This is a genomic window from Stenotrophomonas sp. 14P6.2.3, assembly GCF_057799055.1.
The window spans coordinates 1-55,325 of sequence record NZ_JBYOLA010000007.1; the positions used below are offsets into that span (position 1 = coordinate 1).

Consider the following 55,325-nt stretch of genomic DNA (forward strand, 5'->3'; position numbering starts at 1 on the left):
AGCGCAAGCCGCGCAAGCGTCGTCGTCGTCGCCACGGCCGTCCGGTCGAGGGTGCCGAGGGCGTGGCGAGCGACGGCAACGGTGCCGCTCCGGTCAAACCGGTGCAGGTGGTGGCCAAGCCGGTGCGTACCAGCGCCGATGCCGGCGACTCGTTCCTGACCCGTATCGGCCGCAAGATCCGCCGGATGCTGTCGGGCAACTGATCCGGTAGCACCCGACCGTTGGTCGGGTGGTATCAAGGGTGTGCCGACCAACGGTCGGCACCCACCATGCGGCCCGGCGCTACCGATCTGTCGCGCCGGTCCTGCATAATCGGGGCATGAGTGTCCTGCGCTTCGACAATGTCAGCAAACAGTACGCCGGTGGCCACGAAGCCCTGACCGATGTCAGCTTCGAGGTCGCGCCGGGCGAAATGCTGTTCGTCACCGGTCACTCCGGGGCGGGCAAGAGCACCCTGCTCAAGTTGATCCACCTCGACGAGCGGCCCAGCCGCGGCGCGGTGATGTTCGACGAGCGCAACCTGCTGAAGGTGCGCGGCGGCGATGTGCCGCGGCATCGACGCGCGGTCGGCGCGGTCTACCAGGACCACCGCCTGCTGATGGACCGCTCCATTGCCGAGAACGTGGCCCTGCCGCTGATCCTGCGTGGCACCCGCCGTGGCGACATCAACAAGCGCGTGCGTTCGGTGCTCGAGCGCATGGGCCTGGGGCACCGCGAGAAGGCGCTGCCCTCGCAGCTGTCGGCTGGTGAGCAGCAGCGCGTCGGCATCGCCCGTGCGATCGTCGGCGAACCCAAGCTGCTGGTGGCCGACGAGCCGACCGGCAACCTCGACCCGACCCTGGCCGCGGAAATCATGTCCCTGTTCGCCGAGCTGCCCGCGCGCGGCACCAGCGTGCTGGTGGTCAGTCATGACCTGCCGCTGCTGCGCCACATGCGCAAGCGGGTGCTGATCCTCGACCACGGCCGGCTGGTGGACGACATCTCGCCGCAGGATCTGGCGGAGTAACCATGGCCAAGAACGAAAACACCGAAGCCGCTGCGCCGTCGCGCCTGGGCGTGTGGTTCCAGCATCACGTGCACAGCGTGGTGTTCAGCCTCGGCCGCGCCTGCCGCAAACCGTGGGCAACGCTGCTGACCGTGATGGTCATGGCCCTGGCCCTGGCGCTGCCGCTGGGCCTGTCGATCGCGCTGGACAACCTCAAGCAGTTCGCCGGCAGCGTGCAGCAGTCGCGCGACATCAACGTCTTCCTGAAGGCCGACGTCGACGGCCCCGGTGCGTTGCGCCTGGCTGGTGAACTACGCGATCGTCCCGATGTGGGCAGTGTCACCGTGCGCACGCCGGAACAGGGCCTGGAGGAACTGCGCCAGGCCGGTCTCGGCGAGGCCATCGACGCACTCAACGACAACCCGCTGCCCTCGCTGCTGGTGATCACCCCCGGTCAGGGCCAGGACGATGCTCGGCTGGCGCGCGCGCTGGAAAGCCTGCCCGGGGCAGACCTGGTGCAGCACGACGCGTTGTGGCGCCAGCGCCTGGATGCATGGCTCGCGTTCGGCGCGCGGCTGGTGCAGGTACTGTCGGTGCTGCTCGGCGTCGGCGCCGCGCTGGTGGTCGGCAACACCGTGCGCCTGGACATCCAGGCCCGCCGCGAGGAAATCGGCGTACTGCAGCTGCTCGGCGCCAGCGATGGCTTCATCCGCCGCCCGTTCCTGTACCTGGGCGCCTGGTATGGCCTGGGCGCCGGCGCGGTTGCGCTGGGCCTGATCGGCATTGCCGGTGCCGCCCTGCGCGCACCCCTGGCCGAACTGTCGCGCAGCTATGGCAGCCCGTTCGTGCTGCATGGCCTGGACCTGCTGCATGGCAGCCTGGTGCTGCTCGGCACCTTGCTGCTGGGCTGGCTGGGTGCGTGGCTGGTGACCGGTCACTTCCTCCGCCAGACCCGCCCGACCGACACCTGAGACCGGCATGCAACCGCAAGCGCTGAAGCACCTTGAAGGGCCCGCGACGCGGGTGATGGTGGTTGACGGTTCCAAGCTGGTGCGCAAGCTGATCGCCGACGTGCTGCAGCGCGATCTGCCGGGCGTGGAGGTGATCGGCTGCGACAGCATCGAGGACGCCCAGCATGCGCTGGCGCAGGGCCCGGTCGATCTGGTCACCACCTCGCTGACCCTGCGCGATGGCGACGGGCTGGCGCTGGCACGGACGGTGCGTGAAGCCGCCGGCCAGGCCTATGTGCCGGTGATCGTGGTCTCCGGCGATGCCCAGCAGCACCTGGAGCAACGCCGTTTCACCGAGTACGTCACCGACTACTTCGACAAATCGCTGGGCCACGAGGCTCTGGCGACGTTCGTGCGCGGCTACGTGCAGCCGCAGACCATTCCCGGCGCGACCATCCTTTATATCGAGGACAGCCGGGTGGTGGCCGAGGCGACCAAGCGCATGCTCGAGCGCCAGCAGCTCAACGTGATGCATGTGGTCAGCGCCGAAGAAGCGTTCACCCTGCTGACCGCCGAATCGCTGGGGCGCAGCCGCCATCGCATCGACCTGGTGCTGACCGATGTGACCCTGAAGGGAGAGCTGAGCGGCCGCGACGTGGTGCAGCGCGTGCGCGTGGACTTCGGCTACGGCAAGCGCCGCCTGCCGGTGCTGGTGATGACCGGCGATGGCAATCCGCACAACCAGACCGGCCTGCTGCAGGCTGGCGCCAACGACCTGGTGCTGAAGCCGATCGAAGAGCGTCTGTTGATCACCAAGGTGCTGTTCCAGCTGCGGCTGGCCCGGTTGAATGATGGACCCCTGTTGCGATGACGTGTTGCGATGATCGATGAAGTAGTGGACACCCCAGCGATCCAGCTGGAACCGAGCTGGAAACAGCGTGTAGGCGATTACCTGCTGCAGCCGCAGATGCGCGAGCTGTCCAGCTTCCTGCGGCAGCGCAAGGCCAGCGGCGCGGCGGTGTTTCCGCCCGGCCCGCAGATCTTCGCCGCGTTCGATGCCACCCCGTTCGATCAGGTGAAAGTGGTCATCCTCGGCCAGGACCCGTACCACGGTCGTGGACAGGCCCATGGCCTGAGTTTCTCGGTGCAGCCGGGTGTGCCGGTGCCGCCGTCGCTGTTGAACATCTACAAGGAGATCGAGGGTGACCTCGCCATCCCGCGCCCCGACCACGGCTGCCTGATTCCCTGGGCACAGCGCGGCGTGCTGCTGCTCAACGCCGTGCTGACGGTGGAAGAGGGCAAGGCCGGTGCCCACCAGGGGCGCGGCTGGGAAGGCTTCACCGATCACGTGGTGGATGTGCTCAACCGCGAGCGCGAGGGCCTGGTGTTCATGCTCTGGGGCGCCTACGCGCAGCAGAAGGGCAAGGTGATCGATGGCGGTCGCCACCGCGTGCTGAAATCGCCGCATCCCTCGCCGCTGTCGGCCCACCGTGGCTTCCTTGGCTGCCGTCATTTCTCGATGGCCAACGAGTACCTGCAGCGCCGTGGGCAGGCCCCGATCGACTGGTCGCTGCCGCCGCGGGCGTCGCTGGCGCCATCGGGCTGAACGGCGGGCAACGCCGCCCGGTGATTGAAGGGCGAAACCGCCGCCTGTTCAGCTCCCTTTGACCCGGAATGGCCGTGTTTTCCAGGCTAGTGGGTTGAATTCCAAGGGATTGTGTATCCCGAAAAGCGCGCTCGCCACTGTCATCAAATCGCGTTACGGTAGGGCTCTGTTTGGGACCAGTGTTTCATCAGTGGAATGCTGGAACTTTTTCCTCCTTTAGCAGTCCAATTCCCCGACTGCTAAGATGGGTGCCTATGAGCCAGAACACCTCTACTGCCCTTGTGGCAAACAATCTGCCGATTCCCAGTGCGCTCGGTTCGCTGGACGCCTATATCGGTGCCGTGCACCAGATCCCGGTGCTGTCGGTCGATAACGAACAGGACCTGGCCCGTCGCTTCCGCGACGGCAATGATCTGGACGCTGCCCGTGAGCTGGTGCATTCGCACCTGCGCTTCGTGGTGCACGTGGCCCGCGGCTACAACGGCTACGGCCTTGCGCTGGGCGACCTGATCCAGGAAGGCAACATCGGCCTGATGAAGGCGGTCAAGCGCTTCGACCCCGACATGGGCGTGCGCCTGGTGTCCTTCGCCGTGCATTGGATTCGTGCCGAGATGCACGAGTTCATCCTGAAGAACTGGCGCATCGTCAAGGTCGCCACGACCAAGGCGCAGCGCAAGTTGTTCTTCAACCTGCGCAAGTCGAAGAAGCGCCTGGGCTGGATGAACGCCGCCGAAGTCACCGCGGTGGCCAAGGACCTGAACGTGTCCGAGCGCGAAGTGCTGGAAATGGAATCGCGCCTGTCCGGCCGCGATATCGGTTTCGATGCGCCGACCGACGAAGACAACGACCATGCACCGCCGTCGCCGGCTGCGTATCTGGTGGCCAATGACGAAGATCCGTCGATGGCCTACGAGCGCGAGGACAGCGAAGACAACCAGATGCAGCTGCTGCGTGAAGGCCTGGCGGAACTGGATGCGCGTTCGCGCGACATCATCCGCCGCCGCTGGCTGGATGCGGACAGCAAGGTGACGCTGCAGGAGCTGGCAGACGAGTACGGCGTGTCCGCCGAGCGTATCCGCCAGGTTGAAGCGAACGCGCTGAAGAAGATGAAGGCGCTGTTTACCGCGTAAGGTGGTGACGCGCTTGATTGACGAAAAGGCCCGGCAATGCCGGGCCTTTTCTGTTTGTGGGGCTGGTACAGCACCAGTAGATCCACGCCATGCGTGGATGTCCTGATGCCGCGTGGACCTCACCCCTCGCGTGCGATCGCGCGCCAACCAATGTCAGTGCGGTGGAACTCATTGGCCCAGCTCACCTTCGCCACACCCGCATACGCGTTCGCCTGCGCGTCGCGCACGCTGTCACCCAGTGCAGCCACGCACAGCACGCGGCCGCCGGCGCTGAGCACCTGGCCCTGCGCATCCAGCGTCGTACCTGCATGGAACACCTTGGCCGTTGCCGGCACCTCATCCAGGCCGGAGATCACCTCACCGGTGATGGGCGCTTCCGGGTATGGCTTGGCTGCCAGCACCACGCCCAGTGACGGGCGCGGATCCCACTGCGCGTCGACCTGGTCCAGGCGGCCATCGATCGCCGCTTCCAGCAGCTCCACCAGGTCCGACTGCAGGCGCAGCATCACCGGCTGCGTTTCCGGGTCGCCGAAACGCACGTTGAACTCGATCACCTTCGGCGCGCCGCTGGCATCGATCATCAGGCCCGCGTAGAGGAAGCCGGTGAATGGGATGCCGTCGGCAATCATGCCCTGCACGGTCGGGTTGACCACCTCGCGCATCACCCGTGCATGCACCTCGGGCGTGACCACCGGGGCCGGCGAGTACGCACCCATGCCGCCGGTGTTCGGGCCGGTGTCGCCGTCGCCGACGCGCTTGTGATCCTGCGAGGTGGCCATCGGCAGTGCGTGCACGCCGTCGACCATCGAAATGAAGCTGGCTTCCTCGCCGTCGAGGAATTCCTCGATCACCACGCGCGCGCCGGCATCGCCGAAGGCGTTGCCCGAAAGCATGTCACGCACCGCGTCTTCGGCTTCGGCCAGGGTCATCGCCACGATCACGCCCTTGCCGGCGGCCAGGCCGTCGGCCTTGACCACGATCGGCGCGCCCTTCTCGCGCAGGTAGGCCAGTGCCGCGTCCACCTCGGTGTGCACGGAATAGAACGCGGTGGGGATGTTGTGGCGTGCCAGGAAATCCTTGGCGTAGGCCTTGCTGCCTTCCAGCTGCGCGGCGGCAGCCGTCGGCCCGAAGATGCGCAGGCCGGCGGCGCGGAAGCGGTCGACCACGCCGGCTACCAGCGGCACTTCCGGGCCGACCACGGTCAGCGCCACGCCTTCGGCCTGGGCCAGGGCGAGCAGGCCATCGATGTCGGTGACCTTCACCGCGACGTTGCGGCACTTGTCTTCGTTGGCGGTGCCGGCATTGCCGGGCGCTACGAGCACTTCAGTGACACGGGAGGACTGGGCCAGCTTCCATGCCAGGGCGTGTTCGCGGCCGCCAGAGCCGATGACGAAGATTTTCATTGCGTGGAGATCCTGGGGGACAGAAGTGGATGTGATCGGAGAAATCAGTCAGATGGGCTTTCTGCTGGACGCCAAGCGTTTTGCCTCGGCGTTGAGACTCGCAAGATCAAGCTCGGCTTCGCGTTCGGACGCGATCCTTGCAGACGCACGTCGTGCCGCGTCGAATTCTGCGTAGCGCTCCGTGATGATGGCTTCCATCTGCTGGTTGGACACGCGACCGGGGCCATCGAGAATGGCGCGCTCGTTGAAGTCAAGGAAGCGATCGGTCTGCCTGATCCAGTCCAGCATATGGGTTTCTACGCGTCGCTCGGCGCGATCTTCAGCAAAATCCAGGAACATGGAGACCAGGCGGTTGAGCTGTTCAAGCTCCTGCTGAAGCAGGTAATTCTTGGAGACGACTGCATCGGACTTGCGGGGTTTGTCGCCGGTCCAGTTGGTCAGGCCCATGTGCGGTGCGTTGGAATCAGCGCGTTCCACAATCAGCTGTGCCGCTGTGCGGCCGGTGACAGCGTAGACCAGCTTGTTCTGGATGGTGGCAAAGAACGTCTTGGCGGTGGCTGCGCTACCGTCGTAGTCGGAGCTGCTGACTTTGAACAGTTCGCGCAGGGTTTGATAGAAGCGCTTTTCAGAACTGCGGATATCGCGGATGCGGTGCAGCAGTTCCTTGAAATAGTCCGCACGCTCGGCATCCTTGAGCCGCTCGTCATCCAGTACGAAGCCTTTGACCAGATACTCGGACAGGGTGTCGCTGGCCCATCGACGGAACTGGCTCCCGCGAGGTGACCGGACGCGGAATCCGACCGCCAGAATCATCTCCAATCGATACAGCTGAACGGAACGATTGATCGTGCGCTTGCCCTCGGTTTGAACTGTCAAGTAATCCTTGACGGTTCCCTCGGCTTTCAGCTCGCCATCCTGCAGGACGTTCCGGATGTGAAGACTGATGTTCTGCTTGGTCGTATCAAACAGCGCGGCCATCTCGCCCTGGGTCATCCACACCGTCCCCTCCGTAGCGCGCAGATGGACTTCCGTCCGGCCGTCGTCGGTGCGGTAGAGGATCAGTTCGCCGAGGGGACTGTTCATGGCCGGTCGATGTGCCTCACTCGCAGCCTTCGCGTCGCAGTGATTCGGGGAAGGAATAGGTCCAGGACTTCGGGTCCAGGGTGAAGCGGTGCTCCTGCCGCACCCGCTTGCCGCCGCAGGTGTTGCCGGTTTCCTCGATCAACAGCGGCCAGACGCGCGCGCTGCGGTCGCTGTCGTCGAAACGCAGCGCGAAGTCGATGCTGAAGCGGCGGGTCCGGCAGTCCTCGACAGTGTCAGCGTCGGTACTGGCGTCGACGGTGTCGCATTCGTACTGGGCGTCGTTGTCGATGTGGCTGCGCACGTTGCCGGTGGCGACCAATCCCTTCGGCCCCGGCAGGATCAGTGACTGCGAGAGCAGCGAGAAGCCCTGGCCGAACCAGCCATCTTCGACGCGGAAGCCGTAAAAGTCGCTGCCAGCGCGGATGATGCTGGCGCTGCCGGGCTGACCGCCGCTGCCGAAGCGCTCGCCGGTCAGTTCGCTCGCCACTTCGAAGCCTTCGCCCTTGGGATGCAGCACGAAGAAGTCGATGGTTCCCGGGTCGATGTGCGCGCCATCGGCCAGCGCGCCGCACACTGCCAGCAGCTGCTGCCAGCTGTCGCCGGTCACCACCGGCTGCTCGGCACAGACCTGCCAGTCGGTCGCGCGCACATCGCCGTCCTGGGTCCAGGTGCCGCGCCACTCACCTGACAGCTTGGCGTCCTTGCCGTAGCGTTCGGTCAGGAACGCCTGCAGCCGCGCGGTGCGGCTGATATGGGCAGTGGGCTCGGTGGTGGCCGCCTTTGCAGGCTCTGCCTGCGGGCCAGCGGTGGGTTCGGCGGCCGGCTTGCAGCCGGCCAGCAGCGCCGTGCCAACGAAGGCGAGCACGGCGAGCGGTTTCAAAGAGACTGCAGACATCCGTGTCGCTCCAGTAATCAGTGGCGGAAGTGGCGGACGCCGGTGAACACCATGGCCAGGCCGTGCTCGTCGGCGGCGGCGATGACTTCGGCATCGCGCATCGAGCCGCCCGGCTGGATCACCGCCTTGATGCCGGCCGCGGCTGCAGCGTCGATGCCATCGCGGAACGGGAAGAATGCATCGGAGGCCATCACCGAGCCCTCCACCACCAGGTTCGCATCGGCCGCCTTGATGCCGGCGATGCGCGCGGAGTACACGCGGCTCATCTGGCCGGCACCGACACCGATGGTGCGGTTGTCCTTGGCATAGACGATCGCGTTGGACTTCACGAACTTGGCGACCTTCCAGGCGAACAGCAGGTCGGTGAACTGCTTGTCGGTCGGCGCCAGCTTGCTGACCACCTTCAGTTCGTCGCGGGTCATGCCGCGGTTGTCCGACGACTGCAGCAGCAGGCCGGAGCCCACGCGCTTGTTGTCGAAGTTGTTCAGGCCATCGCCGTGCGGGATGCGCAGCACGCGCACGTTGGCCTTCTTCTGCGCGTATTCCAGCGCGGCCGGTTCGTAATCTGGGGCGATCAGCACTTCAACGAACTGGCGATCCAGGATCACCTGCGCGGTAGCAGCGTCGAGCGGCTTGTTGAAGGCGATGATGCCGCCGAAGGCGCTGGTCGGGTCGGTGGCATAGGCCAGTTCGTAGGCATCGCCATTGCCGGCACCAACGGCCACGCCGCACGGGTTGGCATGCTTGACGATGACGCAGGCCGGCGCATCGAACTGACGCACGCATTCCCATGCCGCATCGGCATCGGCCAGGTTGTTGTAGCTCAGTTCCTTGCCCTGCAGCTGCTGGAAGGTGGCCAGCGTGCCCGGCACCGGATGCAGGTCGCGGTAGAACGCGCCGCTCTGGTGCGGGTTTTCGCCGTAGCGCAGGTCCATCACCTTCACGAAGGTGGAATTCATCTGCGCCGGGTACTCGGCCCGCGCCGGCACTGCAGCGTCGGTGGCGGTGACCGCCGACAGGTAGTTGCTGATCGCCGCGTCGTACTGGGCGACGCGGTTGAACGCGGCTACCGAGAAAGCGAAACGGGTGCCGGCCGACAGCTGGCCATCATTGGCGTCCAGCGAGGCCAGCAGTTCGGCGTACTGCGACGGATCGGTGGCCACCGCCACGCGGGCGAAGTTCTTGGCCGCCGAGCGCAGCATCGCCGGGCCGCCGATGTCGATGTTCTCCACCGCATCGGCCAGCGAGCAGTCGGCCTTGGCGGTGACCGCTTCGAACGGATACAGGTTCAGCACCAGCAGGTCGATGGCGCCGATGCCGTGCTCGGCCATCACGGCGTCGTCCAGGCCGGAACGGCCCAGCAGGCCGCCGTGCACCATCGGATGCAGGGTCTTGACCCGGCCATCCATCATTTCCGGGAAGCCGGTGACCTCGGCAACGTCCTTCACGGCCAGGCCGGCATCGCGGATCGCCTTGGCGGTACCGCCGGTGGACAGCAGCTCCACGCCGCGTGCAGCCAGCGCGGTGGCCAGCTCGACCAGGCCGGTCTTGTCGGATACGGAGAGGAGGGCCCGGCGGACGGGCAACAGATCAGCAGTCATGGGGACAGGGCAATCGGCAGCGGAGCGGGGCCGATATTGTAGGCGGTGGGGGCCGGTGGCGGGGCTCGCGCAGGGCAAATTCGACGCCCGGCAGGGATTGCCGCCGTGCCCGCCGTGCCGGATTGGACGCGGAAGACCTTGTCGGAACCGGCTGTCGATAGGGTAGGCTGTGCCCGCACTGCCAAGGATTAGCGGGTTCAGATCGTGTCGATCTATGCATTGAAAGGACGTTTCCAGGACCTGCTGCGTCCGGCCGTACACGGCCTGTACCGCATGGGCGTCACCGCCAACGCGGTGACCGTGGCTGCGGCCGTGGTCTCGCTGCTGGTGGCTGCCGCCGTGTGGTACTGCGCCCCCGCCCAGCCGCTGCTGTATCTGGCGCTGCCGCTGTGGATGCTGCTGCGCATGGCCCTCAACGCCGTCGACGGCATGCTGGCCCGCGAGTTCGGCCAGCAATCGCGGCTGGGCGCCTATCTGAATGAGTTGTGCGATGTGATCGCCGACGCGGCGCTGTACCTGAGCCTGCTCAGCGTACCGGGCGTGCGTGCGGAGGCACTGTGGCTGCTGGCCTGGGCCGCCGCGCTGAGCGAGTACGCCGGCGTACTGGGTTTGATGGTCGGAGCGAGCCGCCGCTATGACGGCCCGATGGGCAAGAGCGACCGCGCGTTCGTGATTGGCGTGCTGGGCCTGCTGCTGGCGTTTGGCTGGGCAGGTGCGACCGTGGTCAGCGCAGTCGCGGCACTGGCTGCGCTGCTGTGCGTGCTGACGATGGCCGGCCGCGTACGCCAGGGATTGAAGGAAGCCGCAGCGACACCGCAGCGGTAAACACAACAAGACTTCACGCCATTCCAATACGGAGATTGCATGCGTCAGGCGCAGGAACGGGAATTCCACAGCTTCGACCAGGTACCGCTGTTCTACCGGTACTGGCCGAGCACCACGGCAACCACGCCGGCCAAGGCCATCGTGCTGCTGCATCGCGGCCATGAACACTCTGGCCGGGTCACCCATCTGGTCGATGAACTGGCCCTGCCCGACACGGCTTTCTTTGCATGGGATGCGCGCGGCAACGGCCGCTCGCCCGGCACTCGCGGCGACGCACCGGGGTTCCCGGCGCTGGTACGCGACCTGGACAGTTTCATCGCCCACATCGGTGCCGAGCACGGCATCGCGATCGAGGACATCGTGGTGATCGCGCAGAGCGTGGGCGCGGTGGTTGCCGCCACCTGGGTGCATGACTATGCGCCGCGGTTGCGCGCGCTGGTAATGGCTTCGCCGGCCTTCAAGGTGAAGCTGTACGTGCCGTTCGCACGCGCTGGGCTGGCGCTGATGCAGAAGCTGCGCGGCAACTTCTTCGTCAACAGTTACGTCAAGCCGCAATGGCTGACCCACGACCCGGCACGGGTGGAAAGCTACCGCACCGACCCGCTGATCACCCGGCCGATCTCGGTGCGCGTGCTGCTGGGCCTGTACGAAGCCGCCGACCGCATCGTGGCCGACGCGCAGGCGATCAGCGTGCCGGTGCAGTTGCTGGTGTCTGGTTCGGACTTCGTGGTGCATCGCGGCCCGCAGGATCGCTTCTACGAACGCCTGTCCAGCCCTATCAAGGAGCGCGTGCACCTGCCGGGCTTCTTCCACGACACCCTGGGCGAGCGCGACCGTGCACCGGCGCTGGCTCGCGTCCGCAGCTTCATCCAGGCGCGCTTTGCCGAACCGCTGCAGGAACTGTCGCGGCGCGATGCGCATCGGCACGGCCCGACCTTCGAAGAATCGGAGATCCTGTCGTGGCCGCCGGAGCGCAACAGCCTGGCCGACCTGCGCTGGCGCGTGGTGCGCGGTGGCCTGCGCTTCGGTGGCACGCTGTCCGAAGGCATCGCGCTGGGCCTGCAGACCGGTTTCGACTCGGGCAGCACGCTGGACTACATCTACCGTGATGAAGCGCGGGGCAAGGGCCCGCTGGGCCGGATGGTCGACCGCAATTATCTGGATGCGATCGGTTGGCGCGGCATCCGCGTGCGCGGCAAGCATCTGCAGGAACTGCTGCGCGATGCCGCCCAGCGACTGCGCGGGCAGGGCGCGCCGGTGCGCGTGCTGGACGTGGCTGCCGGCCATGGCCGTTACGTGCTGGAAGCACTCGGCCAGGGCGAGCAGCGTGCCGACCGCATCGTGCTGCGCGATTTCAGCGATCTGAACGTGACCCAGGGCAAGGCCTTGATCGAGCGCCTTGGCGCGGCCGACATCGCTCGCTTCGAACAGGGCGATGCGTTCGATCCGGCGCAGCTGGCGGCAGTGGACCCGGCGCCGACGCTGGCGGTGGTGTCCGGCCTGTACGAACTGTTCCCGGACAACGATGCGGTGCTGCGTTCGCTGCAGGGCATTGCCGCGACGGTGCCGGTGGGCGGTTACCTGGCCTATACCGGGCAGCCGTGGCATCCGCAGCTGGAGTTCATCGCGCGTGCATTGACCAGCCACCGTGGTGGCGCGGCGTGGGTGATGCGCCGCCGTACCCAGCAGGAGATGGACGAACTGGTGCGCCTGGCCGGCTTCCAGAAGGTGGCCCAGCGCATCGATGACTTCGGCATCTTCAGCGTATCGCTGGCACGCCGGATCGCGTGATGGCGACGCTGGTGGCAACCGCATCACCCAGCGAGGCGCGTCCGTGGCGGCGCGCCCTGCTATGGCTGGTCCTGCTGGGTCCGTTCTTCTTCGCCAGTTATGGCTTTGCCAACTGGATGGCGGGCCGCCACGCCGAATTGCCGGTGATGGCGTTCGCCTGGGAGACGCAGATTCCGTTCGTACCGTGGACGATCGTGCCGTACTGGTCGATCGACCTGTTCTATGCGGTTTCGTTCTTCCTGTGCCGGCGTCGGCTGGAGCTGGACCGGCACGCGTTGCGCCTGCTCAGCGCGCAGGTGATCGCAGTGACGTGCTTCCTGCTGTGGCCATTGCGCTTCAGCTTCGAACGGCCGGAAATCGGCGGTGTGTTCGGCTGGTTGTTCGATGTGCTGCTGGGCTTCGACAAGCCCTTCAACCAGGCGCCGTCGCTGCACATCGTGCTGCTGATCGTGCTGTGGGTGAAGTTCGCGCAATACCTGCACGGGGCCTGGCGGCTGCTGCTGCACGTATGGGCGCTGCTGATCGGCATTTCGGTGCTGACCACGTTCCAGCACCACTTCATCGATATTCCCACCGGGCTGCTGGCCGGCTGGCTGTGCGTGTGGCTGTGGCCGGAGCAGGGCACGCCGCCGCTGCGTGCATGGCAGGCCACGGGTGACCCGAAACGTTGGCGGCTGGCGGCGTTGTATGCGCTCGCTGCCGGCCTGCTGCTGGTGCCGGTGGTGATGCTGCGTGGCACCGCGTTGTGGCTGCTGTGGCCGATGGTGTCGTTGCTGCTGGTGTCGATGGCCTATGCGGGGCTGGGCACGGCGGTGTTCCAGAAGCGCGCCGATGGCCGGTTGACGATGGCCGCGCGCTGGCTGCTGGCACCGTACCTGGGTGCGGCGTGGATCAACTCGCGGTTGTGGACGCGCCGCGCGCCGCAGCCCGTGCCGGTCATCGATGCGGTCTGGCTGGGTCGTCTGCCGGCTGCCGCACTGCCGGCGCCGCTGGTAGGGGTGGTCGACACCTGTGCCGAGCTTTCCTGTCGTGCGCCAGGGGCAGCGTATGCCAGCGTGCCGATGCTGGACCTGGTGGTGCCATCGGCGGCGCAGCTGCGTGCCGCGGCGGACGCCATCGAACGCCTGCGCGATCATGGCCCCGTGCTGGTCTGCTGTGCACTGGGCTATTCGCGCAGCGCGGCCAGCGTGGCGACCTGGTTGCTGCGCAGCGGCCGTGCGCGCGATGTGGCCGAAGCGGTGGCGATCGTACGCTCCGCGCGGCCGAGCATCGTGCTGCATGACGTTCATCTACAGGTGATCGCGGCCGCTGCCGCGCAGGAGACCGCTGCATGAGCGCTGTGCCCGATCTGCCGATGATGCATCTGCTGCTGCGACAGGGACGTTTGCCTGCCGCGTTGTCGCTGGGACTGCTGCTGGTGGCCCTGTTGCTGCTGGGCATCGAGCCGGGCCTGGCGATGTTCGCCGCTGGGTTGCTGCTGCTGAGCCTGGTTGCAGGCGCTGTGCAGGCGTATTACGCGGTGCGGGTGCAGTTGGATGCCAGCCTGTTGCGCTTGCTGCAGCAGGAGGGCCTGCAGGGCGAAGACGCGGCACAACGGGTGGACCAGGCACTGCATACGGCCGGCCTGCGCAGGCTGGACGCACAGGCGCCGACGCGTGGCTGGGATACGCGCTGGACCGGCATGCGTCGCCTGCTGATGCGCCAGTACGCCGCCACGCTGCTGCAGTTCGCTGCCCTGCTGCTGGCCGTGCTGTGGCCGCAGACCTGATGGGAGGTGCCGATGTTCGCTGAACTGATCGCCCGCGCCTGCAGTGCGGCCATCCATGTAGTGACCGGCGCACGCGCGCTGTGGGTCGGCTGCGCGCCGTCCAGCGAGCACCGCGTCTACTACGGCAACCATGCCAGCCATGGTGATTTCGTGCTGATCTGGTCGTCGATGCCGCCGGCACTGCGGCGTCAGGTGCGCCCGGTCGCCGCCGCCGAGTACTGGCAGCGCGATGGTCTGCGTCGCTATCTGATCGACGCGGTGTTCAATGGCGTGCTGGTGGAACGTGAGGCGGGCAACCGCCATCAGGATCCTCTGCAGGTGCTGCGTGATGCGGTGGATGAGGGCTGTTCGCTGATCCTGTTTCCGGAGGGCACGCGCAACATCGGCGATGAGCCGCTGCTGCCGTTCAAGAGCGGCATCTACCACCTGGCCCGGCAGCGCCCGGAACTCGAGTTCGTGCCGGTGTGGATCGACAACCTCAAGCGGGTGATGCCGAAGGGGCGTTTCCTGCCGCTGCCGCTGCTGTGCACGGCGACCTTCGGTACGCCGCTGCGGCTGCAGGCCGATGAGGACAAGGCCGCGTTCCTGGCGCGCAGCCGGCAGGCGCTGCTGGCCCTGGCCCCGAACGGAGGCCGCGCATGAGCTTCATGATCGATATGTCCGGTGATCTGGCCGCACGCAGTGTGGGTCAGCAGACCGGCCTGCTGTTCGCCGGTGTGGGTGCGGTGCTGGTGCTGGCCACGCTGGTGTCAGAAACCCTGCGCTGGCGCCAGCGCGGCAAGCCCAGCGCAGTGATCGCCAACCTGGTCTCGCGTATCCGCGCGTGGTGGGTAATGGCCATCGTGGTGGGGCTGGCGCTGTTCTTCGGACGCGCCGGCGTGATCGTGCTGTTCGCGATCATCTCGCTGTTCGCACTGCGCGAATTCATCACCCTGGCGCCGACACGATCAGGCGATTACTACGCGTTGCTGGCCGCGTTCTACATCGTGCTGCCGTGGCAGTACTACCTGGTGTGGATCGACTGGTACGGCATGTACACGCTGTTGATTCCGGTATATGCGTTCCTGTTCCTGCCGATCCTGGCCACCATCGGCGGTGATACCACCCACTACCTCGAGCGCACGTCGAAGGTGCAGTGGGGTTTGATGATCTGCGTGTTCTGCATCTCGCACGTGCCGCTGCTGTTGAACCTGCGCGTGCCCGGCTACGATCCGGCGCGCAACGTGCTGCTGTTCGCCTTCCTGGTGATCGTGGTGCAGTCGTCGGACGTGCTGCAGTACATCTGGGGCAAGCTGCTGGGCAAGCACCTGATCGCGCCGAAGCTGTCGCCGTCGAAGACGGTGGAGGGCTTCGTCGGCGGCGTGCTCTGTGCCAGCGCGCTGGGTGCCGCGCTCTGGTGGATCACCCCGTTCACGCCGCTGCAGGCGTTCGGCCTGTCGCTGCTGATCAACCTGATGGGGTTCTGGGGCGGCCTGGTGATGTCGGCGATCAAGCGCGACCGCGGCATCAAGGACTGGGGCAACATGATCGAGGGCCATGGCGGCATGCTCGATCGGCTGGATTCAGTGTGCTTCGCCGCGCCAGTGTTCTTCCACGTGGTGCGTTACTACTGGAAGGCGGGCGGCGGCGGGTGACCGGCGGGTTTCCATCCACGCATGGCGTGGATCTACCGGAGCCGGTAGTGCCGGCCGCTGGCCGGCAGCCTCATGAACGACGACGGTGTGTTGCATTTGCCGGCCAGCGGCCGGCACTACCAGGCATGCGCTTACGCGCTGATGCCGTATTCCTTCAGCTTCTTGCGCAGGGTGGCGCGGTGGATGCCCAGCATCGCGGCCGCGCGGCTCTGGTTGCCTTCGCAGTGGTTGAGCACTTCCACGAACAGTGGAATCTCCATCTCGCGCAGCACGATCTCGTAGACATCGTCCGCATCGCAGCCATCGAGGTCGCGCAGGTAACGGCGCACGGACTGGGCCACGTGTTCGCGCAGCGGTGGCCGGGCAGCGCCACGACTGTTGTCAGGACGAGAAAGGACAGCGTTCAAGGGGGTTCCCGATCTGGTTGGTCCATGCACGCGGGGCGCCGGACCGGATGAGGTGATGGCGGTCAGTCTAGCGCGAGCGTGCCCGACCTGCCACGGCCGGACGGTCCGACCAAGGTCAAAGGAACTCGAAGGTGAATGCGACCGTGGATGCGGCAGGCTCCTGCACGCGGAAGGCGATGCGTGCGCTTTGACCCGGTTCAAGCGGGGCCGCCCCGGGGTTTTCTCCGAGATACTGCGCCGGTGTGAACACGCCGGTGCCGATCACGCGACCATCGGCATCGGACAGCGACAAGCGCAGATCCGGCCATGCCTGCGGCCAGCGCGCGTCGTTGCGGATGCTGGCCTGGATCTGCAGCACGCCGGCCTGGGCCGGCAACGGCCGGATTTCACGGCTGGTCATGGTGAATGCAGTGGGCTCGCGCCAGACGGGCAGTGTGCAGCGCAGTACGTTGCACAGCGCGCTGATCCACGGCCGGGTGCCGGCATCGGCGGCCAGCCGTGCACGATCGGCAAGCACGCTCTGCAGCAACAGCAGCAGCGCCAATGCGGCCACCAGCAGCCAATGCCAGCGAGGGGTTGGCTGCGCCCGTGGGCGCGCGCCGAGGAAGCTGGGCGCATCGGCGACGGTGGCAACGATGCCGGGTGTGGCAGTGAAGGCCGGTTCGATTATTGGATCATCGGCAACCAGCGATTCTGCTTCTGTTGCCGCCACGATGTCCGTTGCCGGGTCGATGTCGTCGATCACCGGCGCTGCATCGGTCGCCACCGGTTCGCGCGGTCCGGTGGCTTCAGGCGTGGCATCGCGTTCCTGCGCGGTGCGCAGGAACGTGGCCAGGGGACGGCGCGGTGGGTTCGGCTCGGACATGCTCAGGGCGCGGGCTCGGATCCAGCGGTCATTCAACCACGATCAGGCGCGGCGTACGCCGGTGATACGCATCCAGTCGCCATCCTGGGTGGCCTGCAGGTCGTCGAACCACGCCGCATAGCGCTGCAGCAGTTCGTCTTCCTGGCCATGCAGGATGCCCGACAGGGCAATGCGACCACCGGTGGCGACACGGGCGGCCAGCAGTTCGGCCAGTGCATCCAGCGCGGAGGCCAGGATGTTGGCGACCACGATCGGATAAGTGGCGACCGGTTCGTCCTGCGGCAGGTACACCTGCATGCGTGCCTGTTCGCCGTTGCGTTCGGCATTGTCGGCGGTGGCGATCAGCGCCTGCGGGTCGTTGTCCACGCCGATGGCCTGGGCGGCACCGAGCTTCAGTGCGGCCAGGGCGAGAATGCCCGAGCCACAGCCGAAGTCGAGCACGCGCTGGCCCTGCAGCTGGCCATCGACGGCCAACTGGTCCAGCCAGCGCAGGCACAGCGCGGTGGTCGGGTGGGTGCCAGAGCCGAAGGCCAGGCCCGGGTCGAGGCGCACGATGGCGGCATCGGCGGCCTGCGCGGCCTCCGGCAGCTCATGGTTCCACGGCACGATCCAGGTGCGGCTGCCGAAGTCCATCGGCTGGAACTGGTCCAGCCACGCGCGCTCCCAGTCCTGGTCTTCCACGGCGCGGAAGCTGCCGCTGCTCCAGTCCAGCTCCGGGTCGAACGCTTCCAGCGCGGCCAGCAGCAGCAGGGCGTTGCTGTCGGCCGGGAACAGCGCGCTGAGCACCAGGGTGTCCCACAGCGGAGTCTCACCCACGCCGGGTTCCAGGATGGCCTGCTCGTTGCTGGTGTCGGCTTCGGCATCAAGCAGGGTCACCGCCAGCGCGCCGACGTCCTCCAGCGCATTCTCATAGCGGGGCTGGGTGGCTTCGGTGCAACGCAGGGTCAGTTCCAGAAACGGCATGGCGGTGAGGGCAATCGCGGGAAAGGGGGCCATGCTAGACCATCAGGGCGTCTCCGTATGCCTTGAGATGAACGAAGCCGATTCAGACAGGCCTCACGGGCCTTGCTAAACTCGGCGCTTTCCTGTGCGCCGTACCACCGACCGTTGCCGATGGCTTTCGCCCCGACCCTGAAAACCTGGTTGCTCGTCCTGCCGGCCGTGGCCGTGCTGGGCGTGGCCGGTTATCGGGCCAATGGCCACAGCCGGGACATGGTCGCGCGCGTCGATGTGCCGCTGGCTGCCCAGGCCAGCGATGCGCAGGGGACGCTGGCACCGGTGATGCCGGAAGCCCTGGCACGCCGCCTCGCCGCTTTTGAACGTGGCACCGCGCTGCCTTCGGGCCTGCCGCTGGATATCCGCGCCGACATCGAAGGTGCCACCGATCTGTACGCCTACGCGCAGCGCCTGCGCGTGCAGGCCGACCAGGGCAACCACGAGGCGCGCTGGATGCTCAGCCGGGTCTATGACTACTGCGCGCAGTACGCCGTTGATCCGGGTGGCTACCGCCTGGACAACAACGTGCTGTCCGGCCTTGGCCTGAGTGCTGCACCGGAGATGGTGGAGGCGCGCGAGCGGGTTGCGCAGCGCTGCGGTGGCTTCGTGCCCGGCGACAAGCTGGGGCCGGCGCTGGTGCTCGGCGAGCGGCGTCGTGCGGCCCAGCAGGGCAACCTCGCTGCCGAAGCGGCGCTGTTTGCCGAAGGTGAGCCGCTGCACGACAACGAGCAGTACCGTCGTGACCTGGTCGAGCGCGTGCGTACCTCGCGCGATCCGGAAGCCTATATGGCGATCGCGCCGGGCATGGGGTTGCGCGCGGCTGGCGACAAGGCGCTCGTCGGCATGGTCGCCGGAGAACAGCTCAGTGAACTGGCATGGCGGGTTGCGGCCTGCGAACTCGGTCTTCCCTGTGGAGCCGACAGCGTGCTGGTCAACAGCTTTTGTGCGAATGGAGGGATCTGTTCGCCGGATGGAACGCAGGACTTCCGTGATTTTGTGTATGACGCCGCGGTTTCGCGGCAAGGTGCGGGGAAAATGAAGGAATGGATCAAGCGATTGATTGGAACGAGGGACGGACGATGAATTACCGTCGATTCCTGCATGGGGCCAAGTTCTGGTTCTGGGTGGTGTTGTTTGTGGCGTATTCGGCCGGTGCGGTAGGCCTGCTGATGATCGACACCTACGAGGACCGCTACCGGCGTCTGTCGAAGGTGGAACTGACCTCGGTGAAGACACAGGAAGATGTGCGCCGTGCAGGCGCCAGCCAGGTTGCCGCTGTTTACCGCGCGCAGAGTGGCGTGCCGTTCTCGTCGTTGCCGGCTGGCAGCACCTTCCAGGTGGTGTGGCCGGATGGCTCCAGCGAGACCATGGTGATCGTCGATCCGACCTCGCCGAACGGCGTGCGTCCTTTGGCGAACTCGCAGATTCCTGCGGAAGTTGCCGACAAGCGTTGAAGGTAGCGCCGGGCATGGCCCGGCGCGCTACCGGACGGTAAACAGAAAAGGGCGGGGAAATCCCCGCCCTTTTCATGTGCAGCGACAGCTGTCGGCGATCAGGTCAACGCGATCGGCTTGCTCTTGCGCTCGGCAAGGCGCTTTTCCAGATAGTGGATGTTCTGGCCACCGGCCTGGAAGCCCTTGTCACGCATGATGCGCTGCTGCAGGGCGATGTTGGTCTTGATGCCATCGACCACCATCTCGCTCAGCGCCACCCGCATGCGGGCGATGGCGGTCTCGCGGTCCGGACCGTGCACGATCAGCTTGCCGATCATCGAGTCGTAGTTCGACGGTACGCGGTAGCCACTGTAGATGTGGGTATCGACGCGCACGCCGGGGCCGCCCGGTGCGTGGAAGCCGGTGATGGTGCCTGGGCTCGGCACGAAGGTTTCGGCGTCTTCGGCGTTGATGCGGCACTCGATCGCATGGCCGGTCAGCACCACGTCGCTCTGCTTGATCGACAGCTTCTGGCCGGCAGCGATCTTCAGCTGTTCGGCGACCAGGTCGATGCCGGTGACCATCTCGGTGACCGGATGCTCCACCTGGATGCGGGTGTTCATCTCGATGAAGTAGAAACGGCCGTCTTCGTACAGGAACTCGAAGGTGCCGGCGCCGCGGTAACCGATACGGATGCAGGCTTCCACGCACACCTTGCCGATCTGCTCGCGCTGCTCGGTGGTGATGCCCGGTGCCGGTGCTTCCTCGACCACCTTCTGGTGGCGACGCTGCATCGAGCAGTCGCGCTCGCCGAGGTGGATGGCATTGCCCTGGCCGTCGGCCAGCACCTGGATCTCCACGTGGCGCGGATTCTCCAGGAACTTCTCCATGTAGACCTCGCCATTGCCGAACGCGGCCTTGGCCTCGCTCTTGGTGGTTTCGATGGAGGTCTTCAGCGAGGCTTCGGCGTGCACCACGCGCATGCCGCGGCCACCGCCGCCGCCGGCCGCCTTGATGATGACCGGGTAGCCGATCTCACGGGCGATCTTGGTGTTGGCGACGATGTCCTCGCCCAGCGGGCCGCCCGAGCCGGGTACGCACGGCACACCGGCGGACTTCATGGCGCGGATCGCTTCGACCTTGTCGCCCATCAGGCGGATGGTGTCTGCCTTCGGGCCGATGAAGATGAAGCCGGACTCTTCCACGCGCTCGGCGAAGTTGGCGTTCTCGGACAGGAAGCCATACCCCGGGTGGATGGCCTGGGCGTCGGTGACCTCGGCCGCAGCGATCAACGCCGGGATGTTGAGGTAGCTTTCCGCCGACGACGCCGGACCGATGCAGACCGATTCATCGGCCATGGCCACGTGCTTGAGGTTGCGGTCGACCGTGGAGTGCACGGCCACCGTGCGGATGCCCAGGGTATTGCACGCGCGCAGGATGCGCAGCGCGATTTCCCCTCGGTTGGCGATGACGACTTTGTCGAGCATGGCAGCCGCCCCTTAGCCGATCACGAACAGCGGCTGGTCGAATTCCACCGGCTGGCCGTTCTCGCCGAGGATGGCGACGATGGTGCCCGACGCATCGGCTTCGATCGGGTTGAACATCTTCATCGCTTCGATGATGGCCAGGGTCTCGCCGGCCTTGACCTGCTGGCCGATGCTGACGAACGCCGGCTTGTCCGGTGAGGACGAGGCGTAGAAGGTGCCGACCATCGGCGAGCGCAGCACGTGGCCTTCCGGCAGCGCGTTGCCCGGCTTGGCGGTGCCGCCGGTGGAGGCTTCGGTCGGCGACTGCATCGGCATTGCCGGGGTGGCCGGCTGGGCGGCGACCGGGGCGGCCATCATCATCTGCGGCGGGGCCTGCATCATGCCGTAGCCGGACACCGGAGCGCGCGACAGGCGCACCGACTCTTCGCCTTCCTTGATTTCGATTTCAGCCAGGTTCGACTCTTCCAGCAGGTCGATCAGCTTCTTGATTTTGCGGAGATCCATGGTGGCCTCTTTGCTCTTTGATGTCAGTGTGGTGGGAAGCGCGTTGCGCTCGGGTCAAAGCAGTTCGTAGAAGTCGCGCAGCTGCCGGGTGCGGTCACGCGCGAGGGTGATCAGGCAGCGCATCTGTGCGCCATTGCGCGCGGTGCCGTCGGAATTGAGGGCGTACACCGCTTGGCAGTCGTGGTCGCGCAGCTGCATCCATGCGCGCTGGGCCAGCACCAGTTCCTGTTCGGCGTTGCCGCAGTAGCTGCAGCTGCCACCGTTGGCCGGCGTGCGCAGCTGCCTGCGCGCCTGGGCGTAGACGGCATTGAGTTCGACGTCGGCGGCCGCTGCCACGTCCGAGGCGCACAGGTCGCTCTCCATCGTGGTGGTCGGGTGCGCGCAGTCGATGCCTTCGGCCTCACGGTCGGACGCGGCGGCAGCGCCGCACAGGCCGGCCCACAGCACAACGCTGGCGAGGACGCGCGACAGGCTCATGACGCGGCGGCAGCCTGCACGCGTGCCAATGCCGCGTCCATCGCATAGCGGTAGCTGTCGGCACCGAAGCCACACACCACGCCAACCGCCTTGTCGCTGAAATAGCTGTGCTGGCGGAAGGGCTCGCGGGTATGCGGGTTGGACAGGTGAATCTCGATGAACGGCACCGCCACCGCCGCCAGCGCATCGCGCAGGGCAACCGAGGTATGCGTGAAGGCGGCCGGGTTGATCAGGATGAAGGCGGTTCCGTCGTTGCGTGCGGCCTGCACACGATCCACCAGCACGTGCTCGGCGTTGGACTGCAGGCTCTCCAGCGCATGACCTGCGGCAGCGGCCTGGGCGACCAGCGCCTGGTCGATGTCCGCCAGCGTGGTGTGGCCGTAGACCTCCGGCTCGCGGGTGCCGAGCAGGTTGAGGTTGGGGCCATGCAGGACCAGCAGCTTCGCCATGGGATCCGATTGACGGGAAAGGGCGGCAGTCTGGCGGAAGCTGAGGATGCTGTCCAGTTCGGCGAAATTAGTGGTGTTTAAAACAATTGTTTGAAAAATGCCTTCGTCCGCGTGGTTGCATGGTGGACGGGCGCGGGAAGACTTTCTATAGATAGTGGAAATTGCACGCGCCGACCATCCCCCATGCCGGGCCGCCACCGCCGGGCCGCATTGCGTTCGACACTGCGGAGGTTGCCATGGCATTCCTACACTGCGCCTACCCGCCATGTCGGCGTTCACGGATGCCCGCCTTGCCTATCTCCCTGCGATTGCCCGCACTTCTGCTGGCAATGCTGCCTTTGAATGCGCTGGCTGCCGAACAATGGATCGTTGCCACCGACCTGTGGGGCAACAGGAACTACCAGACCCTGCATCTGGACGTGCAGGGCGGGCGTATCGCCGGTCGGCTGGATGCCGACCCGGTCACCGGCACCCTGAGCGCCGGACAGATGGTGTTCACCGCAACGGACAGCCAGGGCCAGCGCTACCAGTTCGATGGGCGCATTGACGGTGCGCGGATGCAGGGACAGAGCGATCAGCCGGACACCAACAACCGCGACGCGCGTGCCGTCCACGCCTTCAGTGCCTGGAAAGTACCGGCGCGGGCCTCGACCGCACCGCAACGCCATGTGTTCACGCCGACCGACTATTCCAATACGTTCAGCGCCGACCGCGCGCCGGTGCTGGTGATCTGGCCGGGAGACTCGGTGCAGACCCGCACGCTGGATTCTGGCGGCGTGGACGAGAACGGCGTTACCCGTGCGCTGTTCGGCAATCCGCAGGTGGGGCCGTTCTTCGTGGTCGGTGCCGAACCGGGCGATACGCTGGCGATCACGCTGACCTCGCTGAAGCTCAACCGCGACCATGCCGACAGCCTGGATGGCCTGGTGGGACGCTTGAAGACACCGCGGGTGGCCGCCGAAGCCAGCGGGCTGGGCAAGCCCGTGCGCTGGCAACTGGACCGCAGCAGGGGCGTCGCCCGTCCGCAGGGCGCAAGTGGTGGCCTGCGGCATTTCGAAGTGCCGGTGAAGCCGATGCTCGGCGGCCTGGCGCTGGCGCCCGGCTTCGGCTATCCACCCTTCTCCACCGGCGATACCGCCGATTTCGGCGGCAACATGGATTTCAACGCCGTGGTCGAAGGCAATACGGTCTACCTGCCCGTGCAGCAGCCCGGCGCGCTGATGTACCTGGGTGATGGCCATGCGTTGCAGGGCGATGGCGAAACCACGCAGTGGGCGCTGGAGACGTCGCTCGATGTGGAGGTGAAGGTCGAGCTGCTGAAGCAGCATGCGATCGCAACGCCGCGGGTGGAATCGGCCACGCAGATCATGACCCTGGGCCAGGGCGGCTCCAGCGACGATGCGCTGCGCATCGCCACCTCGGGCATGCTGCAGTGGCTGCGCCAGGCCTATGGATTGACGTTGTCCGAGGCGACGCAGGTGCTGGGCGTGGCGGTGCAGTACCAGGTGGCCAACCTGGCCGGGCGCAGTGTTGGCGTGGCGGCGAAGCTGGACAAGGCGGTGCTGCAGGGGCTGCAGTTGCAGACGACAGCGGCACCGGGCGGCGGTGCCGTGAAGCGCGCTGCCAAGTGACCGTTGCCCTGTTGGCAGCTTGGGAAGGCGTATCAACCAGGAGTCCGTGATGAGTGCCGACGCAATCCAGAACCGCCGCGCTGCCTTCAGGGCGCTGCATGCATCCGGATGCTTCCTGCTGCCCAATCCATGGGATGTTGGCAGTGCCGTGGCGCTGGCGCGGCTGGGTGCGCAGGCATTGGCCACCACCAGCTCCGGCCATGCCTGGGCCCACGGGCAGCCTGATGGGGCGATGGGTCGCGATGAGATCCTCGCCCATCTGCGGACGATGGCGGCGGCAACCGATCTGCCAGTGAACGCCGACTTCGAAGATGGTTTCGGCAGCAGCCCGGAGGCGGTGCACGAGAGTGTGTCGATGGCGATCGACACCGGGGTGGCCGGCCTGTCGATCGAGGATTCCACCGGCGATGCGGAACATCCGCTGCGCAGCATCGAAGACAGCGTGGCCCGCCTCAGCGCAGCGCGCCGTGCCATCGACGAAAGCGGGCACGAGGTGATGCTGGTGGGGCGCGCGGAAAACTTCTTTGTCGGGCGCCCCAATCTGGACGATACGTTGGCCCGCATCCGCGCCTATGCGCAGGCGGGTGCCGATTGCCTGTATGCGCCTGGCATCCGCAGCGCAGAGCAGATCCGCGCCGTGGTGGATGCCGCCGGTGGCAAGCCGGTCAACCTGCTGATCGGTTCGCCCGGGCAGATGACGCTGCAGGAGGCGGCCAGTCTGGGCGTGCGCCGGGTCAGCGTCGGCGGTGCGCTGGCCCGCAGTGCGTGGGCCGGTTTTCTCAGGGCGTCCGAGCAGATGCTTGCCAGCGGTTCATTCGACGCGCTGCCGGGCACCCCGTCAGGTGCCGAGCTCAACGGGTTGTTCAAGCCGTAGGTACGGGCCGGTCAGTGCGACGGTGCAGGTGAGGGTGGCGTCCTGCCGAGCGCTTCACGTACCGCGCGCTGCAGGCCCTGCACATGGAACGGCTTGGCCAGGAAGGGCGCACGCCGATGCCTGACCGGCACCAGCTGGTCGTATACCGCCGAAGCGAAAAGATAGGGGATGCCGAGCTCCAGCAGCCGATCGGCAACGGGAAACACCACGCCGTCGCGAAGTTCCACGTCCAGCACAGCGCCGTCGAAGTGGCCACTGTCGAGCATGCCCAATGCCTCGAAGACACTGTTGGCGTGGGCGATCTCATTGCCTTCGTCGGTCAGGGCCTGTTCCATCAGATCGGCCAGATCGAGCTGGTCTTCCACAAGGAGCAGGCGCGGAAGTGTCGCGGGTCGTTCATTGCTGCTTTGCATGGTGTGTTGTCGTGCGAATGCTGCGGTGGTGGGTAAAGTTTCTGCTTTCCAGCATCAAGGCCATGGCTGCCTGGTGTGCTTTCGGCGCGAAGGCGCAACTGTGATCTGCGTGCTCTGCTGCTGGCCGTGGCCGCCCTCCCTGGCGGCATCGGCCATGCGTCTGCCATGGAATCAGGCGGCCTGAGCAGCCCGCGCGTTACCTCCGCTCTTGGCCAGCAACGTCAGTTTCTCGTCAGTGGCCTTTTCTTCTTCCAACGTTTCCAGCAGCAGCGGCAGCGCCTCTTTGTAGCCCAGCTGCTTGGCCAGAGCTGCGATGGTGCCGTAGGAAGCGATCTCGTAGTGCTCGACCTTCTGTGCACCACCGATCAAGGCGGCGTCGCGCACCGGCCCTTCGTCGATGGTATCGATCACTTCCTTTCCTTCCTCTACCAGGCCTTCCATTGCCGCGCACTTGATCCGCTTGAGGCGGATGCCCAGCAGCTCGACAACCCGGTCGATGCGTTCGATCTGGCCCTGGGTTTCTTCCAGGTGGGTCTCGAAGGCGGTGGCGAGTTCAGGGTTTTCGGCAGCGCGTGCCAAGCGTGGCAGCGCCTTGGTGAGCTGCTTCTCGGCGCTGTAGATATCGGACAGTTCGTGGATGAACAGGTCTTCTGCGGTCTTGATGGCCATGTGTCGACACCTATGCTGGGGGAGAGTGGTGACCTTACGTGGGCGTCCGTTGCAGTCCGGAGCAGGTTCGGTGAACGCTGCATGGAGGACAGGGGCTCCCACGCATGCAGGGGCCTCACATGAGCCGCGCGACAGCGTCCTATCAGTGATGCTGTTGCTCGCCCGCTCGCTAGTTACTATTGGTAGCTAATGAATCCGAGAGCTGCTGTCATGCACACCCTTATCGTTGTCGCCCACCCCGAACCTTCCTCGCTCACCCACGCCGTAGCGGCGCGGATCGGCGAGGCCATCGTCAACGCCGATGCCGGCAATACGGTCACCACCGTGGATCTGATGGCGGAAGGATTCGATCCACGCTTCAACGCGCAGGACCACGCGTTCTTCCGCAGAACCACAGCGCTGCCGGCCGATGTGGCTGCCGAGCACGCGCGGCTGGATGCGGCCGACACGCTCGTGCTGGTCTACCCGCTCTACTGGTGGTCGTTCCCGGCGCTGCTGAAGGGCTGGATCGATCGCGTCTTCACCCAGGGCTGGGCCTATGACGAAGGTGCCGATGGCAAGGTGGAAAAGAAGCTGCAGCGGCTGCAGGTGCATCTGGTGGGGCTGGGCGGTGCCGGCCAGCAGATGATCGACCGGCGTGGCTATGGCGAGGCGATGAAGACCCAGATCGATCAGGGCATCTTCGATTACTGCGGAGCGCCGGTGCTGTCATCCACGCTGCTGCTGGATGCCGACAGCGGCATGGCCGAAACGCATCTGCAGACGGCGGTGGACATCGGACGTAAGATCGGAACCCCTGCACTCTGACGATCACCCTTGTCTTCCAGTCCTGCCGTGCCCGAGCCCCGTCGTCGCCTGACCCGCGAACAGCGTGCCCGCCAGCTGCTGGACGTGGCATGGGCGCTGGTCGGCGAAGAAGGCACCGATGCGCTGACGTTGGGTCGTCTGGCGGAGGCGGCAGGTGTCGCCAAGCCGCTGGCCTACGACCACTTCGAAACCCGCAACGGTTTGCTGGCCGCGCTGTATGCCGACTATGACCAGAGGCAGACCGTGGTCTTCGATGAGCGCATCGGCAGCGCGAAAGCGCGGCTGAAGGAGCGTGCGCATGCCATCGCCTCCGGCTATATCGATTGCGTGCTGTCACAGGGCAGCGAGATCCAGGACATCCTCGCCGCCTTGGCGGGATCGCCGGAACTGCGGGCGGTGCGCCGTTGCTATCAGCAGGATTTCATCGACAAGTGCGCGCAGTGGCTGGGACCGTTCGCAGCGGGAGAAGTCGTACCGGCCAGTGGCCTCTGGGCAATCCTTGGTGCCGCCGAAACCCTGTCTGAAGCGGTTGCGGCCGATGCGGTGGAACATGCGGCAGCCGAGGCCGAGCTGGAGCGCGTGATCGTCGCCATCGTCAAGCGCAGCACCTGAATCATGTGCGCGGAGCGACCTGGAGTTGCTCGAAGCTGACCGGGGGCAGTGATACGTCAGGCTGCAGGTCCGGCAGCAGCTGTCGCAGCAGCTCCGGCATCGCCTGCATCGCGGCACCATCGATGTAGCGCCACTGCGTTTCACCGACGTGCCGGATGGCGACCATGAAGGCGAGGCTTCTCAACGTCTGCGCTTCGACGGTGAACACCGTGGTCCGTGGCACGAAGCAGACTTCTTCGTCGCCGGCAGCATAGGTGCGGGTCGGTTCACCGACATCATCGCTGATGACCTTCACGCCCATGTCGTCGAGTGTCTTCATCGCATCGCGTGCGGCCTTCGCATAGGCCGCATCGCCGCCGGCAAACCGCTTCACGCTGGGATGGGTGCGCGCGATCATGGCATCGGTATCGCCGCGGGCGAACGTGGACAGCAGCGATCGCACGTCCTTCTGCAGCGCGTCGCTCTCGGCAGGAGTGAGTTCACCGGCATGGGTGAGTGCCGCGGAGAACGTGCAGAACAGCGCAAGCATCCAGCACAAGAGACGTCGATCCATCGATGGGGTACTCCTTTGGGCGCTGGACTATAGAGCGCATTGCCTGTGGTGTCTGCCCGGTCTGCCCGTCACACACGCTGGGCCTCGGCCGCCGCGGCAATGGCAAAGCCCGCATCAAGCTGCGCCCGCACCTGCTCATCGCGCGACGCACGGGAATCAGCGCCCAGCACCACGTTGATCAGGCGCAGTGGCAGGGCGTGCCCAGCACACCTGCGACGGGCGGTGGCCGCCAGGCAGAAACCTGCAGCCTGGGTGTAACCGGTCTTCAAGCCATCCACACCGTTTTCGCCGAGCAGGGCGTTCTGGTTCGCCTTCTGCAGTGTGCGGTGCGCGAAGCTGCGCTGTGCGGTGATTGCCAGCAGGTCGGGGTAGCGGGCAAGCAGGTGGGCGGCCAGCACCGCCATGTCGCGCGCGGTCGACAGATGGCCCGGGGTGGTGATGCCGGACGCGGAGATGAAGTGCGTATCGTGCAGGCCCAGCGCGCGCGCGTGGTCGTTCATGTGCTGCGCGAACGCCGCCTGCGATCCGGCCAGGTGACGGGCCAGGGCGAGCGCGGCATCGTTGCCGGAAATCACCATCAGGCCCTCCAGCAGTCTGCCGAGGGCGATGCGTTCGCCGGGCACCAGGCCCATCCGCGTTTCATCGTCGGCCACCTCGTGTACGTCGCGCGGATGGATGGCGATCGTGTCCGACCACGAACCGCCCGACCGCGCGAGCAGGTCGTACGCGGTGTAGGCCGTCATCAGCTTGGTCAGCGAGGCCGGCGGTCGTTGCAGTTCCGCGCGCTGCTGCTGGAGGATCTCGAGGGAGAGGGCATCGATCGTGATCGATGACACAGGGGAACGGTAAGAAGTCATGGAGGGCATACGGCGACAGCGTAACGGCGCGTGCCCGCGCTGGATGACTGTTTCTGAAATATTGAAATGATATAACGTCACAAACGAGGTCGGATCACTTCGCTTTCTGCTGGGACTGCTGATGAAAAAAACGAACCTCGGGGGCTGGTTGCGGCCGGCCATCCTGACAGCGCTGGTTGCCATCACCGGTTGCCACCACGACGTACGCACCGACAGGCCGGAACCGGCGCATGGACGGCCGCACAACGTCATCGTGATGATCAACGATGGCGCCGGCTGGGGCACCTGGGACGCCGCCGCCTACTGGCAATACGGCAGCCGCGAAGGCACCCCCTATGCCGACTTCCCGCAGCGGCTGGCGGTGACAACGTTCCCGCTCAACGCCAGCAGCCAGCCTACGCACGATGCGGCGCAGACGCTCGGCTACGACGCGCAGAAGGCATGGGACGCCACGCCCGTGCCCGCGGCGGATCTGCCCTTCGCTGGGTATCAGTATCTGGCTGCGGTAGCCACCGACAGCGCGGCGGCCGGCACGGCGCTGTCCTCGGGAGTGAAGACCTACAACAACGCCATCAACGTCGACAACGACGGTGTACCGGTGGAGTTCAACACGCTGCGTGCCAAACGCCTGGGTATGGCCACCGGCGTGGTGACCTCGGTGCCATTCGCGCATGCCACACCGGCTGCATTCGCCGCGCAGGCCGAATCACGCAACAGCTATCACCAGATTGCCCACCAGATGCTGGCCCAGGGCCACATGGACCTGGTGATGGGTACCGGCGGACCCGGCTACAGCGTCAACGGACGAGCCTGCATCGACGAACCGCAGAGCCCGGCCGCCGAAGGCTGCGGGAACCCCTGGGAGTGGGTGTCGCAGCAGGATTGGCAGCAGCTTGAGGCGGGCACGGCCATTGCCGGAAATCCATCGGGCCCGTGGCGGTTGATCCGCAGCAAGGCCGAGTTCGTTGCGCTGGCGCAGGGCCTGGTGCCCTCCGACCGGCCGCTGATCGGTGTACCGCGCGTGGCCAACACCCTGCAGCAGGCGCGGCAGCTGCAGGTACTGGGCGAAGACGCGAGCACACCATCGGGGGTGAAGAAGATCGACAGCGTGCCGGACCTGGCGACGATGACCCGTGGCGCGCTGCAGTTCCTGCAGCAGCGCTCAACCAAGGGCCTGTTCCTGATGGTTGAAGGCGGTGCCACCGACTGGGCAGCGCATACCAGCGCCTGCGGCAGTGAATGGCACTACGGCGCCTGCACCGGGCAGCCGCAGTTTGGCCGTCTGATCGAAGAGACCGTCGAGTTCAACGATGCCGTGTCGGCGGTCATGGCGTGGATCGAGGAGAACGGTGGCTGGGAGCGCAATCTGCTGATTGTCACCACCGACCACGACAACAGCATGCCGATGGGGCCGAACGCACAGCAGGTGGCCTTCGAGCCGGTGCGCAACCACGGCCGGGGGCGCATGCCGGGCATGAGCTTCCGCCCCACCGGCAACCATTCAAACGGCCTGGTGCCGCTGTGGGCCAAGGGCAACGGCGCCGAGCTGCTGGGCAAACGCGTGCGCGGTGTCGACAACGGCTATCGCCAGCATGTGCGCTTGAACGACGGCAGCTACATCGACAACACCGATGTGGCCGCTGCGATACAGGAAGCGCTGCAGCGACGTTGACCGGCGGCGCAGCCGCCTGCACGACGCCTGCACGTTCCGCACATGCGGGCATCGTCATCGTGCGCCGATGGACTCCGATATCCGCATTGATGGCCGCGTGTTCGCTTATGTCTTTCCCTGTGCCTGGGAGGACTACGCGAAGATTGGTTTCTCGCGCGATCCGCTGGGCCGGATCTGTGCGCTGCATCGGCGCTGGTTCGAGTTCTTCGATCTGGAAGCGGGCGCGCTGGTCGAGGCGGAGTCCGAGCGGGATGCGCGTGACCTGGAACTGCAGTTGCGCCGGCCCTTCAAGCTGCATCGTGCGCCGGCACCGATGACGGTGCAGGACAAGGCCGGTGGGCGCACCGAATGGGTGCGCGGGGCCAACGCCGCACTGGCCGAGGCGGTACGTGCGCTGGCACAGCAGGGCTATCACACGTATCCGCTGCGGCCGTGGCTGCGGGCGGCGATGGTCCAGCGTCTGGACCGGCTGCATGACTGGGCCGCAGCGCAGGTGCCGGAAGAGGAAAGCCTGTGCACGCCGGTCGGTGTGGCCGCACTTCGCGAAGCCATCGATGCGTATCGCGCGCTCGCTATCGATCCGGAGCCGTGGTTGCCGGAGTACCTGCAGCGCGGGTGGTGACACTTCCCGAGGTGGCCGGGACGTTGGCCGGCCGCAGTGCCTGGCGCGCGTCGGGCGCTGCGGGAACCGGTTCGGCCAAGCGCTGGGCCAGGGCAACGTTGGTCACATGACCCTGCAGGAACAACAGACCGCTGAAGATGTTCATGATCGTGCCTCCACTTGAGTGGAATGCACGATACGGGCAGCATGGGGGCGCAAAAAGCGACATTTCCGCAAGGTCGACTTGAGAGGAATTCAAGGCTTATGTCCCGCCCACCGCTGCATGCCCTGCAGGGCTTCGTCGCTGCCGCACGCTTGGGCAACCTCTCCCGCGCCGCCGCATCGATGAACCTGACGGTCAGTGCGCTCAGCCATCAGATGCGCCAGCTCGAGGAACGCCTGGGGCAGCCGCTGCTGATCCGACAGGCACGCGGTGTGGCCTTGACCCTGGAGGGGCAGCGCCTGCTGGATCAGGTCGGGCCCCATCTGGATGCGATCAACGAAGCCTTCCAGCCCTACGCTGCGCGACCCGAGCATGTGCTCACCATCAGTGCCGTACCGTCGATGGCCAGCGCATGGCTGGTGCCACGGCTGGGCAATTTCGTGGCGGCGCATCCACAGATCGAAATCAATCTGCAATCGAGCGAACGACTGATCGACTTCGACCGGCAACTGCAGTTCGATGCGGCGCTGCGGCTGGGCAGCGGACAATGGCCGGGGCTGGTGGTGGAACCGTTGTTCGACGAATGGCTGCTGCCGATGGCCAGCCCGGCACTGATCGAGCGCATGGGCGGCATCGGCCACCTACCGTTGGCGCAGTGGCCGCTGCTGGGAGACCCAGACGGTGCGTGGGGCGCATGGTTCGCGCTGGTCGGACAGCGCCCACCGGCGCGGTTCGTGGCGGTGCTGGATGATTCCGAGGCCCACCATCGCGCCGCACTGGACGGCGTTGGTGTTGCGCTGGGACGGGTCACCCGGGCGCGGCTGCTGCTGGATTCCGGCCAGTTGGTTGCGTTGTCGGACCTGCGCCTGAAAACCGCATGGCCGCATTGGCTGGTGTACCCGCAGCGCTCGATACGCCACCGTGGTTTCCTGGCCTTCCGCGAATGGCTGCACGCGCAGGCAGCCGAGCATGTGCGGCACATGCAGGCCGCCGACGCGGGATAGCGCCAGGCGAGCGTAGTGACGGGGAGTGTGCGTCAGCGCACCAGCGTGACTGCCTGCCCGGCACGTGCGAAGGCTTCGCCCAGCAGCGGTCCGGCCTTGATGGCCTCTACTTCCGCGAACAGTGCCTGCAACGCCGCTGCGGGTCTAGCAACAGGCGCTGCGACCGCCTGCTGGATCACGGTGAAGCGATCTGCCAGCACGCGATGGCCGGCATGCGCCTGTGCCCAGGCCTGCAGGGGTTGGCGTACGCCGGCCGCTGCATCCAGCCGCTGCTGGTCGAAAAGAGTAATGGCGGCGGCCGAGGTGTCGGCACGCTCAATCGTTGCCTGCTGCAGCTCGCGGCTGAGGAACAGATCGTAGGCGGCGCCGCGACCCACTGCGATGCGCAGCCCGTCGCGATCGAGATCTGCAACCTGCCGTGCTGGGCTGTCATCGCGCACCAGGTAAGTTCCTTCGATCTCCACATACGGTGCACTGAAGGCAATGCGGTCGGCGCGTGCCGGGTCCACCGCCAGGAAGGCCAAGTCCCACGCATCGTCGCTCGCCGCTGCCACCACCGATGCGGCGGCATCGTGGCAACTGAAGCGGGCCTGCACACCCAGCCGCTGTGCCAGCGCGGTGGCCAGTTCCACCGATGGCCCGCGTGGTGCATCGGCGTCGCCCTGGGCCAGCACCGGGTTGCCGAGGTTGATGGCAACGCGCAGGTAGCCCAGTGGGGCCAACGCATGACGGTGATCGGTCAGGGACATGCGCAGTTCCAGCTCGGTGTCGGGCTGCCAGCATGCCACCTGTGGCCGTATCGTGTGGTGTGCAGAGCTGCGATCCTGTGTTTCATCCGCCTGCACGCCCAGCCATGATCACCATGAATCCCATCCTGCACGTTGAAGTTCCCGTTGCCGACCTGGACCGTGCCATGGCGTTCTATCGGCAATGGCTGCAGGTGGACATCGCTACCCCGATCAACGTGCATGACTGCCGGATGGCGTACCTGCCATTCAACGATAGGGACGCGGGTGCCAGCATGGCGCTGGTGCACGGTGCTGACTACCTGCCCTCGGAGCAGGGACCGCGCATCTACCTGGGCGTGGACGATCTGGATGACAGCCTGCAGCGTGCCCTTCAGGCTGGCGCGGTGCTGTGCTTTGGCCCGGACGTGGCCGGTGACTGGCGGGTGGCCGAGATCCGCGACAGCGAGGGCAACCGGATCGCCCTGCAGGCGCCCTTCACCCCATAGCCGGGGAGGTCAGCAGCCGAACATCGCGTGGCTCTACACGGACGCGGCGCGCGATCGCTGCAGCCAGTCGGCAATGGCTGGATCCAATCGCGGATCGTCCGGAAGGCGCATGCCGAAACCCTGCTGCAGCACCTCGCGCACGTCCTGCACATCGCGCAGCGGGCGCTTGGCCGGTACCTGGCCCGGGCGATATTCGGTGTAGTTGCCGCTGCCGATGGTGCGTCGCCAATCCGGCCCGGTCAGTGATGCACGCAGTTGGCCAGGGAAGCTCGACTGCGGATGCGTACACACGTACCAGTTACCCACTTCGTTATCGATCGGCGCCGGTGGCTGCAGGTCGAAGCGGTACAGCGCCCGCCAGTCATCCCCTGCTTCGGCGGCAAGCATGAAGTCGCCATCGTCCAACCGCCGCACGCGGTAGCGCTCATGCGGTGTGTCCTGCACTGCGGTCTCATGCAGGCGCAGTGGCACGGTCGGGGTCAGGCTGCCGAAGCCGGTATCGACCAACCAGTCTGCTTCCTGCAGACGCACCCGCAGGAGCAGATGCGTACGCGCGGTCAGTTCGCCCTCTGCAGCCGACAGCAGTACCCGTGCGCTCAGCGGCTGCGCATCGAAGCCCAGGGCCTGCAGCAGGGCCAGGAACGCGCCATTGAGTTCGAAGCAGTAGCCGCCGCGCTGCGCGTGCAGCAGCTTGTGCTGGACGCTGTCCAGGTCGATGGCGACCGCATCGCGCAGCAGGCTGGTAAGGGTCTCGAATGGCAGCAGGGCGTTGTGGCGCTGCTGCAGCAGGGTCAGCCCGGCCAGCGTGAGCGGTGGCGGGGCATCCAGCTGCAGGCGCTGCAGGTAGCGGGGGACGTCGATGGACATGGCAGGCACCACGGGCGGGGGGCTCCACTGTGCTACCGCAACCGGGGTTGAGGTCAAGTGTGCCTCACCGGTGTCATCCCCTCGTCGCCTGCGGCCGGTACAACAGCGACGACTGGGTACTGCCCGCGGCAGGACTCAGTCGGACGCTAAAGTTCCACTGAGATCGGTCGATACAGGTGCGTCCTTCCGCCTGGAGTCTGTCATGTCGGCCGTCGTTCCCCACCTTCGGTCCCTGCGTAGCCGCGTTGTCGGGTTGCGTTCCCGTTTCCCAGGCCTGCTGCGCTGGCTGCAGCCACATCGGCTCAGCGTCGCCGACAAGCTCAAGGCGACCCTGCTGGTCTGCAGCCTGGGACTGGTGGCCATCGCCGCCGTCCACGCCTGGACCAGTCATGCGAGCACGCAGGCGGCCCGCGATCAGGCCAGCTACCAGCACGGCAGTGACCGCGTTGCTTCGCTGGCCGCCCGGGTGGCCGAGGCCCGGCGCCTGCAGACCCAGTATGCGCGCAGTTTCGATGATGTGGACCGCAGCCAGTTGCTGGCCACGCAGCAGATGTTGAAGCAGGACCTGCAGGCGTTGCGGGGCATGCCGATGGACGCGGGCCGGCGCAAGGTGCTGCAGGCGATGACCGAGGCCGTCGATGCATTCTCACAGGGCATCGCCGCGTTGTTCGAGCGGGTAGATGAGATGGGACGCGGCGACGCTGGTCTGGCCGCGCAGCTGCAGCAGGCCGCCGACGCGCTGCAGGCGCAGGTGGATGCGCTGGAGCGCCCTGCGCTGTCCCTGCATGTGCAGCGGATGCGGCGCCAGGAAGCGTTGCTGCTGCTCGATGGCGATTCCACCCACGCCGATCGTGCCAGCGAAGAAAAGCTGCCCTTCGATCTGGCGTTGGCCGGCCTGCCAGCCGACGTGCAGGAGCGCGTGCGCAACGGCATGGAAGCGTACCAGGCCGCGTTGCTGGGCTATACCGCCGCGCGCGTCGGCCTGGATGTGGAGACGCAGTCACTGCTGGAGACCGCGGCGGCCGTGGGCCCGGCATTGACCGCCTTCCAGCAGGCTCAGGTTGCAGCACTGGAACAGGCACAACTGCGTCAGCGATCGGGTGCAAGGATGGCCAGCGTGCTGTTCGTGGCCACCCTGATGCTGGTGGCCGGCGTGCTGATCACCAGCCTGGTACTGGTGGTACGCGCGGTGCGTCGACCGATCCAGGACACCCTGCGCTTTGCAGGCGATATCGCGGATGACCGGCTCGACACCACGCTGCGCGTGCACAACGCCAACGATGAGATCGGCCAGCTCGCGCAGCGCCTGGTCGACATGCAGCAGCGCCTGCGTGCGCGCACCGAGACCGAACGCGCGGTGGCACGCGGCAACACGCGCGTGCGGCAGGCGCTGGACAGTGCCCAGACCGGCTTGATGGTGGTTGATGCGGAAGGGCAGGTGGCCTACGCCAACCCGGCGCTGCTGCAGCTGCTGGCGCTTCCCGCAGAGACATTGCTCGGCAGCGACGCGGTCCGCCTGCATCCGGCGCTGGCGGGACTGATCGGTGTCCGTCAGCGCGAAGAGCGTGAGATCGGCCACGCCGGTACCCGGTATCAGTTGATCGCCAATGCCATCGTCGAGGACGACCACTTCCTTGGTGTCGCGGTGGAATGGCGCAGCCGCGCGCTGGAAACGCTGCTGGAAACTGAAGTGGCGGCATTGGTCGACGCGGCAGCGCATGGCGAGCTGCAGGGGCGCATCGCGCTGGAGGGCAAGCAGGGGTTCGTACGCACGCTGTCGACCAGCATCAATCGCCTGCTGTCCACTTTCGAGACCAACCTGGGCGACCTGCAGGCGCTGCTGGCCGCACTGGCACGCGGCGACCTGAGCGTGCGCATGGAGGGCGACCTGCAGGGCGTGTTCGCCCGCATGCGTGACGATGCCAACGCCACTGTCGCGCAGCTGGGCCACATCGTCACCCGTATCCAGCAGGCCACTGTGCGCCTGGATGTGGGTGTCAGCGAGATCGTCGCCGGTCATCACGATCTGTCCCAGCGCACCGAGCAGCAGGCGGCCAACCTGGAAGAAACCGCGGCATCCATGCATGAGCTGACCGACACCGTCGGCCGCAACGCCGACGCCGCGGGGCGTGCTGACGGACTGGTACGTGACGCCGCCAAGGTTGCCGAGCGCGGCGGCACCGCGGTCGGCCAGGTCGTGGCGACCATGCAGGGCATCAGCGCGTCGTCGCGTCGCATCGGCGACATCATCCAGCTGATCGATGGCATCGCCTTCCAGACCAATATCCTGGCCCTCAACGCGGCGGTGGAGGCAGCGCGTGCAGGCGAGCAGGGTCGCAGCTTCGCGGTGGTGGCCGCCGAAGTGCGCTTACTTGCCCAGCGCAGTGCGGACGCGGCCAAGCAGATCAAGGGGCTGATCGAGGACTCGGTGGCGCGGGTAGGCCAGGGCAGTACGCAGGCCGAGCAGGCGGGCGCCACGATGGACGAGATCGTCAGCAGCGTGCAGCAGTTGGCCGGGTTGCTGGCGGGTATCCGCAGTGCGTCGCACGAGCAACATGCGGGCATCGCCCAGGTGAACCAGACCGTCGTGCAGATGGAGGCCAGCACGCAGCGCAATGCGAGCCTGGTGGAAGAGGCCGGCGCATCGACCGCGCAGATGCAGGCCCAGGTGCAGGCGCTGGCCGAAGCGGTGGCAGCGTTCCGACTACTGCCCGAGCGACGCCCGCGCGCGGCCGCGTGATCGCCTTCGCCAGGCATGGCCCGGCGCTACCGTTGAAACCCATGACGGGTAACGCCGGGCCATGCCCGGCGAACGGACTCAATACACGTCGCGCCGGTAACGTCCGTTCTCCAGCAGCAGTTCCACCGCTTCATCGCCCAGTGCCTCGCGCAGCACCTGGTCCACGCCTTCGGCCATGCCGTGCAGCGATCCACATACATGGATCACTGCGCCGCGTGCCAGCCACGTGTGCAGTTCATCCGCCGCAGCGCGCAGGCGATGCTGCACGTAGCTGCCATCGTCGATATCACGCGAGTACGCCTGATCCAACCGCAGCAGGTGCGCGTCAGCCTGCCATCGGATGATTTCCTCGGCGAACAGGAAGTCGTGCGCGCGCTGGCGCTCGCCGAACAGCAGCCAATGACCGTGCTCACCGTGATGCGCAGCTTCGCGCAGCAGGCTGCGCAGGCCGGCGATGCCGGTGCCGTTGCCGATCAGTACCATCGGCGTGCCTGGCTGCCGATGGAAGCCAGGGTTGCGATGCACGCGGGCCGCAACCGCACCCTTCAACGGCGCATGCAGCGCCAACCAGCCCGAGCCCAGCCCCGCGCGACCTGCTGCGTCGTGGACCAGCCGGACCACCAGTTCCACCTCGCCATCGGCGGCGCATGAGGCGATGGAGTATTCACGCCCGGGCAGCGACGGCAGGCCTGACAAACATAGGCCTGCATCCTGTACCCGCAATGCACTGCCGGCTTCGGGCAGCACGCGTTCGCTGGCCAGTTCCAACAGCGTTTTCGCAGCACCGTCGATCAGCAGCGGTTGCAGGGGATCCAGGCCATGCGCTCGAAGCACCGTGTGCACATGCCCCGCATCGTGGCGTGGTGCGATATGCAGGATGTCGCCGGCCTGCCAATCGACATCAGCCGGTGGTGCCAGGCGGATCTTCCAGATCTGGCCACCGACGCTGCCGGCGTTGAGCAGGGTGCGGCCGAGCAGACGCCAGTCATGCATCACCGTGGCGGCTGGCAGCACGCTGTCATCGGTGTCGATGCCGGTCAGCCCGGTCAGCTGCAGCTGCCACTTCCGCAGCGCCGTCACCGAAGCAGCATCGACATCGATTCGCGCGAACAACGGCTGTGCGCCCGCGCGGGCCAGCCAGTCATCCATCTGCATGCCGAATCCGCAGAATTGATCGTACTGATGGTCACCCAGTGCGAGCATGCCGTAGCGCAGGCTGGAAAGCGCCGGCAGCTGTGCCAGCAGTTGGCGCGCGCTGCGCCGTGCGTTGTCCGGTGGCTCGCCATCACCGAAGGTGCTGAGCACGAACAGCGCCTGTGTGGTGGCTTGCAGCTGCGTGGCCGTCACGCGCGCAAGCGGCAGTACCTGCACCCCGTGGCCGGCCGCCTGCAGCTGTGCCGCCGCACGCCAGGCCAACTGTTCGGCCAGGCCGCTCTGGCTGGCATGCACCACCAGCCACGGTATGCCCCCGGCGTGGAGTGCTGCTGCCGGAACGGTCTGCCGCAGCGCGCGCGCGGCGCGCTGGCTGCGGCGGCGGTCCAGGTACAGCAGCCAACCGGTGACGAAGAACAGACACATGCCCAGGCTGCTGAGCATCACCACGATGCGTCCGGGCATGCCGAAGAAGCTGCCCGAGTGCAGGGCGAACATGCTGGTGGTGAGCTGGCCGCCGGCACCCTGGCGTGCGTACGGGCGCGCGTCGAGAACCGCGCCGGTGGCCGGGTCGAGCTGCAGCAGGTCGTGCGCACGATCATGGTGGCCGCCGCGCTGCGCGGGATCCGCCGACATCACCCGCACATTGAGTGCTTGACCGGGCTTCTCCGGCAGGCGCAGGTCGATGAAGCCCTGGCGCACACCGGGCAGCGCATACAGCGTGGCCTCGACATTGTGCAGATCCAGGGGAAGATCCGTGGCGAGTCTGTGCTTGGCGGGCGGCGCGACGCCCAGCAGCTGGGTCAGCCCGTTGCGGTACCAGTCGAACGACCACCACAACCCGGTCAGCGCGCTCATCAGGTAGATCAGCAGCACCCAGGTGCCGATCACCGAATGCAGGCTCCACAGGAAGCCGCGCCCCTTGCGCGCCCACTCCACCGCGAGCCAGCTGCGCCAGTGCCACCAGCGACGCGGCCAGCGCAGGTACAACCCGGACAGGGTGAAGAACAGCAGGGCGATCGCGCAGCTGCCGGTGATCCACGAGCCCCGCTCGCCGGCAACCATATGGCGGTGCAGGTCCTCGACGAAATCGAAGAAAGCCTGCCCGCGCAGCGCGCTGAAGCGCTCGCCGCTGTAGGGGTCGAAATACACCCAGTGGTCCTTGCCACCGGCAAAGCGTGCGACCGATGGGCGCTGGCCGCTGGCATCCACCCGCAGGCGCTGCAGCGGTCGCTCGCTGCCCGCCTGCAGCAACGGCACCAGTTCACTCAAGGCGAGCGGTTGCTGGTTGTCGGCATGGTGTTCAGCGATCGCGGCGAAACCGGGATTGGCCGCGCGCAGCAGCTCATCCTCGAACGACAGGACCGCACCGCTCAGGCCCATCACGGCCAGGATGGCACCCGCGCTGATGCCCAGCAGCCAGTGCAGTTGGAACAGGACGTTCTTGAACATCGGGATCGAGGGCCGTCGAGGCTGCCGCCCGCATCCTGCGCAACAGCAAATGAGAATTAATCTCGTAATTCTCCGGGTCCCGGGCCGCTGCGGTCAAGGAGGGTTGTCGGGCAGGGCTGCGCCCTGCACCTGCCGAAGCAACGGCAACAGCCGAAGCAACAGCAGAAGCTGGTTTCCTGAGGGTAGGCGGGGTGGGTCCGGTTGCGGGGGACGCCGCAAGTACGTCCCTGTAGGCTTGGCCGCGGCATCCATGCCGCGGACACCCCCGCAACCGGACCCACCCCGCCTTCGACAGATTCCCGCGGCTGTTGGTGGGTGTCGACCTTGGTCGACACGTAGATCCACGCCATGCGTGGATGCTCTTCATTCAATTGTCGAAATATTCGATTCCGTTGGAGATTCATCCACGCATGGCGTGGATCTACCAGATACCGGGAATCTGTCAGAGGTGGGGCGGTGTCGGAGTGCGGGGTGTCAGCCGCATGGATGCGGCTGCCAAGCCTACAGGGACGTACTTGCGGCGTCCCCGCACTCCGACACCGCCCCGCCATCCCACGGAATGCCGCTTTGGCCGTTGCTTTGGCTCTGGCTCCGGCCTCTGCAGGTGCAGGGCGCAGCCCTGCCGACCTTACTTCGCCCAGCCTTCGATCTCGCCGTGCGCGAACGGGCCGAGCTTGGCCTTCACCATCCGGCCCTGCGCATCGAACAGCACGCTGTACGGCAGCAGGCCCTGCGCATTGCCCAACTGCACGCTGGCATCGCGTGGGCCCGGGGTATCCAGCACGATGGGATAGTGCACCGGCACCCGCTGCAGGAAATCGCGCACGCCGTCCGGTGTATCCAGCGCCAGGCCCAACACCTGTACGCCGCGCGTGCCCTGGCCCTTGGCAAAGCGGGCCAGCTCGGGCATTTCTTCCACGCACGGGCCGCACCAGCTGGCCCAGACATTGACCAGCAATGGCCGGCCCTTGAAGCGTTCGCGGATATCCTGCGCGTGACCTTCAGCATCGGGCAGGACCAGCGCCGGCAGCGGATCACCGGGGCGCAGCATCGGCAGCGCTGGCGGTGATACGGCAACAGGCGCTGGGGTTTGCGCCGCGGGCGCCGGCGCCAGCCGATTGCCGGCCCACAGGCCAAGCCCGGCAGCCAGCACCGCTGTCCACAGCAGTGCTGGCCGTTGCCACTTCATCGTGCGGTGCGCAGCAGCGCTTCTTCCACCAGCGCCTGGGTCAGCAGGGTGGGCAGCACCGTCGGCGGCGCGCCCGGGCCGTATACCACGTACAGCGGCACGCCCACGGCCTTGTGCTCATCGAGGAACGCGGTGATCTGCGGGTCCACGTTGGTGTAGTCGCCGCGCATGTACACCGCGTTGGTGCGCTTGAGCAGTTCCTTGAACTCCGGGCGCGACAGCACCGCGCGTTCGTTGGCCTTGCAGCTCACGCACCAGTCGGCGGTCATGTTGACGAACACCACGCGGTTGTCAGCGCGCAGGCGGTCCAGCATCTGCGGCGAATACTCCACCACGTTCTCGCTGCTGGCCTGCGCGGCACGAGCCGGCGGTGCCAGCTGGGTCACGGCCCACACCGGCACCAGCGCCGCGATCACCAGCAGCACGCCCAGCAGCCCGGCCGCGCGCTGGCTGCGCCAGCGGCTGCGCTCGAACAGCCACAGGCCACCGGTGAGCAGCAGCAGGCCACCCAGCGCCAGCGCCATGCCATCCACACCGCGCTGCTTGCCCAGCACCCACAGCAGCCACAATGCGGCGGCATACATCGGGAAGGCCAGCACGTGCTTCAGGGTTTCCATCCACTGGCCCGGCTTGGGCAGGCGACGGGCGAGCGCCGGCACGAAACCGATCAGCAGGAACGGCAGGGCCAGGCCCAGGCCGAGGAACAGGAACACCAGCATCGCCGCCACTGGCGGTGCAACGAAGGCATAGGCCACCGCCGGGCCAAAGAACGGACCCACGCACGCACTTCCGACCACGCAGGCCAGCACGCCGGTGAAGAAGTCGCCGGCCGGGCCACTGCGTCGCGCCAGCGACTGGCCGAAGTTGCCGATGCCGCCGCCCATGGTGAACACGCCGGAGAGGCTCAGGCCCACCGCGAACATGATGTAGGCCAACGCCGCGACCACGCCGGGATGCTGCAGCTGGAAACCGATTCCGACCGCGTTGCCCAGCATGCGCAGGCCGACCATCAGCGCGCCGATCACCGCGAAGGCAACCAGCACGCCCAGCGTGTACCACATGGCATGGCTGCGGGCGCGCTCGGGGCTTTCGCCGCTCTGCGCCAGGCTCAGCACTTTCAGCGACAGGATCGGCAGCACGCAGGGCATCAGATTCAGCACCAGGCCACCGCCCAGCGCCAGCAGCAGTACCCACAGCAGCGAGCTGTCGGTTTTCGGCACGCGGCTGGGGGCCTTGGTACGCAGCGCATTGTCCTGCTGCGCGTCGGCGGCGAAGGCATCGCGCGCGCCGCTGCTGGCGTCGGCACCACCCGTGGCGGCCGGCGCGTCGTTGGGCACGGTCGGAAGCAGGCGCAGCGGCGTGCCGTTGGCGGCCTCGCGGGTGCTGGCAGCGGCCGAAGCGGGCAGCGAACGGATCACTTCGTCGCGTGCAGCAGGTGCATCACTGGTGGCGTTGGCCTTGCCGGCGGGGATCGACAACTTCACCCGGCGGGTCATCGGCGGGTAGCAGATGCCATCGGTCTGGCAGCCCTGGAAGGTCACCACCAGCGTGCTGTCGACGGCCTCGGCGCGGCTGCGGCGCAACGGCACCGGCACCTCCACCTGGTTGAAATAGACCGCCACGTCACCGAAGTGCTCGTCGCGGTGCGACTGCGCCGCCGGCCAACGCGGCTTGTCGGCCAGTACCCCGGGGCTGCCTTCCAGCTTCAGCGAGGTGCGGTCGCGATAGAGGTAATAGCCCGGTGCCGGGCTGAAGCGCAGCAGCAGGGTGTTGCCATCGCTGGCGATGGCATCGAAGCCGAATGCCTGTTCCGACGGCAGCGGCAGTGCTTGGCTGTTGCTGGTGCCCGGCAGCCGCAGGCCACCGCCACTACCGGCGCCAGCCAGCGGGTTGTTGAACGCACTGGCGCCGGTGGCGCGTGCGGTCGGCAGCGTGGCAGCCGCACCGCCCGCGCCGGGCAGGGTCACCTGCACCACGCGCTTCTGCGGCGGGTAGCACACACCGGCATCGGCGCAGCCCTGGTAACGCACTTCCAGGCTGATGGTGCCGGCGGCATCGGTGGGCGCGCCGGGCAGGGTGGCCTGCAGGCGCTCGCGGTAGGTCTCCACCTCACCGAAGAAATCGTCGTGGTGCTTCTTGCCTGCGGGCATCTGCAGCGCAGCGGCATTGAAGGCAGGATCGGCCTTCACCGTGGTGCGGTGGCGATACAGGTAATAGCCGGGGGCGATCTTGAACTGCAGTTGGATCTGGCCACGTTCGGGCGCGCTGGCGGTCAGCGCGAACGCCTGGTCCACCGGCAGCAGATCTTTTTCATCCAGCGCGAAGGCCGGCAATGAAAGCCACAACAGAGCGCACAAGGCGGCGCCACGCGCAAACAGAGTCTTCAATCAGTGTCCTCCCGGGTCTGTGCCCGGATCCAGTCCAGATACGCCGGCAGGCCGGCCCGGGTTTCGACCGCGATGCACTCCGGGAGTTCATACGGATGCAGTTCGACGATCCGGGCGATGGCTTCATCGACACGGCTTGCGGTGGTCTTCACCAGCAGCTGCAGTTCGGCGTCGGTGGTGACCTCGCCCTGCCAGCGGTACGTCGACTGTGCGCCGTCCAGGCGGGTCACGCATGCAGCCAGGTGCTCGGCGACCAGCGCGTGCGCGATGCGCTCGGCACTGGCCCGGTCCGGGCAGGTGGTCAACAGCAGCAGGACGGGATCGACGGTCGACATGACCGTCGAGTATAGGGCCGTCGCCGGGGCAGGGCCCGGCGACGGCAGTGGACCGCAGCGTTGCGCGGTCAGTTGGCCAGCTGGCAGGTGGCCGGCTTGGCCGAGGTGAACAGGCCCGGGGTGGCCCACTCGGGGTGGTCGATGAACGGGTTGCGGTTGCCCTGGAAGCTGTAGATCACGTCATTGCGGGCACGTTCTGCAGCGCTCGGCGGATCAGCAAGATGCCAGTCGATCAGGGTCGACAGCAGGCCCATGTAGGCCGGCGAGCTGCTGGTCTTGACGATCTTGCTGCGGTCGTCGGTCAGTTCCAGGTCCGGTTCGGACTGGCCGGTGGCCGCATCCTTGCCCCCTTCATAGCGGATGGCCATGTACATCACCGCGCGTGCCATGTCGCCCTTGCGCGCACCCCACACTTCGAAGGTGCCAGCGTTGCCATCCGGCGTGCGTACCCAGTTCGAATTGCCCGGGTAGCCGCCGCTGCCGCCGCCCTGGCCGTTGTTGGCCTCGGTGGCACGCTCGCCGCAGTTGGCGTCGCACTTGCCGAACGGCTTGTTGCCGCGGTCGGCGTTCCACTGTGCGTCGGTCAGGTACAGCATGTGGGTGTCGGTGTAGGGCGCGTACGGCAGTCCCTTGTCGCCGGTGGTGCTGGCAAAGCCCAGCGAATTGGGCCAGGTGTGCTCGCGGTTGTACTTCAGGCCACCGCCACTGCCGGCACGGTCGCTCACCTTGGTGTAGCTTCGGTTGCGGTAGGCATCGAGGATCTTGCCACTGCTGTTGGGATCTTCGTCGGCGATCTCCAGGATGGTCCAGGTGCTGGTGCCCGAGCCGCTGTACGGATACGCGGTGTGGCCCTTGATGGTGGCATGCAACGAGCAGCGCAGCTGGCTGGGGCTGCTGGTGTTGACCTTCGAGTAATAGCCCGCCGGGCCGCCGGGATTGCCCGGGTCCGGGTTGCCGGTGGTGGTGGCCACGGTGAAGGCGATGCGGCTATCGGTCGCCGGGCGGGCACCCTGCGCGTCGGTGATGCGTGCGGCACGGATGTCGAAGCGGCAGGCTTCACCGGCGACCAGCGCGGTATTGGTCGACAGCTTCACGCTCTTGCCGCTGGCCGGCCAGGTCAGCGGTACGCTGCCGGAGGTGCCGCAGGTCAGTGCGAAGGCGCCGCTGGCGAGGTTGACCGTCTCGCTGAACACCACTTCCAGGTCGGCGGCGGCCGGGAAGGTGCTGCTGCCCTGTGCGGGCGTGGTGGTGGACACCGAAGGCGGCGTGTTCGGGCCCGGGGTGCCACCGCCGCTGAAGGTCTGGTTGTTGTTGCAGCTGCCGAAGGTCTGCCTGGCCGATTCGGCCCAGGTGAAGTGCGCGTACTGGCTGCCGCTGCCGGTCAGCTGCAGCGAGGTGCCCGCCGCGGTGCTGTTGGTTTCGGCAACCGGAATGTTCTGGCTGGTCATGCCGGCGGCGGGGCCACCGGAAGCGGTGATCGCGCCCTCGTAGCTGAGGAACTGGACCACCTTGCCGCTGGCGTCGACCAGGGCGATGCCGTCGTTGGGGCCGTTCTGCAGGCCGTTGGTGGGGTAGGTGACCACGGCCAGGGTGGCGCTGCCGCAGCTGGCCGCGGTTCCCGCCGGTACTGCGTTGTTGGCGTAGACCGTGGCGGCCGACGGATTGCTGCCGTTGTAGAGGTACAGGCGGTAGCCGGACAGGTCCTCGCCGGCGGTGGCGACCACTTCGATGGCTTCGCCGACGTCACCGGCAGCGGTGCTGTCGTCGTAGTGCAGTTCGTTGATGAAGACCTCGGCCTGGGCCGGCGCGGCGGCCAGTGCCAGCAGGCAGGCGGCGGCGAGCGGGGACAGCAATCGCATCGACTACTCCTTGTGATTGGGAATGCCGGGCCACCCTAAAGCCGATCTGGTGACACTTTGTCGTAAATGAACGCCAGATATCTGACAGTGAGACGCCCATCACCAAAATACCGGATCCGCGGACATCGAGCTGTCGCGGCGCATCGATAAAAATTTGCCGGCCGGGCCTTGAAAGGTCCCCGGGGGTCTCCATCTCTGTCGTGCTCCCGACCTGTCGGGCTTTTTCACGCGCGTTGCTGGCAGTCACCTGGTGTGAGTGCTAACATCGCCGGACTTTTTCAGACCAATCAATAACTTAAGAGGTCCCACATGAGCATCAAGCCGCTGCACGACCGCGTTGTGGTCAAGCCGATCGAAGCCGACGAAGTTTCCGCCGGTGGCATCCTGATCCCGGACTCCGCCAAGGAAAAGTCCACCAAGGGTGAAGTCGTGGCCGTGGGCCCGGGCAAGCCGCTGGACAACGGCACCGTGCGCGCTCCGTCGCTGAAGGTCGGTGACAAGGTCATCTACGGCCAGTACGCCGGCAGCTCGTACAAGAGCGAAGGCGTCGAATACAAGGTCCTGCGCGAAGACGACGTGCTCGCCGTCATCGGCTGAGCGTCGGCGCGACCTGCTTCATACCCTGATTCCAAACACCCAGCTGCCGGGCATGGCCCGGCGCTACCAATGAGGTAACTGCAATGGCTGCCAAGGATATTCGTTTCGGTGAAGACGCCCGTTCGCGCATGGTGCGCGGCGTCAACGTTCTCGCCAATGCCGTCAAGGCCACCCTGGGCCCGAAGGGCCGCAACGTCGTGCTCGAGAAGAGCTTCGGCGCCCCGACCATCACCAAGGACGGCGTGTCCGTCGCCAAGGAAATCGAACTGGCTGACAAGTTCGAGAACATGGGCGCGCAGATGGTGAAGGAAGTCGCGTCGCGTACCAACGACGACGCCGGCGACGGCACCACCACCGCCACCGTGCTGGCCCAGGCCCTGATCCGCGAAGGCGCCAAGGCCGTTGCTGCCGGCATGAACCCGATGGACCTCAAGCGCGGTATCGACAAGGCCGTCGTGGCTGCCGTCGCCGAGCTGAAGAACATCTCCAAGCCGACCGCTGACGACAAGGCCATTGCCCAGGTCGGCACGATCTCGGCCAACTCGGACGAGTCGATCGGCCAGATCATCGCCAACGCGATGAAGGAAGTCGGCAAGGAAGGCGTGATCACCGTTGAAGAAGGCTCGGGCCTGGACAACGAGCTGGACGTGGTCAAGGGCATGCAGTTCGACCGCGGCTACCTTTCCCCGTACTTCATCAACAACCAGCAGTCGCAGACCGCTGACCTGGATGACCCGTACATCCTGCTGCACGACAAGAAGATCTCCAACGTCCGTGACCTGCTGCCGGTGCTGGAAGGCGTCGCCAAGGCCGGCAAGCCGCTGCTGATCGTCGCCGAGGAAGTCGAAGGCGAAGCGCTGGCGACCCTGGTGGTCAACACCATCCGCGGCATCGTCAAGGTCGTGGCCGTCAAGGCGCCGGGCTTCGGCGACCGTCGCAAGGCGATGCTGGAAGACATGGCCGTGCTGACCGGCGGCACCGTGATCTCCGAGGAAGTCGGCCTGTCGCTGGAAAAGGCCACCATCAAGGACCTGGGCCGCGCCAAGAAGGTGCAGGTTTCCAAGGAAAACACCACCATCATCGATGGCGTGGGTGACAAGGCTGCGGTCGATTCGCGCGTTGCGCAGATCAAGACCCAGATCGAAGACACCTCCTCGGACTACGACCGCGAGAAGCTGCAGGAGCGCGTGGCCAAGCTGGCCGGTGGCGTTGCAGTGATCAAGGTCGGCGCTTCGACCGAAATCGAAATGAAGGAAAAGAAGGATCGCGTCGACGACGCCCTGCACGCTACCCGTGCAGCCGTTGAAGAAGGCGTGGTTCCGGGCGGCGGCGTTGCCCTGGTCCGTGCGGTCTCCGCGCTGGCTGGCCTGAAGGGTGCCAACGAAGACCAGAACCACGGCATCCAGATCGCCCTGCGCGCGATGGAAGCCCCGCTGCGCGAAATCGTCGCCAACGCCGGCGAAGAGCCGTCGGTCATCGTCAACAAGGTCAAGGAAGGCACTGGCAGCTTCGGCTACAACGCCGCCACCGGCGAGTTCGGTGACATGCTGCAGTTCGGCATCCTGGACCCGACCAAGGTGACCCGTTCGGCGCTGCAGAACGCAGCCTCGATCGCTGGCCTGATGATCACCACCGAAGCCATGGTTGCCGACGCTCCGAAGAAGGATGAGCCGGCCATGGGCGGCGCTGGTGGCATGGGCGGCATGGGTGGCATGGGCGGCATGGACTTCTAAGTCCCGCTGCACCGGTAGCGGCCGACCCAGGTCGGCACGCTTCCCTGCTGCAATGAAAAACCCCGCCGCAAGGCGGGGTTTTTTTTTGGCCTGCATCCACGCATGGGGTGGATCTACGGGCGCGGTGCGGGATTACCCGTCGCTACGCTGCGCGTGCTGCCGGCATGTTGTCCTGCAGCCACGCCAGGAACGCTGCCACCATCGGTCGGTCGCTGCCATCGCTGCCAGGCCGGGTCACGGCGTAGTAGGCGAAGGACTGCGGCCACGGCTGCTGCAGGACCACCTGCAGGCGACCGCTGGCCACTTCGTCGGCCACGTGGATGTCGCGCACCAGCGCGATGCCCTGGCCGGCTGCCGCCGCACGTATCAACAACAGATCGTCGTCGAAGGCGGGGCCGCGCTGCAGGCGCGCATCCTGTGGCAGGCCCAGAGCCTGGAACCACAGACGCCAGTCACTGCGTTCGCTGTCCTGCAGCAGCGGCAGCCGCAGGCAGTGCTGCACGCGGGTGATCGCTGGCACGGTTGCCAGCAGCGCGGGGCTTGCCACCGGCAGCAACGCCGGTGCCAACAGGTGCTCTGCATGCAGCCCTGGATACTGGCCCAGGCCGTGCCGGATCGCGATGTCCACGCCATCACGGCGCAGGTCCACCAGCGCGGGGCTGGCATCCAACTGCACGTCGATTTCTGGATGCCGTGCACTGAAATCGGCCAGTCGCGTCGCCAGCCAGTGCGCGGCGAAACTGGGCGCGGCGCTGATCCGCAACGATGACCTGCCTTGCCACGCTTCCAGTGCGTGCAGGCTGCTGGCGATCTGATCGAAGGCCTGACGCAGTTCCGGGTATATGCGGCTGCCGGCCGCGCTGAGCACCACGCCATGGCGGGTTCGATCGAACAGGCTGACGCCGAGCCGTTCCTGCAACTGCCGCAGCTGCTGGCTGACGGCACCGGGTGTCACGCCCATCACCTCGGCGGCCGCTGTCAGGCTGCCGTGGCGGCTGGTTTCAACGAAGGCCCGCAGGGCCAGCAAGGGCAGTACCGCACCCATCTTCCATTCTCCCGTGACGATGCAGGCGAGCCGTCGGCACGTTCACCGGCCAGCGCAAAGCACAGCATATCGGCCGGGTCGATGGCTGTCGCGCCGGTGCGCGCGATGTTGAGCTGGGCTCAACTGCAACGTCAGCAGACATCGTTTCCCACCTGCATGCCCGGTTCCTAGACTGGTTGCACGGTCGCTGCAGCGCCCTTTCCACATCGCTTCGCCCTGCCCATGGTGTGGGCGGGCAGCGCGTGTGCACCCGATTTCTGCCTCCAGGACGTTGCCGTGACCGAACCCTCGCTGCACCTGCATACCGACAGCTCACCCAATGGCTACAAGGCCACCATCGCGCTGGAGGAGCTGGGCCTGCCCTATCGCTTGCACCATGTGCGCATCGAGCAGGGTGAACATCGCCATCCCGATTTCCTGCGGCTCAATCCGCACGGTCGCATTCCGGTCCTCGAAGACCGCTCCAGGGGCATCGTGCTGTTCGAATCGGCGGCGATCCTGCTGTACCTCGCCGAGCAGGGCGGGGCATTGTTGCCACAGGCACCGGCCGCGCGCTGGGACGCCATCACCTGGCTGATGTTCCATGCCTCCAGCGTCGGTCCCATCTTCGGCCAGCGCGTGCATTTCGAACACTTCGCGCCGGAGCGCTATCTGCCGGCGATCGAGCGCTACCGGCACCTTTCCGAAGACATCTTCGCGATCCTCGATGCACGTTTGGCCGCGCGTCCCTGGTTGGCCGGCGATGACTACTCGATCGCCGACATCGCCCACTTCGGTTGGCTGCATGTGCTCCGCGTGATCGACATCGACTTCTCGCGCCATCGCCATCTTTCGGCGTGGTACCAGCGCGTAGCCGCGCGGCCCGCGGTCCAGCGTGGCGTGCTGCTGCCTGAGCCCGCGACCGGGCCTTGAGGAGATCCCTGCGATGACAACCTCCCTTTCGATCCATGGTGCTTCGGCAGCAACCTTCGCCGGCCATGCAGGCTACCAGCGCATGTTCCGCGCCGATGCGCTGACCTTGGGCATCTTCCTGCCGCTGCGCTTCTACCAGGGCGACATGGCGGTACTGCAGGGACAGACCGCGCTGGTGGAAGCCATCGACCGCCATGGCTTCGCTGCGGTCTGGGTGCGCGATGTTCCACTGTTCGATCCCCAGTTCGGTGATGCCGGACAGGTGTTCGATCCGTTCACGTATCTCGCATGGCTGGCTGCGCGCACCCATCGCGTCGCGTTGGCGACAGGCAGCGTGGTGATGCCACTGCGGCATCCCATCGACCTGGCCAAGGCTGCCGCGTCGATCGATCAGTTGTCCGCAGGGCGGCTGGTGATGGGCATCGCCTCGGGTGATCGACCGCTTGAGTTTCCCGCCTATGGCCTCGACCACGCCCAACGTGGTGAACGGTTCGCCGACGCCGTGGTGGCCTTCCGGAAATGGTTGCAGCCCGCCGACGGGGCGCTCGCCGGCCACCCCTGGGCCGCACAGGGTGTGCAGCTGCTGCCGCCGCCGGTCAGTGATCGCATTCCGCTGATCGTTACCGGTGGTGCCCGGCAGCCGTTGGAATGGATCGGCGAACACGCCGACGGCTGGCTGACCTATCCCGACGCGACCCATGACACGGCAGGACCACAGCGGCTGGCGGCGAAGATCCGCGCATGGCGGGCGCAGATTCCCGACGGCGGCTTCCGACCGCACATGACCAATGAATGGCTGGATCTGGTGGATGACCCGGACCATCCGCGCGTGCCGCTGCAGGGTGGCTACTGCCTGCGCACCGGGCGCAAGGGGCTGATCGCGCTGCTGGAAGCCTGGCAGCGTGCGGGAGTCAACCATGCCGCGCTCGGCATCCAGTTCTCGCAGCGCCCAGCTGCCGATGTGCTGCAGGAACTGGCCGAAGAGGTGCTGCCGTTGTTTCCGTCGCATCCCGGCCCACCGTCGCGGGTGATGGAATGGTAGCGATGCATTTCCGCGATTGATGATCTGCGGGCCCTGTCGGCGGCAACGGGAGGCTTGCAGTTCTTGTCACACGGATTATGATTAGTCGCCTAATCATGTATGAATTCAATATGCTTGAGTTGAAGCACCAGGCCCTCGTCGAAGAGGCGCAGCGGCGTGGTCACGCCAATGTCGCGCAGCTGCGCCTGTGCTTCCAGCTGCTCGCCTTGTCCGGTGCGATCGACCGTGACTGCGCCACACGCCTCGCGCCGCACGGTCTCAGCGAAGGCCGCTTCGTCGTGCTGTTCCTGCTGCACGGCGCAGGCGGCACGCTGCCGCCGCACGAGTTGGCCGAGCAGGCCGGTGTCACCCGCGCCACCATCAGCGGATTGCTCGATGGCCTGCAGCGTGACGGCCTGCTGCAGCGGCGCAGCGATGCCGAAGATGGTCGACGTCTGCAGATCGTGCTGACGGCGCGCGGCAAGCGCCTGGCCGGCGATCTGTTCGACCAGCACACGCAATGGATCGGTGGCCTGTTCAATGGACTGGATGTCGGCGAACAGGCGCAGTTGTCGCTGCTGTTGGAAAAGGTCTGGCGACACACCGACGCAGGTCAGGAAGCAGGTGCATGAGCACTACCATCGCCACGGCACGCCTGCAGGCACTCAACGCAGGTAGCACCGCCAGCACGCATCTGGCCGAGTGCCTGGCGGTGGACTTCGCTGCGTTGCTGCAGGCGGTGGCACCGACCTTGCCACCGTCCGCGATACAGCGCATGCACACCGCCGCAGGCAAGGGAATCACCCAACGCATGGCCTTGGCTGCAGCGCTACTGCGCGAGGCAGAGCAGGGCGAAGTGCAGCACTGGCAGGCGCATCCATCCGACACCGTGCGCGGGTGGGCGTGCTATCTGATCGGCGCTGACGCGCAGGCGGCATTGGCTGACAAGCTGCAGGTGATGCATCCGCTGGCAGATGATCCGCACTTCGGTGTGCGCGAATGGGCATGGTTGGCGCTGCGCAGCGATATCGTCGACGCACCACTTGAGGCGCTCGCCCTGCTGCAACCCTGGGCGCAGCAGCCTTCGCCGCATCTGCGCCGCTTCGCGTGTGAGGCGCTGCGTCCTCGCGGTGTCTGGGCCACGCATATTGCGCTGTTCAAGCAGTAGCCCGAGCACGTGCTGCCCTTGCTGGAAGCATTGGCCGATGATCCAGAGCGCTACGTTCAGGACTCGGTTGGCAACTGGTTGAACGACGCTGGCAAAAGCCAACCCGATTGGGTGCGCGATGTCTGCACGCAGTGGCAGTCAACCCGCGACAGCGTCGCCAACGCGTACATCCGCAAGCGTGCGCTGCGCTCGCTGTAACCCCGCACCGTTCACCCGTTTCCCGGTAATGCCGGCGGCTGGCCGGCAACTCATGTCACGCCCGTTCCCCGGTAGTGCCGGCCGCTGGCCGGCAACCCATGTCACGCCCGTTTCCCGGTAGTGCCGGCCGCTGGCCGGCAAGCCCATGACCCTCAAGGAAGGCCCCATGTCCCACCTCCTCATCGAGCTGTACACCGCAACGCCGACCTGGAAAGCGTTGTCCGCCGAACAGCGGAACACCTTCTTCACCCGTATCGGCGCCGGCATGCAGCAACTCGACCCTGCATGCGTCGCACCGTTGGCGATGGGCCGCGTGGCCAGCGAGGTGCCACATGCCAGCGCCGAGCAGTACTACGCGGTCTGGCAGTGCGCCAGCCGTGCCGATGCCGATGCCTTGATGGACGCCATCAGTGCCACCGGCTGGCATGACTACTTCGCCACCCAATGCCGCGGGCGCAGTGGATGCGATGGCCCAGCACCTGGCGGACCTCGCAGCGCTGTAATGCGGCCTGCGGTGGCACATGCGCGTGTCATCCATTCCGGGTAAAGATGGCGCTCGGCCGTATCCATCCGCAGGGAAGTCGAGCATGCAGAGCAAGATCCAGGTGACGTTGTACGGAGCGCTGGGCAGCAGTCCTGCGCTGCAGGTACCCGGCCTGGAAGGGCCGGTGGTCGCCATCCAGGAAGCCACCCTGCGGCAGCTGGTGTCCGATCTGTATACGGCCCGATCCATGCTCAACCCCGAACAGCTGGATGAGGCCAGGCAGGAACTGGACCGCGTTGTGGAGCGCTGGGTGGACATCCACGAGACGCTGTTGTTGGACGTGGAAGTGCATGGCAGCCGATAGTCCGCTGAACCGCGCCCGCAGTTGCGGATGAAACAGTTGGCACCTGCCAAAACCCTGTGTTATCAATAGATCCCATGAACGCAACCCACGCCAGCTTTTATTGGTATTACTTTCCGAAGCCCCCGGCGGAGGAAGGATTGCGCTCACCCTGAAGAAAGCTTCAGACGCATTCCCGAAAGCCGCCAGCGAACCTGGCGGCTTTTTTCATGTCGCCACGCTGCGGACCCCCAACATTCCGTAGAGACCCCCGCCATGCCCCCGCACACCGACGACCTGCGTATCCGCACCATCGAACCGCTGACACCGCCTGCCCAGCTGCTGGCGATGCTGCCCTGTGATGACGAAGCCTCCGACACCGTCAGCGCCTCGCGCGCGGCCCTGCACCAGATCCTGCACGGCCGCGACGACCGCCTGGCCGTGGTGGTCGGGCCATGCTCGATCCACGACCCGAAAGCCGCCATCGAATACGCCCAGCGCCTGAAGCCACTGCGCGATGCACTGGCCGGTGAACTGGAAATCGTCATGCGCGTGTACTTCGAAAAGCCGCGTACCACGGTGGGCTGGAAGGGCCTGATCAACGATCCGGACCTGGATGGCAGCTTCAAGATCGACAAGGGCCTGCGCATCGCCCGCGGCCTGCTGCGCGACATCAACAAGCTCGGCCTGCCTGCCGGTGTCGAGTTCCTCGATGTGATCTCGCCGCAGTACATCGCCGACCTGGTGGCATGGGGCGCGATCGGTGCACGCACCACCGAAAGCCAGGTGCATCGCGAGCTTGCGTCGGGGTTGTCGTGCCCGGTCGGCTTCAAGAACGGCACGGACGGCAACGTCAAGATCGCCGCCGATGCCGTGGGTGCAGCTTCGAACCCGCATCACTTCCTGTCGGTCACCAAGCAGGGCGGCACGGCCATCGTCTCCACCACCGGCAATCCGGACTGCCATGTGATCCTGCGTGGTGGCAAGCAGCCGAACTACGATGCGGCCAGCGTCGCCGAAGCCTGCCAGGCGCTGGCCAAGGCCAAGCTGCCGACGCGGCTGATGATCGACGCCAGCCACGCCAACAGCCTGAAGAACCATGAGAACCAGCCGAAGGTGATCGAAGACATCGCCACCCAGCTGGAAGACGGCGAGCAGCGCATCGTCGGCGTGATGGTTGAAAGCCATCTGGTCGGTGGCCGTCAGGAGCTGGTCGAAGGCCAGCCGCTGGTCTACGGCCAGAGCATCACCGATGGCTGCATCGACTGGGACACCACCGTGACGGTGCTGGAGCGGCTGGCTGCGGCCGTGCGCGCCCGTCGCGAAGTGAAGGTGTCCGAAGCCGCCTGACGGCGGCACGTGTGTGGATGGCGGCCAGCGCCTGCGGGGGTGCGGCCGCGATCAGGGCCGGTCGGAGTTGGAGACCGGCCCGTCTGCACCGGCGATGCGCCTGGCGCTGCGTATGTACGACAGCGCCAGGTACATCGCCGGGGTGGTGTGAACCCCGACCCGGTTATGTAGATCCACGCCACGCGTGGATGAAGCCGCCCCGCTCAACGCCCCGCCCGCATCCTCGCCAACGCCAGATACATCGCCGGTGTCGTGTACAGCGTCAGCCATTGGCTGACCAGCAGCCCGCCGACAATGGCGATGCCCAGCGGCTGCCGCAGCTCCCAGCCTTCGCCGTTGGCCAGCATCAGCGGCAACGTGCCCAGTAGTGCCGCCAGCGAGGTCATCAGGATCGGCCGCAGGCGCAGTCGTGCAGCTTCCATCACCGCATCGCGCGCACTCAGCCCGCGGCGTTCGCCGGCCAATGCGAAGTCGACCAGCAGGATGGTGTTCTTCATCACCACACCCACCAGCAGGAACAGCCCCAGCAACGCGATCAGGTTCAGTTCGTTGCCGAACAGCCACAGCGCCAGCAGCGCACCGATACCGGCCGACGGCAGCGTGGACAGGATCACCAAGGGCTGCAGGAAGCTCTCGTAGAGGATGCCCAGCACCAGGTACACCGCCAGCGTGGCACCCAGTACCAGCCACAACTGGCGCGACCGCAACTGCTCCAGGCCGCCGGCCTCGCCGGACAGCTTGGCCTGCACGGAGCGAGGCAGCATCAGTTTGGCCATCGCAGCATCAATGGCCTGCGTGGCCTGCTCCAGGCCCACGCCCGGCGCCAGCGCGAACTCGATCCAGATCGAGGCGAACTGCTCGCTGTGGTACACGCGGTCCGGCGCCATGCCGTAGCGCCAGCTGGCGATGCTCGACAGCGGAATGCGCTGGCCGCCGCCATCGATCACCTGCAACCGTGCCAGCGTGCCCGGGTCCTGGGTGTGCTTCGGGTCCAGCTCCATCACCACCCGGTACTGGTTGAGGCTGTCGTACAACGTGGCGACCTGGCGCTGGCTGAAGGAGTTGTTGAGCATGTTGGCCACGGTGCGCAGGTCCACGCCGTGGCGCGCGGCGGCCT

General features: G+C 66.5%; 56 protein-coding genes and 1 pseudogene (1 of these 57 running past the window's edge). 32 read left to right on the top strand and 25 right to left on the bottom strand.

Annotated elements, in window-relative coordinates:
* From rhlB to rpoH, 6 genes are all read left to right on the top strand, one after another.
* Positions 1-203 (top strand): ATP-dependent RNA helicase RhlB (rhlB, locus tag AC27VL_RS07585; RefSeq protein WP_488765949.1); only part of this gene is annotated, 203 nt, incomplete at its 5' end.
* A gap of 116 nt (positions 204-319) precedes the next feature.
* On the top strand, positions 320-1,006 hold the full coding sequence (gene ftsE / locus AC27VL_RS07590; RefSeq protein WP_025878609.1) for a cell division ATP-binding protein FtsE: 687 nt from the start codon (positions 320-322) through the stop codon (positions 1,004-1,006).
* Positions 1,007-1,008: 2 nt separating this feature from the next.
* The gene (ftsX, locus tag AC27VL_RS07595; protein ID WP_100553794.1) at positions 1,009-1,956 is read left to right on the top strand and encodes a permease-like cell division protein FtsX; all 948 of its coding nucleotides are present in this window, start codon (positions 1,009-1,011) and stop codon (positions 1,954-1,956) included.
* 7 nt (positions 1,957-1,963) lie between these two features.
* Positions 1,964-2,806, top strand: a complete 843-nt coding sequence (locus AC27VL_RS07600) for a response regulator (protein WP_100553793.1) — start codon at positions 1,964-1,966, stop codon at positions 2,804-2,806.
* 9 nt (positions 2,807-2,815) lie between these two features.
* Entirely contained in the window at positions 2,816-3,541 is a 726-nt protein-coding gene (ung, locus tag AC27VL_RS07605) for a uracil-DNA glycosylase (RefSeq protein ID WP_100553792.1), read from the top strand.
* Positions 3,542-3,795: 254 nt separating this feature from the next.
* A complete protein-coding gene (gene rpoH, locus AC27VL_RS07610; protein WP_100462199.1) occupies positions 3,796-4,671 on the top strand; it encodes an RNA polymerase sigma factor RpoH in 876 nt (291 codons plus the stop codon).
* A 119-nt stretch (positions 4,672-4,790) separates the two neighbouring features.
* Here rpoH and purD read toward each other — a convergent pair whose 3' ends face one another.
* From purD to purH, 4 genes are read right to left on the bottom strand one after another with little or no spacing between them, the layout of a single operon-like run.
* Entirely contained in the window at positions 4,791-6,074 is a 1,284-nt protein-coding gene (purD, locus tag AC27VL_RS07615) for a phosphoribosylamine--glycine ligase (protein WP_488765950.1), read from the bottom strand.
* A gap of 48 nt (positions 6,075-6,122) precedes the next feature.
* Entirely contained in the window at positions 6,123-7,157 is a 1,035-nt protein-coding gene (locus AC27VL_RS07620; RefSeq protein WP_100553790.1) for a virulence RhuM family protein, read from the bottom strand.
* A 16-nt stretch (positions 7,158-7,173) separates the two neighbouring features.
* A complete protein-coding gene (locus AC27VL_RS07625) occupies positions 7,174-8,052 on the bottom strand; it encodes a hypothetical protein (RefSeq protein ID WP_191077743.1) in 879 nt (292 codons plus the stop codon).
* Between the two features lie 17 nt (positions 8,053-8,069).
* Positions 8,070-9,653: a bifunctional phosphoribosylaminoimidazolecarboxamide formyltransferase/IMP cyclohydrolase gene (gene purH / locus AC27VL_RS07630; RefSeq protein ID WP_100553788.1), complete on the bottom strand. Its 1,584-nt coding sequence runs from the start codon at positions 9,651-9,653 to the stop codon at positions 8,070-8,072.
* Positions 9,654-9,857: 204 nt separating this feature from the next.
* Between purH and AC27VL_RS07635 the strand changes: the two genes are divergently transcribed.
* From AC27VL_RS07635 to AC27VL_RS07660, 6 genes are read left to right on the top strand one after another with little or no spacing between them, the layout of a single operon-like run.
* Positions 9,858-10,478, top strand: a complete 621-nt coding sequence (locus tag AC27VL_RS07635) for a CDP-alcohol phosphatidyltransferase family protein (protein ID WP_100553787.1) — start codon at positions 9,858-9,860, stop codon at positions 10,476-10,478.
* Positions 10,479-10,517: 39 nt separating this feature from the next.
* Positions 10,518-12,269, top strand: coding sequence for a bifunctional alpha/beta hydrolase/class I SAM-dependent methyltransferase (locus AC27VL_RS07640; protein WP_100553786.1), 1,752 nt, complete (start codon positions 10,518-10,520; stop codon positions 12,267-12,269).
* A complete protein-coding gene (locus AC27VL_RS07645) occupies positions 12,269-13,603 on the top strand; it encodes a phosphatase PAP2/dual specificity phosphatase family protein (protein ID WP_488765951.1) in 1,335 nt (444 codons plus the stop codon). Before AC27VL_RS07640 ends, AC27VL_RS07645 begins: the two co-directional genes overlap by 1 nt.
* The gene (locus AC27VL_RS07650) at positions 13,600-14,037 is read left to right on the top strand and encodes a hypothetical protein (protein WP_100553784.1); all 438 of its coding nucleotides are present in this window, start codon (positions 13,600-13,602) and stop codon (positions 14,035-14,037) included. Before AC27VL_RS07645 ends, AC27VL_RS07650 begins: the two co-directional genes overlap by 4 nt.
* A gap of 12 nt (positions 14,038-14,049) precedes the next feature.
* Positions 14,050-14,679 (top strand): lysophospholipid acyltransferase family protein, encoded by a 630-nt coding sequence (locus AC27VL_RS07655; RefSeq protein ID WP_025878621.1) that lies wholly within the window; start codon positions 14,050-14,052, stop codon positions 14,677-14,679.
* Positions 14,676-15,671 carry a phosphatidate cytidylyltransferase gene (locus AC27VL_RS07660; protein ID WP_100553783.1) on the top strand — a complete coding sequence of 332 codons (996 nt, stop codon included), beginning with the start codon at positions 14,676-14,678 and terminating at the stop codon, positions 15,669-15,671. The genes AC27VL_RS07655 and AC27VL_RS07660 overlap by 4 nt, the downstream gene beginning before the upstream one ends.
* A 131-nt stretch (positions 15,672-15,802) precedes the next feature.
* Here AC27VL_RS07660 and fis read toward each other — a convergent pair whose 3' ends face one another.
* The 3 genes from fis to prmA form a co-directional block, all read right to left on the bottom strand.
* Positions 15,803-16,078, bottom strand: coding sequence for a DNA-binding transcriptional regulator Fis (fis, locus tag AC27VL_RS07665; protein WP_006397198.1), 276 nt, complete (start codon positions 16,076-16,078; stop codon positions 15,803-15,805).
* Positions 16,079-16,193: 115 nt separating this feature from the next.
* Positions 16,194-16,943 carry a DUF3426 domain-containing protein gene (locus AC27VL_RS07670; RefSeq protein WP_488765952.1) on the bottom strand — a complete coding sequence of 250 codons (750 nt, stop codon included), beginning with the start codon at positions 16,941-16,943 and terminating at the stop codon, positions 16,194-16,196.
* A 42-nt stretch (positions 16,944-16,985) separates the two neighbouring features.
* Positions 16,986-17,906 carry a 50S ribosomal protein L11 methyltransferase gene (gene prmA, locus AC27VL_RS07675; protein WP_100554230.1) on the bottom strand — a complete coding sequence of 307 codons (921 nt, stop codon included), beginning with the start codon at positions 17,904-17,906 and terminating at the stop codon, positions 16,986-16,988.
* Between the two features lie 150 nt (positions 17,907-18,056).
* On the opposite strand from prmA, the gene AC27VL_RS07680 reads away from it, so the two are divergent.
* Positions 18,057-19,022: a hypothetical protein gene (locus AC27VL_RS07680; RefSeq protein ID WP_100553781.1), complete on the top strand. Its 966-nt coding sequence runs from the start codon at positions 18,057-18,059 to the stop codon at positions 19,020-19,022.
* On the top strand, positions 19,019-19,393 hold the full coding sequence (locus tag AC27VL_RS07685; protein WP_100462209.1) for a hypothetical protein: 375 nt from the start codon (positions 19,019-19,021) through the stop codon (positions 19,391-19,393). Before AC27VL_RS07680 ends, AC27VL_RS07685 begins: the two co-directional genes overlap by 4 nt.
* A gap of 98 nt (positions 19,394-19,491) precedes the next feature.
* On the opposite strand, the gene accC is transcribed toward AC27VL_RS07685, so the two are convergent.
* The 4 genes from accC to aroQ are packed head-to-tail and all read right to left on the bottom strand — an operon-like array spanning position 19,492 to position 22,289.
* Positions 19,492-20,859: an acetyl-CoA carboxylase biotin carboxylase subunit gene (accC, locus tag AC27VL_RS07690; protein ID WP_089237274.1), complete on the bottom strand. Its 1,368-nt coding sequence runs from the start codon at positions 20,857-20,859 to the stop codon at positions 19,492-19,494.
* A 12-nt stretch (positions 20,860-20,871) separates the two neighbouring features.
* Positions 20,872-21,363 (bottom strand): acetyl-CoA carboxylase biotin carboxyl carrier protein, encoded by a 492-nt coding sequence (gene accB / locus AC27VL_RS07695; RefSeq protein ID WP_100553780.1) that lies wholly within the window; start codon positions 21,361-21,363, stop codon positions 20,872-20,874.
* Between the two features lie 54 nt (positions 21,364-21,417).
* On the bottom strand, positions 21,418-21,840 hold the full coding sequence (locus AC27VL_RS07700) for a lysozyme inhibitor LprI family protein (protein WP_089237270.1): 423 nt from the start codon (positions 21,838-21,840) through the stop codon (positions 21,418-21,420).
* Positions 21,837-22,289 carry a type II 3-dehydroquinate dehydratase gene (aroQ, locus tag AC27VL_RS07705; protein WP_100462212.1) on the bottom strand — a complete coding sequence of 151 codons (453 nt, stop codon included), beginning with the start codon at positions 22,287-22,289 and terminating at the stop codon, positions 21,837-21,839. Before aroQ ends, AC27VL_RS07700 begins: the two co-directional genes overlap by 4 nt.
* A gap of 290 nt (positions 22,290-22,579) precedes the next feature.
* On the opposite strand from aroQ, the gene AC27VL_RS07710 reads away from it, so the two are divergent.
* Positions 22,580-23,920 (top strand): acetamidase/formamidase family protein, encoded by a 1,341-nt coding sequence (locus AC27VL_RS07710; protein WP_488765953.1) that lies wholly within the window; start codon positions 22,580-22,582, stop codon positions 23,918-23,920.
* 46 nt (positions 23,921-23,966) lie between these two features.
* Entirely contained in the window at positions 23,967-24,794 is an 828-nt protein-coding gene (locus AC27VL_RS07715) for an isocitrate lyase/PEP mutase family protein (RefSeq protein WP_488765954.1), read from the top strand.
* A gap of 11 nt (positions 24,795-24,805) precedes the next feature.
* Here the strand turns inward: AC27VL_RS07715 and AC27VL_RS07720 are convergent, their stop codons facing one another.
* Together AC27VL_RS07720 and AC27VL_RS07725 are read right to left on the bottom strand one after the other, a co-directional pair.
* Positions 24,806-25,207, bottom strand: coding sequence for a response regulator (locus tag AC27VL_RS07720; protein WP_180165311.1), 402 nt, complete (start codon positions 25,205-25,207; stop codon positions 24,806-24,808).
* A 171-nt stretch (positions 25,208-25,378) separates the two neighbouring features.
* Positions 25,379-25,876, bottom strand: coding sequence for a YciE/YciF ferroxidase family protein (locus AC27VL_RS07725; protein WP_100553777.1), 498 nt, complete (start codon positions 25,874-25,876; stop codon positions 25,379-25,381).
* Between the two features lie 210 nt (positions 25,877-26,086).
* Between AC27VL_RS07725 and AC27VL_RS07730 the strand changes: the two genes are divergently transcribed.
* Both AC27VL_RS07730 and AC27VL_RS07735 read left to right on the top strand, forming a co-directional pair.
* A complete protein-coding gene (locus tag AC27VL_RS07730) occupies positions 26,087-26,683 on the top strand; it encodes an NAD(P)H-dependent oxidoreductase (protein WP_488765955.1) in 597 nt (198 codons plus the stop codon).
* A 48-nt stretch (positions 26,684-26,731) separates the two neighbouring features.
* Positions 26,732-27,295 carry a TetR/AcrR family transcriptional regulator gene (locus AC27VL_RS07735; protein ID WP_100554229.1) on the top strand — a complete coding sequence of 188 codons (564 nt, stop codon included), beginning with the start codon at positions 26,732-26,734 and terminating at the stop codon, positions 27,293-27,295.
* Between the two features lies 1 nt (position 27,296).
* Here the strand turns inward: AC27VL_RS07735 and AC27VL_RS07740 are convergent, their stop codons facing one another.
* Both AC27VL_RS07740 and AC27VL_RS07745 read right to left on the bottom strand, forming a co-directional pair.
* Positions 27,297-27,848 (bottom strand): hypothetical protein, encoded by a 552-nt coding sequence (locus AC27VL_RS07740; RefSeq protein ID WP_191077735.1) that lies wholly within the window; start codon positions 27,846-27,848, stop codon positions 27,297-27,299.
* A 68-nt stretch (positions 27,849-27,916) separates the two neighbouring features.
* Positions 27,917-28,714: a D-alanyl-D-alanine carboxypeptidase family protein gene (locus AC27VL_RS07745; protein WP_488766016.1), complete on the bottom strand. Its 798-nt coding sequence runs from the start codon at positions 28,712-28,714 to the stop codon at positions 27,917-27,919.
* 112 nt (positions 28,715-28,826) lie between these two features.
* On the opposite strand from AC27VL_RS07745, the gene AC27VL_RS07750 reads away from it, so the two are divergent.
* Together AC27VL_RS07750 and AC27VL_RS07755 are read left to right on the top strand one after the other, a co-directional pair.
* A complete protein-coding gene (locus tag AC27VL_RS07750; protein ID WP_488765956.1) occupies positions 28,827-30,377 on the top strand; it encodes an alkaline phosphatase in 1,551 nt (516 codons plus the stop codon).
* A gap of 67 nt (positions 30,378-30,444) precedes the next feature.
* Positions 30,445-30,999, top strand: coding sequence for a GIY-YIG nuclease family protein (locus tag AC27VL_RS07755; protein WP_488765957.1), 555 nt, complete (start codon positions 30,445-30,447; stop codon positions 30,997-30,999).
* Here the strand turns inward: AC27VL_RS07755 and AC27VL_RS07760 are convergent.
* Positions 30,950-31,144 carry a hypothetical protein gene (locus tag AC27VL_RS07760; protein ID WP_100309794.1) on the bottom strand — a complete coding sequence of 65 codons (195 nt, stop codon included), beginning with the start codon at positions 31,142-31,144 and terminating at the stop codon, positions 30,950-30,952. The two genes, AC27VL_RS07755 and AC27VL_RS07760, sit on opposite strands and share 50 nt — an antisense overlap.
* A gap of 98 nt (positions 31,145-31,242) precedes the next feature.
* On the opposite strand from AC27VL_RS07760, the gene AC27VL_RS07765 reads away from it, so the two are divergent.
* A complete protein-coding gene (locus AC27VL_RS07765; protein ID WP_488765958.1) occupies positions 31,243-32,145 on the top strand; it encodes a LysR substrate-binding domain-containing protein in 903 nt (300 codons plus the stop codon).
* Between the two features lie 32 nt (positions 32,146-32,177).
* Here AC27VL_RS07765 and AC27VL_RS07770 read toward each other — a convergent pair whose 3' ends face one another.
* The gene (locus tag AC27VL_RS07770) at positions 32,178-32,894 is read right to left on the bottom strand and encodes a transporter substrate-binding domain-containing protein (protein WP_488765959.1); all 717 of its coding nucleotides are present in this window, start codon (positions 32,892-32,894) and stop codon (positions 32,178-32,180) included.
* Between the two features lie 113 nt (positions 32,895-33,007).
* Between AC27VL_RS07770 and AC27VL_RS07775 the strand changes: the two genes are divergently transcribed.
* Positions 33,008-33,379: a VOC family protein gene (locus AC27VL_RS07775; protein WP_488765960.1), complete on the top strand. Its 372-nt coding sequence runs from the start codon at positions 33,008-33,010 to the stop codon at positions 33,377-33,379.
* A 33-nt stretch (positions 33,380-33,412) separates the two neighbouring features.
* Here AC27VL_RS07775 and AC27VL_RS07780 read toward each other — a convergent pair whose 3' ends face one another.
* The gene (locus AC27VL_RS07780) at positions 33,413-34,246 is read right to left on the bottom strand and encodes an arylamine N-acetyltransferase family protein (protein WP_488765961.1); all 834 of its coding nucleotides are present in this window, start codon (positions 34,244-34,246) and stop codon (positions 33,413-33,415) included.
* Positions 34,247-34,448: 202 nt separating this feature from the next.
* On the opposite strand from AC27VL_RS07780, the gene AC27VL_RS07785 reads away from it, so the two are divergent.
* Positions 34,449-36,986 carry a methyl-accepting chemotaxis protein gene (locus AC27VL_RS07785; RefSeq protein WP_488765962.1) on the top strand — a complete coding sequence of 846 codons (2,538 nt, stop codon included), beginning with the start codon at positions 34,449-34,451 and terminating at the stop codon, positions 36,984-36,986.
* A gap of 78 nt (positions 36,987-37,064) precedes the next feature.
* Here AC27VL_RS07785 and AC27VL_RS07790 read toward each other — a convergent pair whose 3' ends face one another.
* The 5 genes from AC27VL_RS07790 to AC27VL_RS07810 form a co-directional block, all read right to left on the bottom strand.
* Positions 37,065-39,590 carry a PepSY domain-containing protein gene (locus tag AC27VL_RS07790; protein WP_488765963.1) on the bottom strand — a complete coding sequence of 842 codons (2,526 nt, stop codon included), beginning with the start codon at positions 39,588-39,590 and terminating at the stop codon, positions 37,065-37,067.
* Between the two features lie 628 nt (positions 39,591-40,218).
* Positions 40,219-40,779, bottom strand: a complete 561-nt coding sequence (locus tag AC27VL_RS07795; RefSeq protein WP_488765964.1) for a TlpA family protein disulfide reductase — start codon at positions 40,777-40,779, stop codon at positions 40,219-40,221.
* Positions 40,776-43,166: a protein-disulfide reductase DsbD family protein gene (locus AC27VL_RS07800; RefSeq protein WP_488765965.1), complete on the bottom strand. Its 2,391-nt coding sequence runs from the start codon at positions 43,164-43,166 to the stop codon at positions 40,776-40,778. The genes AC27VL_RS07795 and AC27VL_RS07800 overlap by 4 nt, the downstream gene beginning before the upstream one ends.
* Positions 43,163-43,501, bottom strand: a complete 339-nt coding sequence (gene cutA, locus AC27VL_RS07805; protein WP_025878647.1) for a divalent-cation tolerance protein CutA — start codon at positions 43,499-43,501, stop codon at positions 43,163-43,165. The genes AC27VL_RS07800 and cutA overlap by 4 nt, the downstream gene beginning before the upstream one ends.
* Positions 43,502-43,569: 68 nt before the next feature.
* Complete coding sequence (locus AC27VL_RS07810) at positions 43,570-45,360, bottom strand: endonuclease (protein WP_100553764.1); 1,791 nt, start codon at positions 45,358-45,360, stop codon at positions 43,570-43,572.
* A gap of 309 nt (positions 45,361-45,669) precedes the next feature.
* Between AC27VL_RS07810 and AC27VL_RS07815 the strand changes: the two genes are divergently transcribed.
* Both AC27VL_RS07815 and groL read left to right on the top strand, forming a co-directional pair.
* Entirely contained in the window at positions 45,670-45,957 is a 288-nt protein-coding gene (locus AC27VL_RS07815; RefSeq protein WP_089237231.1) for a co-chaperone GroES, read from the top strand.
* An 83-nt stretch (positions 45,958-46,040) separates the two neighbouring features.
* Entirely contained in the window at positions 46,041-47,690 is a 1,650-nt protein-coding gene (gene groL / locus AC27VL_RS07820) for a chaperonin GroEL (protein ID WP_025878650.1), read from the top strand.
* Between the two features lie 142 nt (positions 47,691-47,832).
* Here groL and AC27VL_RS07825 read toward each other — a convergent pair whose 3' ends face one another.
* Complete coding sequence (locus AC27VL_RS07825; protein WP_488765966.1) at positions 47,833-48,735, bottom strand: LysR substrate-binding domain-containing protein; 903 nt, start codon at positions 48,733-48,735, stop codon at positions 47,833-47,835.
* A gap of 276 nt (positions 48,736-49,011) precedes the next feature.
* Between AC27VL_RS07825 and AC27VL_RS07830 the strand changes: the two genes are divergently transcribed.
* The 7 genes and pseudogenes from AC27VL_RS07830 (at position 49,012) to AC27VL_RS07860 (ending at position 54,208) form a co-directional block, all read left to right on the top strand.
* A complete protein-coding gene (locus tag AC27VL_RS07830) occupies positions 49,012-49,647 on the top strand; it encodes a glutathione S-transferase family protein (RefSeq protein ID WP_100554225.1) in 636 nt (211 codons plus the stop codon).
* A 13-nt stretch (positions 49,648-49,660) separates the two neighbouring features.
* Entirely contained in the window at positions 49,661-50,689 is a 1,029-nt protein-coding gene (locus tag AC27VL_RS07835) for an LLM class oxidoreductase (RefSeq protein ID WP_488765967.1), read from the top strand.
* 110 nt (positions 50,690-50,799) lie between these two features.
* Positions 50,800-51,300: a MarR family winged helix-turn-helix transcriptional regulator gene (locus AC27VL_RS07840; protein ID WP_488765968.1), complete on the top strand. Its 501-nt coding sequence runs from the start codon at positions 50,800-50,802 to the stop codon at positions 51,298-51,300.
* Positions 51,297-52,034: pseudogene (locus AC27VL_RS07845) on the top strand (DNA alkylation repair protein). Before AC27VL_RS07840 ends, AC27VL_RS07845 begins: the two are co-directional and overlap by 4 nt.
* Before the next feature lie 166 nt (positions 52,035-52,200).
* Positions 52,201-52,581, top strand: a complete 381-nt coding sequence (locus tag AC27VL_RS07850; protein WP_488765969.1) for a DUF6616 family protein — start codon at positions 52,201-52,203, stop codon at positions 52,579-52,581.
* A gap of 40 nt (positions 52,582-52,621) precedes the next feature.
* Positions 52,622-52,882 (top strand): hypothetical protein, encoded by a 261-nt coding sequence (locus AC27VL_RS07855; RefSeq protein WP_089237217.1) that lies wholly within the window; start codon positions 52,622-52,624, stop codon positions 52,880-52,882.
* A 252-nt stretch (positions 52,883-53,134) separates the two neighbouring features.
* Entirely contained in the window at positions 53,135-54,208 is a 1,074-nt protein-coding gene (locus AC27VL_RS07860; protein WP_487813497.1) for a 3-deoxy-7-phosphoheptulonate synthase, read from the top strand.
* Between the two features lie 203 nt (positions 54,209-54,411).
* On the opposite strand, the gene AC27VL_RS07865 is transcribed toward AC27VL_RS07860, so the two are convergent.
* Positions 54,412-55,325, bottom strand: the 3' end of a protein-coding gene (locus tag AC27VL_RS07865) for an efflux RND transporter permease subunit (protein ID WP_488765970.1). 2,146 nt of this gene lie beyond the right edge of the window; 914 of the gene's 3,060 nt are visible here — the last part of the coding sequence; the start codon falls outside the window, past its right edge; its stop codon occupies positions 54,412-54,414.

Coding starts and splice junctions, on each gene's coding strand:
- AC27VL_RS07740 (WP_191077735.1), bottom strand. CDS start 27,848: ATGGATCGACGTCTCTTGTGCTGGATGCTTGCGCTGTTCTGCACGTTC.
- AC27VL_RS07680 (WP_100553781.1), top strand. CDS start 18,057: ATGGCTTTCGCCCCGACCCTGAAAACCTGGTTGCTCGTCCTGCCGGCC.
- AC27VL_RS07785 (WP_488765962.1), top strand. CDS start 34,449: ATGTCGGCCGTCGTTCCCCACCTTCGGTCCCTGCGTAGCCGCGTTGTC.
- AC27VL_RS07790 (WP_488765963.1), bottom strand. CDS start 39,590: ATGTTCAAGAACGTCCTGTTCCAACTGCACTGGCTGCTGGGCATCAGC.
- cutA (WP_025878647.1), bottom strand. CDS start 43,501: ATGTCGACCGTCGATCCCGTCCTGCTGCTGTTGACCACCTGCCCGGAC.
- AC27VL_RS07685 (WP_100462209.1), top strand. CDS start 19,019: ATGAATTACCGTCGATTCCTGCATGGGGCCAAGTTCTGGTTCTGGGTG.
- AC27VL_RS07855 (WP_089237217.1), top strand. CDS start 52,622: ATGCAGAGCAAGATCCAGGTGACGTTGTACGGAGCGCTGGGCAGCAGT.
- AC27VL_RS07660 (WP_100553783.1), top strand. CDS start 14,676: ATGAGCTTCATGATCGATATGTCCGGTGATCTGGCCGCACGCAGTGTG.
- AC27VL_RS07650 (WP_100553784.1), top strand. CDS start 13,600: ATGAGCGCTGTGCCCGATCTGCCGATGATGCATCTGCTGCTGCGACAG.
- AC27VL_RS07770 (WP_488765959.1), bottom strand. CDS start 32,894: ATGTCCCTGACCGATCACCGTCATGCGTTGGCCCCACTGGGCTACCTG.
- ftsE (WP_025878609.1), top strand. CDS start 320: ATGAGTGTCCTGCGCTTCGACAATGTCAGCAAACAGTACGCCGGTGGC.
- AC27VL_RS07850 (WP_488765969.1), top strand. CDS start 52,201: ATGTCCCACCTCCTCATCGAGCTGTACACCGCAACGCCGACCTGGAAA.
- ftsX (WP_100553794.1), top strand. CDS start 1,009: ATGGCCAAGAACGAAAACACCGAAGCCGCTGCGCCGTCGCGCCTGGGC.
- AC27VL_RS07840 (WP_488765968.1), top strand. CDS start 50,800: ATGCTTGAGTTGAAGCACCAGGCCCTCGTCGAAGAGGCGCAGCGGCGT.
- AC27VL_RS07720 (WP_180165311.1), bottom strand. CDS start 25,207: ATGCAAAGCAGCAATGAACGACCCGCGACACTTCCGCGCCTGCTCCTT.
- purH (WP_100553788.1), bottom strand. CDS start 9,653: ATGACTGCTGATCTGTTGCCCGTCCGCCGGGCCCTCCTCTCCGTATCC.
- AC27VL_RS07795 (WP_488765964.1), bottom strand. CDS start 40,779: ATGAAGTGGCAACGGCCAGCACTGCTGTGGACAGCGGTGCTGGCTGCC.
- groL (WP_025878650.1), top strand. CDS start 46,041: ATGGCTGCCAAGGATATTCGTTTCGGTGAAGACGCCCGTTCGCGCATG.
- AC27VL_RS07725 (WP_100553777.1), bottom strand. CDS start 25,876: ATGGCCATCAAGACCGCAGAAGACCTGTTCATCCACGAACTGTCCGAT.
- AC27VL_RS07755 (WP_488765957.1), top strand. CDS start 30,445: ATGGACTCCGATATCCGCATTGATGGCCGCGTGTTCGCTTATGTCTTT.
- purD (WP_488765950.1), bottom strand. CDS start 6,074: ATGAAAATCTTCGTCATCGGCTCTGGCGGCCGCGAACACGCCCTGGCA.
- AC27VL_RS07750 (WP_488765956.1), top strand. CDS start 28,827: ATGAAAAAAACGAACCTCGGGGGCTGGTTGCGGCCGGCCATCCTGACA.
- AC27VL_RS07700 (WP_089237270.1), bottom strand. CDS start 21,840: ATGAGCCTGTCGCGCGTCCTCGCCAGCGTTGTGCTGTGGGCCGGCCTG.
- AC27VL_RS07860 (WP_487813497.1), top strand. CDS start 53,135: ATGCCCCCGCACACCGACGACCTGCGTATCCGCACCATCGAACCGCTG.
- prmA (WP_100554230.1), bottom strand. CDS start 17,906: ATGCCGTTTCTGGAACTGACCCTGCGTTGCACCGAAGCCACCCAGCCC.
- AC27VL_RS07835 (WP_488765967.1), top strand. CDS start 49,661: ATGACAACCTCCCTTTCGATCCATGGTGCTTCGGCAGCAACCTTCGCC.
- AC27VL_RS07625 (WP_191077743.1), bottom strand. CDS start 8,052: ATGTCTGCAGTCTCTTTGAAACCGCTCGCCGTGCTCGCCTTCGTTGGC.
- AC27VL_RS07670 (WP_488765952.1), bottom strand. CDS start 16,943: ATGTCCGAGCCGAACCCACCGCGCCGTCCCCTGGCCACGTTCCTGCGC.
- AC27VL_RS07760 (WP_100309794.1), bottom strand. CDS start 31,144: ATGAACATCTTCAGCGGTCTGTTGTTCCTGCAGGGTCATGTGACCAAC.
- accB (WP_100553780.1), bottom strand. CDS start 21,363: ATGGATCTCCGCAAAATCAAGAAGCTGATCGACCTGCTGGAAGAGTCG.
- AC27VL_RS07620 (WP_100553790.1), bottom strand. CDS start 7,157: ATGAACAGTCCCCTCGGCGAACTGATCCTCTACCGCACCGACGACGGC.
- accC (WP_089237274.1), bottom strand. CDS start 20,859: ATGCTCGACAAAGTCGTCATCGCCAACCGAGGGGAAATCGCGCTGCGC.
- AC27VL_RS07645 (WP_488765951.1), top strand. CDS start 12,269: ATGGCGACGCTGGTGGCAACCGCATCACCCAGCGAGGCGCGTCCGTGG.
- AC27VL_RS07600 (WP_100553793.1), top strand. CDS start 1,964: ATGCAACCGCAAGCGCTGAAGCACCTTGAAGGGCCCGCGACGCGGGTG.
- AC27VL_RS07775 (WP_488765960.1), top strand. CDS start 33,008: ATGAATCCCATCCTGCACGTTGAAGTTCCCGTTGCCGACCTGGACCGT.
- AC27VL_RS07825 (WP_488765966.1), bottom strand. CDS start 48,735: ATGGGTGCGGTACTGCCCTTGCTGGCCCTGCGGGCCTTCGTTGAAACC.
- aroQ (WP_100462212.1), bottom strand. CDS start 22,289: ATGGCGAAGCTGCTGGTCCTGCATGGCCCCAACCTCAACCTGCTCGGC.
- AC27VL_RS07810 (WP_100553764.1), bottom strand. CDS start 45,360: ATGCGATTGCTGTCCCCGCTCGCCGCCGCCTGCCTGCTGGCACTGGCC.
- ung (WP_100553792.1), top strand. CDS start 2,816: ATGATCGATGAAGTAGTGGACACCCCAGCGATCCAGCTGGAACCGAGC.
- AC27VL_RS07780 (WP_488765961.1), bottom strand. CDS start 34,246: ATGTCCATCGACGTCCCCCGCTACCTGCAGCGCCTGCAGCTGGATGCC.
- AC27VL_RS07815 (WP_089237231.1), top strand. CDS start 45,670: ATGAGCATCAAGCCGCTGCACGACCGCGTTGTGGTCAAGCCGATCGAA.
- AC27VL_RS07745 (WP_488766016.1), bottom strand. CDS start 28,714: ATGCCCTCCATGACTTCTTACCGTTCCCCTGTGTCATCGATCACGATC.
- AC27VL_RS07765 (WP_488765958.1), top strand. CDS start 31,243: ATGTCCCGCCCACCGCTGCATGCCCTGCAGGGCTTCGTCGCTGCCGCA.
- rpoH (WP_100462199.1), top strand. CDS start 3,796: ATGAGCCAGAACACCTCTACTGCCCTTGTGGCAAACAATCTGCCGATT.
- AC27VL_RS07730 (WP_488765955.1), top strand. CDS start 26,087: ATGCACACCCTTATCGTTGTCGCCCACCCCGAACCTTCCTCGCTCACC.
- AC27VL_RS07640 (WP_100553786.1), top strand. CDS start 10,518: ATGCGTCAGGCGCAGGAACGGGAATTCCACAGCTTCGACCAGGTACCG.
- AC27VL_RS07655 (WP_025878621.1), top strand. CDS start 14,050: ATGTTCGCTGAACTGATCGCCCGCGCCTGCAGTGCGGCCATCCATGTA.